This is a genomic window from Streptomyces sp. NRRL S-244 (genome assembly GCF_000717915.1).
GTDB lineage: Bacteria > Actinomycetota > Actinomycetes > Streptomycetales > Streptomycetaceae > Streptomyces.
On sequence record NZ_JOCX01000021.1, the window covers coordinates 115,343 to 158,222 of the forward strand.

At 71.8% G+C, this 42,880-nt stretch carries 46 protein-coding genes and 1 tRNA gene; 25 read left to right on the forward strand and 22 right to left on the reverse strand.

The features are described from left to right. Positions 1 to 343: 343 nt before the first annotated feature. Positions 344 to 1,540 carry an ATP-grasp domain-containing protein gene (locus tag IF02_RS0123925; protein ID WP_030160184.1) on the reverse strand — a complete coding sequence of 399 codons (1,197 nt, stop codon included), beginning with the start codon at positions 1,538 to 1,540 and terminating at the stop codon, positions 344 to 346. 603 nt (positions 1,541 to 2,143) lie between these two features. On the opposite strand from IF02_RS0123925, the gene IF02_RS0123930 reads away from it, so the two are divergent. The 3 genes from IF02_RS0123930 to IF02_RS0123940 all read left to right on the forward strand — a co-directional run bounded on the left by IF02_RS0123930 (position 2,144) and on the right by IF02_RS0123940 (position 5,433). Further along, on the forward strand, positions 2,144 to 3,442 hold the full coding sequence (locus IF02_RS0123930; RefSeq protein WP_051696498.1) for an MFS transporter: 1,299 nt from the start codon (positions 2,144 to 2,146) through the stop codon (positions 3,440 to 3,442). 93 nt (positions 3,443 to 3,535) lie between these two features. Beyond that, entirely contained in the window at positions 3,536 to 4,804 is a 1,269-nt protein-coding gene (locus IF02_RS0123935) for a valine--pyruvate transaminase (protein ID WP_030160188.1), read from the forward strand. 116 nt (positions 4,805 to 4,920) lie between these two features. After that, a complete protein-coding gene (locus IF02_RS0123940) occupies positions 4,921 to 5,433 on the forward strand; it encodes a flavin reductase family protein (RefSeq protein ID WP_030160190.1) in 513 nt (170 codons plus the stop codon). A gap of 87 nt (positions 5,434 to 5,520) precedes the next feature. Here the strand turns inward: IF02_RS0123940 and IF02_RS0123945 are convergent, their stop codons facing one another. Next, complete coding sequence (locus tag IF02_RS0123945; RefSeq protein ID WP_030160191.1) at positions 5,521 to 6,831, reverse strand: LLM class flavin-dependent oxidoreductase; 1,311 nt, start codon at positions 6,829 to 6,831, stop codon at positions 5,521 to 5,523. A gap of 184 nt (positions 6,832 to 7,015) precedes the next feature. Continuing rightward, positions 7,016 to 7,528: a PadR family transcriptional regulator gene (locus IF02_RS0123950; protein WP_030160194.1), complete on the reverse strand. Its 513-nt coding sequence runs from the start codon at positions 7,526 to 7,528 to the stop codon at positions 7,016 to 7,018. 100 nt (positions 7,529 to 7,628) lie between these two features. On the opposite strand from IF02_RS0123950, the gene IF02_RS0123955 reads away from it, so the two are divergent. Continuing rightward, the gene (locus tag IF02_RS0123955) at positions 7,629 to 8,198 is read left to right on the forward strand and encodes a hypothetical protein (RefSeq protein WP_030160196.1); all 570 of its coding nucleotides are present in this window, start codon (positions 7,629 to 7,631) and stop codon (positions 8,196 to 8,198) included. Positions 8,199 to 8,207: 9 nt separating this feature from the next. After that, a complete protein-coding gene (locus IF02_RS0123960) occupies positions 8,208 to 8,612 on the forward strand; it encodes a TOBE domain-containing protein (RefSeq protein WP_030160197.1) in 405 nt (134 codons plus the stop codon). A 69-nt stretch (positions 8,613 to 8,681) separates the two neighbouring features. Here IF02_RS0123960 and IF02_RS0123965 read toward each other — a convergent pair whose 3' ends face one another. Further along, complete coding sequence (locus tag IF02_RS0123965; RefSeq protein WP_030160199.1) at positions 8,682 to 10,145, reverse strand: PucR family transcriptional regulator; 1,464 nt, start codon at positions 10,143 to 10,145, stop codon at positions 8,682 to 8,684. A 232-nt stretch (positions 10,146 to 10,377) separates the two neighbouring features. Here IF02_RS0123965 and IF02_RS0123970 point away from each other — a divergent pair, with 232 nt between their 5' ends. The 3 genes from IF02_RS0123970 (at position 10,378) to IF02_RS0123980 (ending at position 14,551) form a co-directional block, all read left to right on the forward strand. After that, complete coding sequence (locus IF02_RS0123970; protein WP_030160202.1) at positions 10,378 to 11,235, forward strand: FAD binding domain-containing protein; 858 nt, start codon at positions 10,378 to 10,380, stop codon at positions 11,233 to 11,235. After that, positions 11,232 to 14,024, forward strand: coding sequence for a molybdopterin-dependent oxidoreductase (locus tag IF02_RS0123975; protein ID WP_030160204.1), 2,793 nt, complete (start codon positions 11,232 to 11,234; stop codon positions 14,022 to 14,024). Before IF02_RS0123970 ends, IF02_RS0123975 begins: the two co-directional genes overlap by 4 nt. Positions 14,025 to 14,104: 80 nt before the next feature. After that, positions 14,105 to 14,551 carry a molybdopterin-dependent oxidoreductase gene (locus IF02_RS0123980; protein WP_234318312.1) on the forward strand — a complete coding sequence of 149 codons (447 nt, stop codon included), beginning with the start codon at positions 14,105 to 14,107 and terminating at the stop codon, positions 14,549 to 14,551. A gap of 15 nt (positions 14,552 to 14,566) precedes the next feature. Here IF02_RS0123980 and IF02_RS0123985 read toward each other — a convergent pair whose 3' ends face one another. Together IF02_RS0123985 and IF02_RS0123990 are read right to left on the reverse strand one after the other, a co-directional pair. Beyond that, positions 14,567 to 14,986, reverse strand: coding sequence for a TOBE domain-containing protein (locus IF02_RS0123985; RefSeq protein WP_030160207.1), 420 nt, complete (start codon positions 14,984 to 14,986; stop codon positions 14,567 to 14,569). A gap of 144 nt (positions 14,987 to 15,130) precedes the next feature. After that, a complete protein-coding gene (locus IF02_RS0123990) occupies positions 15,131 to 15,322 on the reverse strand; it encodes a DUF1059 domain-containing protein (RefSeq protein ID WP_030160209.1) in 192 nt (63 codons plus the stop codon). Positions 15,323 to 15,530: 208 nt separating this feature from the next. On the opposite strand from IF02_RS0123990, the gene IF02_RS0123995 reads away from it, so the two are divergent. After that, entirely contained in the window at positions 15,531 to 16,049 is a 519-nt protein-coding gene (locus tag IF02_RS0123995; protein WP_030160211.1) for a hypothetical protein, read from the forward strand. Here IF02_RS0123995 and IF02_RS33975 read toward each other — a convergent pair. Next, the gene (locus IF02_RS33975; RefSeq protein ID WP_078622280.1) at positions 16,010 to 16,180 is read right to left on the reverse strand and encodes a DUF397 domain-containing protein; all 171 of its coding nucleotides are present in this window, start codon (positions 16,178 to 16,180) and stop codon (positions 16,010 to 16,012) included. The two genes, IF02_RS0123995 and IF02_RS33975, sit on opposite strands and share 40 nt — an antisense overlap. Before the next feature lie 151 nt (positions 16,181 to 16,331). Between IF02_RS33975 and IF02_RS34915 the strand changes: the two genes are divergently transcribed. Then, positions 16,332 to 16,817, forward strand: coding sequence for a hypothetical protein (locus IF02_RS34915; protein WP_158708548.1), 486 nt, complete (start codon positions 16,332 to 16,334; stop codon positions 16,815 to 16,817). Positions 16,818 to 16,881: 64 nt separating this feature from the next. Here the strand turns inward: IF02_RS34915 and IF02_RS0124010 are convergent, their stop codons facing one another. After that, positions 16,882 to 17,700: a VOC family protein gene (locus IF02_RS0124010; RefSeq protein ID WP_030160215.1), complete on the reverse strand. Its 819-nt coding sequence runs from the start codon at positions 17,698 to 17,700 to the stop codon at positions 16,882 to 16,884. 105 nt (positions 17,701 to 17,805) lie between these two features. Between IF02_RS0124010 and IF02_RS0124015 the strand changes: the two genes are divergently transcribed. After that, positions 17,806 to 18,402, forward strand: a complete 597-nt coding sequence (locus IF02_RS0124015; RefSeq protein ID WP_030160216.1) for an HhH-GPD-type base excision DNA repair protein — start codon at positions 17,806 to 17,808, stop codon at positions 18,400 to 18,402. On the opposite strand, the gene opcA is transcribed toward IF02_RS0124015, so the two are convergent. Together opcA and IF02_RS0124025 are read right to left on the reverse strand one after the other, a co-directional pair. Further along, entirely contained in the window at positions 18,399 to 19,337 is a 939-nt protein-coding gene (gene opcA / locus IF02_RS0124020; RefSeq protein WP_037836993.1) for a glucose-6-phosphate dehydrogenase assembly protein OpcA, read from the reverse strand. The two genes, IF02_RS0124015 and opcA, sit on opposite strands and share 4 nt — an antisense overlap. Positions 19,338 to 19,448: 111 nt before the next feature. Next, positions 19,449 to 21,029 carry a helicase HerA-like domain-containing protein gene (locus IF02_RS0124025; RefSeq protein WP_030160220.1) on the reverse strand — a complete coding sequence of 527 codons (1,581 nt, stop codon included), beginning with the start codon at positions 21,027 to 21,029 and terminating at the stop codon, positions 19,449 to 19,451. An 88-nt stretch (positions 21,030 to 21,117) separates the two neighbouring features. On the opposite strand from IF02_RS0124025, the gene IF02_RS0124030 reads away from it, so the two are divergent. Both IF02_RS0124030 and IF02_RS0124035 read left to right on the forward strand, forming a co-directional pair. Beyond that, positions 21,118 to 21,417: a type II toxin-antitoxin system VapB family antitoxin gene (locus IF02_RS0124030; RefSeq protein ID WP_030160221.1), complete on the forward strand. Its 300-nt coding sequence runs from the start codon at positions 21,118 to 21,120 to the stop codon at positions 21,415 to 21,417. Positions 21,418 to 21,569: 152 nt separating this feature from the next. Next, positions 21,570 to 22,232, forward strand: a complete 663-nt coding sequence (locus IF02_RS0124035) for a LytR C-terminal domain-containing protein (protein WP_078622282.1) — start codon at positions 21,570 to 21,572, stop codon at positions 22,230 to 22,232. Positions 22,233 to 22,341: 109 nt separating this feature from the next. Here IF02_RS0124035 and upp read toward each other — a convergent pair whose 3' ends face one another. Further along, positions 22,342 to 22,977 carry a uracil phosphoribosyltransferase gene (gene upp / locus IF02_RS0124040; RefSeq protein WP_030160225.1) on the reverse strand — a complete coding sequence of 212 codons (636 nt, stop codon included), beginning with the start codon at positions 22,975 to 22,977 and terminating at the stop codon, positions 22,342 to 22,344. Positions 22,978 to 23,223: 246 nt separating this feature from the next. Between upp and IF02_RS0124045 the strand changes: the two genes are divergently transcribed. The 10 genes from IF02_RS0124045 (at position 23,224) to IF02_RS35685 (ending at position 29,956) form a co-directional block, all read left to right on the forward strand. Next, a complete protein-coding gene (locus IF02_RS0124045) occupies positions 23,224 to 24,234 on the forward strand; it encodes a universal stress protein (RefSeq protein WP_030160227.1) in 1,011 nt (336 codons plus the stop codon). Between the two features lie 118 nt (positions 24,235 to 24,352). Continuing rightward, the gene (locus IF02_RS0124050) at positions 24,353 to 24,547 is read left to right on the forward strand and encodes a hypothetical protein (RefSeq protein ID WP_030160229.1); all 195 of its coding nucleotides are present in this window, start codon (positions 24,353 to 24,355) and stop codon (positions 24,545 to 24,547) included. A 345-nt stretch (positions 24,548 to 24,892) separates the two neighbouring features. After that, positions 24,893 to 25,438 (forward strand): hypothetical protein, encoded by a 546-nt coding sequence (locus IF02_RS0124055; RefSeq protein WP_030160231.1) that lies wholly within the window; start codon positions 24,893 to 24,895, stop codon positions 25,436 to 25,438. Beyond that, positions 25,438 to 25,929, forward strand: a complete 492-nt coding sequence (gene tadA / locus IF02_RS0124060; protein WP_030160233.1) for a tRNA adenosine(34) deaminase TadA — start codon at positions 25,438 to 25,440, stop codon at positions 25,927 to 25,929. Before IF02_RS0124055 ends, tadA begins: the two co-directional genes overlap by 1 nt. A 57-nt stretch (positions 25,930 to 25,986) precedes the next feature. Continuing rightward, a tRNA-Ser gene (locus IF02_RS0124065) sits at positions 25,987 to 26,071 on the forward strand. 151 nt (positions 26,072 to 26,222) lie between these two features. Continuing rightward, the gene (locus IF02_RS0124070; RefSeq protein WP_030160234.1) at positions 26,223 to 26,510 is read left to right on the forward strand and encodes a hypothetical protein; all 288 of its coding nucleotides are present in this window, start codon (positions 26,223 to 26,225) and stop codon (positions 26,508 to 26,510) included. Between the two features lie 356 nt (positions 26,511 to 26,866). Continuing rightward, positions 26,867 to 27,028, forward strand: a complete 162-nt coding sequence (locus IF02_RS35230; protein ID WP_166663145.1) for a hypothetical protein — start codon at positions 26,867 to 26,869, stop codon at positions 27,026 to 27,028. Between the two features lie 220 nt (positions 27,029 to 27,248). Further along, complete coding sequence (locus tag IF02_RS0124080) at positions 27,249 to 28,091, forward strand: RNA polymerase sigma factor SigF (protein ID WP_078622289.1); 843 nt, start codon at positions 27,249 to 27,251, stop codon at positions 28,089 to 28,091. A gap of 220 nt (positions 28,092 to 28,311) precedes the next feature. Continuing rightward, complete coding sequence (locus IF02_RS0124085) at positions 28,312 to 29,178, forward strand: RNA polymerase sigma factor SigF (protein WP_030160238.1); 867 nt, start codon at positions 28,312 to 28,314, stop codon at positions 29,176 to 29,178. Positions 29,179 to 29,719: 541 nt separating this feature from the next. Further along, positions 29,720 to 29,956: a hypothetical protein gene (locus IF02_RS35685; RefSeq protein WP_030160240.1), complete on the forward strand. Its 237-nt coding sequence runs from the start codon at positions 29,720 to 29,722 to the stop codon at positions 29,954 to 29,956. Positions 29,957 to 30,077: 121 nt separating this feature from the next. On the opposite strand, the gene IF02_RS0124095 is transcribed toward IF02_RS35685, so the two are convergent. Further along, complete coding sequence (locus IF02_RS0124095) at positions 30,078 to 30,311, reverse strand: hypothetical protein (RefSeq protein ID WP_030160242.1); 234 nt, start codon at positions 30,309 to 30,311, stop codon at positions 30,078 to 30,080. Positions 30,312 to 30,561: 250 nt separating this feature from the next. Here IF02_RS0124095 and IF02_RS0124100 point away from each other — a divergent pair, with 250 nt between their 5' ends. Together IF02_RS0124100 and IF02_RS0124105 are read left to right on the forward strand one after the other, a co-directional pair. Further along, a complete protein-coding gene (locus IF02_RS0124100) occupies positions 30,562 to 30,954 on the forward strand; it encodes a MarR family winged helix-turn-helix transcriptional regulator (RefSeq protein ID WP_030160245.1) in 393 nt (130 codons plus the stop codon). Positions 30,955 to 30,967: 13 nt separating this feature from the next. After that, positions 30,968 to 32,644, forward strand: coding sequence for an MDR family MFS transporter (locus tag IF02_RS0124105; protein ID WP_051696499.1), 1,677 nt, complete (start codon positions 30,968 to 30,970; stop codon positions 32,642 to 32,644). A 111-nt stretch (positions 32,645 to 32,755) separates the two neighbouring features. Here the strand turns inward: IF02_RS0124105 and IF02_RS0124110 are convergent, their stop codons facing one another. The 10 genes from IF02_RS0124110 to IF02_RS0124155 all read right to left on the reverse strand — a co-directional run bounded on the left by IF02_RS0124110 (position 32,756) and on the right by IF02_RS0124155 (position 42,702). Beyond that, positions 32,756 to 33,421 carry a TetR/AcrR family transcriptional regulator gene (locus IF02_RS0124110; protein ID WP_030160249.1) on the reverse strand — a complete coding sequence of 222 codons (666 nt, stop codon included), beginning with the start codon at positions 33,419 to 33,421 and terminating at the stop codon, positions 32,756 to 32,758. Between the two features lie 90 nt (positions 33,422 to 33,511). After that, positions 33,512 to 35,740, reverse strand: coding sequence for an ArnT family glycosyltransferase (locus tag IF02_RS0124115; RefSeq protein ID WP_037836994.1), 2,229 nt, complete (start codon positions 35,738 to 35,740; stop codon positions 33,512 to 33,514). Then, positions 35,737 to 37,005, reverse strand: coding sequence for a bifunctional glycosyltransferase family 2/GtrA family protein (locus IF02_RS0124120; protein WP_030160254.1), 1,269 nt, complete (start codon positions 37,003 to 37,005; stop codon positions 35,737 to 35,739). The genes IF02_RS0124115 and IF02_RS0124120 overlap by 4 nt, the downstream gene beginning before the upstream one ends. Positions 37,006 to 37,030: 25 nt before the next feature. Continuing rightward, the gene (locus IF02_RS0124125; RefSeq protein ID WP_078622291.1) at positions 37,031 to 38,686 is read right to left on the reverse strand and encodes a sensor histidine kinase; all 1,656 of its coding nucleotides are present in this window, start codon (positions 38,684 to 38,686) and stop codon (positions 37,031 to 37,033) included. An 11-nt stretch (positions 38,687 to 38,697) separates the two neighbouring features. Next, positions 38,698 to 39,465, reverse strand: a complete 768-nt coding sequence (locus IF02_RS0124130) for a response regulator transcription factor (protein ID WP_030160256.1) — start codon at positions 39,463 to 39,465, stop codon at positions 38,698 to 38,700. 88 nt (positions 39,466 to 39,553) lie between these two features. Further along, the gene (locus IF02_RS0124135) at positions 39,554 to 40,432 is read right to left on the reverse strand and encodes an amidohydrolase family protein (RefSeq protein ID WP_030160257.1); all 879 of its coding nucleotides are present in this window, start codon (positions 40,430 to 40,432) and stop codon (positions 39,554 to 39,556) included. Then, positions 40,416 to 40,754: an antibiotic biosynthesis monooxygenase family protein gene (locus IF02_RS0124140; RefSeq protein WP_030160259.1), complete on the reverse strand. Its 339-nt coding sequence runs from the start codon at positions 40,752 to 40,754 to the stop codon at positions 40,416 to 40,418. The genes IF02_RS0124135 and IF02_RS0124140 overlap by 17 nt, the downstream gene beginning before the upstream one ends. A gap of 117 nt (positions 40,755 to 40,871) precedes the next feature. Beyond that, positions 40,872 to 41,753, reverse strand: a complete 882-nt coding sequence (locus IF02_RS0124145) for a DUF2797 domain-containing protein (RefSeq protein ID WP_030160261.1) — start codon at positions 41,751 to 41,753, stop codon at positions 40,872 to 40,874. After that, positions 41,750 to 42,184 carry an Lrp/AsnC family transcriptional regulator gene (locus IF02_RS0124150; RefSeq protein WP_030160263.1) on the reverse strand — a complete coding sequence of 145 codons (435 nt, stop codon included), beginning with the start codon at positions 42,182 to 42,184 and terminating at the stop codon, positions 41,750 to 41,752. Before IF02_RS0124150 ends, IF02_RS0124145 begins: the two co-directional genes overlap by 4 nt. 152 nt (positions 42,185 to 42,336) lie before the next feature. Further along, the gene (locus tag IF02_RS0124155) at positions 42,337 to 42,702 is read right to left on the reverse strand and encodes a PH domain-containing protein (RefSeq protein ID WP_030160265.1); all 366 of its coding nucleotides are present in this window, start codon (positions 42,700 to 42,702) and stop codon (positions 42,337 to 42,339) included. Positions 42,703 to 42,880: the final 178 nt, after the last annotated feature.

The following is a 42,880-nucleotide window of genomic DNA, read 5'->3' on the forward strand; positions in this document are numbered from 1 at the left end:
ACCCTTGTCGTTCGTGTCGCGCTCGGTGGTGCGACGGATCACAATTCGTGGTGGTGCAGGCGTGGTTGAACGGCCGGCGGTGAGTACGGGTGGCTCGCGGCTCCGGACACGGCGAGGCCTGCGTGCTCGACGGCCGTGACGCTCGGCGGCAGGGCCGCCCGGTCACGATGCGCCGCGTGCCTGGGGAGCCGGTCTCCGTCCGTACCGGTGCGCCCGGTCGTCCGGCTTCCGCACAGCGGCCGGGGATCTCCCGGGGCGGGCACCCGACCGGGCCGGGTGCCTCAGGGCCGGTGTCAGCCGGCTCTTCGTGGGCTGGGCGGCAGGTGAGCGCCACCTGCCGTCATCACTCGACCTCCGCCCAGACGTCCCGGGCGGCTTGCACGGCTGCGTTGTAGGACAGGTTCACCGAGTCGGCGACCGTCCGGATCTGGCACAGCGCGCCCCGGTAGTCCACGGGCGGGAAGACTTCTTCACCGATCTGCGCGCCGGGCAGGACCTGTGCGACGAACGGCGCGCGGACTGCCTCCTCGACGCCGTGCAGGGCGGTGAGCTTGCCGCGCAGCGTCGGGTAGACGGTCATGGTGGTGGACGCCCGGCCGTTCTGGTTCAGCGACGGCAGCTCGGTGCCGAGCGCCGAGGCGGCGAGGATCTTGGGGAGCGGGCTGTCCAGGCAGTCGTTCATCATCAGCGGGATCCCGGCGCCGGGGGGCCGGATGTTGATCTCGATGATCACGACGTCGTCGTCGCCCATCACGGCGAACTCGGTGTGGAGCATTCCCTGCCGGATGTCCAGGGCTGCCACGCACGTCTCGACGGTCTGCCGCATGCGGGCCTCGACCGACTCCGGGACCTGCACGGGGAAGCTGTAGGAAATCTCGCAGAAGGCCGGGTTGGGGCCGATCTGGCGGTCCGTGACCCCCAGGTGGTGGCAGCGGCCGTCCGTGATCAGGGTTTCCAGGCTGTAGAGGGGGCCGCGGACGTACTCCTCGGCCAGCAGCCCGCCACCGAAGAACGGGACGTCTTCGCTCAGCTCGGCGAAGGCGGTGACGGCCTCTTCCGCGTTGCGGACCAGCGTGACGTTGAAGCTGCCGGCCCCGCGGCTGTTCTTGAGCACCACCGGGACGTCCAACTGCTCGACGAAGTCGACCAGTTCCTCCGGGCTCTCGGGGGCGCACCAGCGCAGGTTCGGGACACCGACCTCGCTGTAGAAGCGGCGCGCCGAGCGCTTGTCGCGGATGGTGCGGACCGCGTCCGGGCTGGGGTACGGAACCCCGAGCTGCTCGGCCAGGACCGCGGCGAACTCCACGCTCCGGTCCAGCAGGCAGACGACACCGGTCGGACCGCCCGCTTCGCGGATCCGGTCGACGAGGTCGGAGGGAACGTCGGCGGTCATGGTGGAAGGTACGAGGAAGACCCGTCCCCGGCGTTCGAGCTCCTCGACGACCTCACCGCAGAATCTTGCCTTCGCGGCCTCGAGAGGCTGGTCGGTGATGTAGGCGGTGTCGATGCCGTTCTCGACCGCCCACTTCACGTGGGACATTCCGGTGCCAGTCCGTATGGACTCGATGAAAAGAAGCATTGGAACATCCCCCGATGTTGTTGAGCAGGATCGATTCTGCCTGTCGAGCGGTCGCCTCTTGGAGTGGCGCGGTGGCGCCTCAGCCGTCGATGGTGGCGACGCACTGCCGTGGTTCGGCGCTCGTCCGGTGGGGCCCGGTGACCGACACCCGTCGCGGACGGAAGTCGTGGCAGCGAGGGCCCCCTTGGGCGAACATACGGGGGACCCTACGATAATTTGTATGATCATAAAAGATCTTGACGTCACCCCGGTCGACGACGTAATGAAGGGGTGAAGCGGAACTTCCGCCTCTTACGCAGCCCAACCAGCTGCCAGACCGGTCGAAAACGAGCGGATGCGCGTTCGACGGGCGTGTGTACAGTTACCCTGCCTCAGGCCGGAGTTGGGTGTCGTACCCCCCGGTTCCCGCCTTGTGGAGTTGCGGGCGCAAAGCGGCCACTCTTCACGATGATGGCGAGCCGAGGCGCAACTGGCGTCTCGCTGTGAACAGTTGACGTGACGTCTGAACCGGGGTGCCCCAATGCGAGTTCCTGCTCACGCCTCGCCCGTGCTCTGGTGCGCGAAATGAGGTTCGCCGACAAGTTCGGCGCCCTCGCCGAGCACAACTTCCGCCTGTTGTGGATCGGCCGTACGACATCGGCACTGGGCGACGCGCTGATGCCGGTGACACTGGCGTTCGCGGTTCTGTCGACCGGCGGCAGCGCGGCCGACATCGGTCTCGTCATCGCCGCCATCATGGTCGCCCGCATGCTGCTGCTGCTGGTCGGCGGCGCACTGGCCGACCGGCTGCCGAGGCGTTTGCTGATTGGCGGCAGTGACGCCTTCTTGTGCGCGGTGCAGGTGGCCGCCGGCGTCCTGCTGTTGACCGGGCACGGCAGCGTGACCCTGCTGTTGTGCACGGGGGTCTGTTACGGCGCCGCCTCGGCCGTCACCCAGCCGGCCATCACCGGCCTGGTGCCTCAGACCATCAGCAAGGAAAGGCTCCAACAAGCCAACGGCCTGATGGAGCTGACACGCAGCGCGGCACAGGTGGTGGGACCGGGCCTGGCCGGTACGGTCGTGGCGATCGCCTCTCCCGGCTGGGTGTACCTGCTCGACGCGGCGACCTTCATGGTCAGCGCCGTCACCCTGGTGCTCCTGCCGCTCGCACCGCCGGCGCAGCGCCGCGACCGTACCCACATCTTCGCGGAGATCGCCGCCGGATGGAGCGAGGTCGTCCGCAGGCCCTGGTACTGGGTGACCCTGTGCGGCCACGCCATCTGGAACGTCGGCTCCAGCGCGTTCGTCGTCCTGGGGCCGGTCATCGTCGCCCGTCAGGCGGGCGGCGCCGCCAACTGGGGCCTGGTGAGCGCGAGCATGGCCACCGGTGCCCTCATCGGTGCCGCCGTCAGCATGCGGTACCGCCCGCGCAGGCCCCTCGTCACCGCGCACGTCGTGCTGCTGCTGACCGTGCTGCAACTCGCCTCGCTGACCGGGCCGTCCCCCACGGTCGTGATCATGGGGGCCGCCCTGATGAGCGCGGCCGGGGTGGCCCTCCTGAACAGCCTGTGGTCGACCGCGGTCCAGAAGCTGATCCCCGAGGAGGTGCTGTCCCGTGTGTCTTCGTACGACTGGCTCATCTCCTTCACGGTGGCGCCTCTCGGATACGCGGCAGCGGGCCCGCTCGCCGATGCGATCGGGGTGACCAGGACGCTGGAGCTCGCGATCGCGTTCGTCGTGGCCGGTGTGGCGGCCGTGCTGCTGGTACCGCGCGCCCGTCAGCTCCGGCAGACCCGCGAGGGCGAACTGTACGGCTGGCCGGACCTGGACGACCGCGAACCCGACCGGTCGTCGCCCCTGGCAGCCGCCGGAGAACCGCGGTGACCGGCCGGGAACACGACACCGCCTGCGGCACCCGGCCACGGCCCTTCCCGACGCACGGTCGCGGGCCATTCCATTCGGTTTGAGGAGAGAACCATGCCGTTGTCGCTGAGCGGTACCAAGATGGCCGGACTCTCCGGCCTGCGCAGCATCATGGAAGACGTCGCCGCGAGCACGGCCGGGGGTTCGGCCGACGAATGGCTCAACCTGAGCGTGGGCAACCCCGCCCCCGTCCCCGCGGCGCGTGACATGTGGCGGGCCGCCCTGACGGAATCGGCCGCCGAGGACTTCGACGAGGCCGGCTGCCGCTACGGCCCCTCCCGCGGCAGCCACGCCCTCGTCGAGGCCGTCGCCCACTACTTCCACCAGAAGTACGGTTGGCAGCTCGGCCCCGAGAACATCGTCGTCGGCCCCGGCAGCCAGATGGTCTGCTTCGCCGCGGCCGCCCTCTTCGCCGGCCCGGGCGTGCACGGCGACCGCCGGGTCGTGCTCCCCATGGTGCCCGACTACACCGGCTACCAGGGACTGTGCATGCACGACGACGGCATCGCCGGCGTCGCCCCGCTGATCCACCGTGAGGAAGGGCACCGCTTCCGCTACGCCCTCGACATCGAAGCACTGCGGCGTCGCACGGACATCGGCATGATGCTGGTCTCCAGTCCGGGCAATCCCACCGGGCGCGCTCTGACCCGCACCGACCTGGAGGCGCTGACGGCGCTCGCGGCCGAGCGTGAGGTGCCCCTGTTCGTCGACAACGCCTACGGCGCGCCCTTCCCCCGGATCGCGGAGGTGCACACCGAGCCGGTGCTGAACGACAGCGTCGTCAACTGCTTCTCCGCGTCGAAGGCCGGACTGCCCGGCGAACGGATCGGTTTCGCGATCGGCCACCCGAAGTACATCGGGCCACTCGCCTCGTTCATGTCCAACTCCGTCCTGCACGCGCCCCAGCTCGCCCAGCACGCCCTCGCCCGGGTGATGGCCGACGGGCGTCTGGACGCCACCACCGGCACCGCGATCACGCCGTACTACCGCGAGAAGAAGCGCTTCGTCGAGGAACTGCTCGGCGAACTGCTGCCGGCGGACGTGGACTGGCGCATGCACTCCGGGGACGGCGGCATGTTCTGCTGGCTGTGGGTGGACCACCCGTGGTTCGACGACACCACGCTGTACCGCCGGCTCAAGGAGCGGAAGGTCTTCGTCGTACCGGGGCGGCACTTCTTCGTGGACCCGCTGCGCGCCCCCGGCCTCGCCGAGCATGCGACCAAGTGCTTCCGCCTGAGCCTCAGCGCCGACGAGAAGGTGATCACCGAGGGCGTCCACCGGCTCGCCGACGTGCTGCGCGAGATGCGGGACGGGGTGGCCTGACCGGGCGGCCGGGCCGGCGCGCGCACGACCCCGCGCGTTCGGTCCGCAGCGAGAACGCCTGCGCCCGTGAGTTGCCGGCTCTGTCAGCGGACAGACCGGAGAAAGAGGAGCACTCCATGACCATGTCCACCGGGACGGCGCCGGCCTCCGTGGGACCGGCGGAATTCCGGGACGCCATGGCGCACCTGGCTGCCCCGGTCGCCGTGATCACGACACTCGACGCGGCCGGACGCCGCTGGGGCTTCACCGCGAGCGCCGTGACCTCCGTCTCCATGGAGCCACCGCTGCTGCTGGTCGGCATCGGCCGTGAGTCCAGCTGCCACCGGGCGCTGACCACCGCCGACGAGTTCGCGGTCAACCTCCTCGGCGAGGAACACCGCGCCACCGCCCGGGTCTTCTCCACCCGCGACACCGACCGCTTCGCCGCCGCCGGGGGCTTCGAACCGTGGCCGGGCGCCGGTCTCCCGTACCTGCCCGGCGCGACCGCCGCGTTCCGCTGCCGGCGCGCCGGTGTGGTTCCGGCCGGCGACCACGACCTCGTCCTCGGCGAACTCCTGGAGATCCACACCGGCACGTCCGCCGCGCCGCTCGTCTGGTACCAGCGCGACTTCCACACGCCGCGGCGCTGACGCGCCGGGGCCGTGGGGCGGCTGCCGTGAACGGGACGGCGTACGAGGCACGCCGTCCCGTTGCGCTCCCACGGCACCGCTGCGGCGCTACTGCCCGTCCGGCCCGGCGAGCGGGTCGAGCCCGAGGTGGTCGCGCAGGGTGGTACCGGTGTACTCGGTGCGGAACAGCCCCCGCTTCCGCAGCTCCGGAACCACGCCGTCCACGATCAGCTCCAGGCCCTCCGGCAGGTAGGACGGAAGCATCATGAAGCCGTCCGCGCCGCCTTCCGCCACCCACTTCGCGAAGCGATCGGCGATCTGCTCCGGGGTGCCCACCATCACGAGGTGCCCCTGGGACACCACCTCGGCCTCGATCAGCCGGTTGATGCTGTACTTCTCGTCCACGGCCAGCTGCCGGAAGACCTCGTACCTGCTCCTGCGCTCCTGGACCGTCTCGACGGCGGGCAGGAGTTCCTCCGGGACGGGCTTCGACGGGTCGAGTCCGGAGAGGTCGACGCCGCCCAGCTGCTTGGACAGCCACGCCAATCCGATGTCCATCCGGATGAGGTGGCGAAGCTCGTCCTCCATCCGCAGCGCCTCGGCCTCGGTGCTGCCCAGGAGCGGGTGGACGCCCGGAAGGACCTTCACCTTCTCGGGGTCGCGGCCCGCGGCGCGGACCCTGGCCTTCATGTCGCCGTAGAAGTCCTGGCAGCCGGCCAGCGTCTGCTGGGCGGTGAAGACCACCTCGGCGTGACGTGCGGCGAACGACCGGCCGGTGCCCGACGAACCGGCCTGGACGAGCACGGGCCGCCCCTGGGGGCTCCGGGAGACGTTCAGCGGTCCTTCGACCTGGAAGTGCTTGCCCACGTGGTTGACCTTGTGGACCTTCGCGGCGTCGGCGTACACCCCGTTCGCGCGGTCCAGGACGATCGCGTCGGGCTCCCAGCTGTTCCACAGCGCGGTCACCGCCTCGACGTACTCGTCCGCTCGCTCGTAGCGGTCCGAGTGCTGCGGCAGCGGCTGGCCGCCGAAGTTCACCTCGCCGTGCCCGGAGGTGACGATGTTCCACGCGGCGCGGCCGGCACTGATGTGGTCGAGGGTCGCGAACTGGCGGGCGACGTTGTACGGCTCGCTGAAGGTCGTCGACACGCTGCCCACCAGGCCGATCCGGCTGGTGCGCGCTGCGAGGGCGGAGAGCATGGTCAGCGGTTCTATGTGCGGGAAGCAGCCGCTCGCCAAGTGGGTGCTGTTCAGGGACAGTCCGTCGGCCATGAGCAGGGCGTCGAGCGTGCCGCGCTCGGCCAGTGCCGCGATGTCACTGTAGTACTCCAGCGAGGTGGCCCCTTCGGCACGGCTGTTCGGACGGCGCCACGCGCCCTGGTGGTGTCCGACCCCGCCGATCAGGGAAAAGAGGTGCATCGACTCTCCTGGTGATCAGTTTGACGGGGGCCCAATCTACGGCAGCGCACAGCACTTGACGGTGCTGCACGGCAGCCCGTGCGCCCCTCCCCCTCGTGGCGTGAAGTCCGTGATTGCAGGGGGAGTTGGCGCTGGGTGAAGTGACCGGGACCGACCCGGCCGCGCCGGTGGGCCGACCGCGCCGTCAGCCGATCTGCTCGGCCGCCCACTGGGCCCACTCGCGGCGCATGGCGTTGAAGCGCAGGCCGTACTCCAGGGCGATCTTGCCGTGGACCGACAGGGTGTCGTCGCCCCAGTCGATGGATTCGTCGAGCCGGCGCAGGTCCTCGTACTCCTGCTCGGACAGCTCCGCCAGCTCGGTCAGGTAGCCCCGCGCCTGCTCGGGGGTGAGCACGCCGAGGAAGAAGACCCTCAGCAGGATGTCGCTGCGGGTGTTGCGCTGGGGCTTGGTCTCCGTCAGCCAGTGGCGCAGTTCGGCCAGGCCCTCGTCGGTGAGGGTGTACTCCTTGCGCCCGCGCGGGCCTTCCGCCGAGACGCTGATCATTCCGGCGTCGGCGAGCTTGGCCAGCTCTGTGTACATCTGGCTCTGGGTGGCGGGCCATACGTTGGCCAGCGAGGTCTCGAAGCGCTTGAGCAGGTCGTAACCGCTGGCCGGGCGCTCTGACAGGAGTCCGAGGAGGGCGTGTCGAAGGCTCATGCCCCTCACCTTACATTCCATCCTTGACATGTCAGTATTGGAACATCTACTTTCGACATGTCAGAACAGGAACGTCAGCAGCCAAGCCCGGGGGTCTCCGATGTCGTACGTACGCACCTTCCTTCCCTGGATCGTCTTCGCCGTGTTTCCGTCCGCCCAGTGGCAGTGGGGCGCGCTCGCCGGTCTCGTGGCGGCCGTCGCGGTGGCCGTCCAGCAGCGCCTGGCCGGCGCCGGGTTCGACGCGCTGATCATCGAACTCGGCTCGGCGGTCTTCTTCGCGGCCCTGACGGTCGTCGCCTTCGCCGACCCGCACTCGGGCGTGCACGACTACTCGGCGGCCCTCTCCTCGGCCACCCTGGCCCTCATCGCCGGGGGTTCGCTGCTCGTGGGCAGGCCGTTCACCCTGGGCATCGCGAAGCGCACCACCCCGCGCGAGGTCTGGGGCCTGCGGCCGTTCATCCGGACCAACGTCGTCATCACCGCCGTGTGGACCGCGGCCTTCGCGGTCACCGCCGGCGCGCTCACGGCTCTCGCCCACGCCGGCCACGGCCACTCGACGTCCGCCACGCTCGTCCAGGCCGCCGGGTTCGTCGTCCCGATGCTCTTCACCGTCCGCTACGTCGCCGCCGTCCAGGCCAAGGCCAAGGACCAGGCCGCCGGGCAGCGGTAGGGTGCGGGCGTGTCCTCGTACTCCATCGGGCAGGCCGCCGGGCTGCTGGGCGTGAGCGCCGAAACCGTCCGCCGCTGGGCCGACGGGGGGCGGCTGGCCGTGCGCCGCTCGGCCGACGGGACGCGCTCCTTCGACGGGGTGACGCTCGCCGCCTTCGCCAAGGCGCGGGCCGGCGAGCCGCGGCCGCAGCCGCCGGCGGGCAACGGAACGGCCACCTCCGTACGGAACTCCTTCGTCGGGATCGTCACCGCGGTGCGGCTCGACGACGTGGCCGCCCAGGTGGAGATCCAGTCGGGCCCGCACCGGGTGGTGTCCGTGGTGACGCGGGAGTCGGTCGAGGAGCTCGGGATCGCGGTCGGGGTCTGCGTCACCGCCCGCGTGAAGTCCACCGAGGTGTACGTCGACGTCCCGTGAGCCGGAGCCCTGAGACGGAGCCCTGAGCCGGAGCCCTGAGCCGGAGTCCCGAGCCCGAGCCGTGAACCGCTACGTGCAGCGCAGCGCCGCGTAGAGGTCCAGCTTGTGGTCCAGGCGGGACAGGTCCCGGCCCGTCAGGGACTCCACCCGCTCGATCCGGTAGTGCACCGTGTTGACGTGCAGGTGCAGGGCCTCCGCCGTGCGCGTCCAGGAGCAGTTGTTGGCCAGGAACACCTCCAGCGTCTCGCGCAGCATCCCGTCCCCGAGCGCCCCGAGCGTCCGCGTCGCGTAGACCGACCGGACCTCCTGCGGAACCCCCGACAACAGGGCCGACAGGCTGTCCAGTTGTTCCACCGCGCGCACCGGAACGGTCTCGTCCGTCGCCGTCAGGGCGAAGCGGGCCTGGTGCATCGACGCGCGTAGCGCCTCTGCTCCCGAAGCCGGCGCACCCGCGCCGAGCCGGAGATCGGCTTCCGGGCCTCCGCACGCCTGGACCAGCGGCCAGACCGGGCGGAGCCGGCCCGGTACGTCGACCGCCGCGTCCTGGTCCTCGTACAGGACCGCGACCGAGCGCCCCACCGCGTACGGGACGTCCTCCAGGTGGGCCAGCGCCTCGGCCAGGGCGTCGCCGTCCGTCGCCGTGAGCACCCGGTACGGGCCCCCCGCCGGGAGCCCGGCCGCGGCCAGCGCCTCCTCCAGGGCTCCCGGGTCCGTGGCCGGCTCCTCCGCCTCCAGCAGTACGGCCAGCTCCCGGCTGGCGGCGGCGCGCACCGCGTCGGCCCGCCGGGCCCGGCCGTCGCGGTACTGGGCGAACACCTCGGCGATCTCGTGGAGCACGCGCGGGGGCGCGGCGTCCGCGTCCGGCACGTGCAGCAGCCAGGCGTCGTACGGGGTGCTCTCGGACTCGATGCGCAGCGAGAGCCCCTCGCGCGGCGCGCCGCCGCCCGCCCGCTGGGCCGGGATCGCGGGCGCGGACGGGGTGCGGGCGACGGTGCGGCCGCTCGCGGTCAGCAGGTAGCAGGCGACCTTGCCCAGGTGCGCGCAGGCCCGGTCCAGCAGTTCGGCCGGTCCTGCGCCGCCTTCGAGGAGGCGGCTGAGCTCGGCGCGCACGTTCTCGGGGAGCGCGAAGAGCCGGTTCGGGCGGCGGCTCAGGTCGCCCCACTGGCGCAGGTAGACCGCCTCGGTGACCGCGCGGAAGCTGGTCTGCGCGGGCACGGCCACGAGCGGCACGCGGTGGGCCCGGCAGGCGGCCACCAGTTCGTCGGGGACCCGGCCGTGGGTCTCCTCGCCGGCGAGGAGGGCGGTGGCCCCGGCCTCGGCGAGCGCGGAGACGAATCGATCCGCCTTCACCAGGTCGCCGTCGGTCCACCACACCAGGCCGCTGAGCACGAGCTCGCCGGGGCCCAGGAAGCGGCGCGGGTCCTCCAGGTCGGTGGCGGTGACCCCGCTGACCTCCTGGCCGAGAAGGGCGTCCTCGCCCCAGAGCAGGGTGAGGCCGAGGTTGTCGGACTGAAGCAGGTCGAGGACGTGCATGCGGGGCTCCTTGCGGTGGGTGGCAACCCACATTCGCGAGGCGAATACGAGAAACACCATCGTAAATGCAAGGGCAAGAGCACAGTCAGCCTCTTGGTTGATCCTCCAGGACCAACCGTCCGAAGTCCAGAGGTTTCCGTGCTCGGCCACAGTCGTCCCGGCCCCGCCCCCGTTGCTTCACTGACTGGAAACGCTCGGTTTCCCGGGTGTCCCGAGTGGAGGGGGTGGCACCTTGGATCTCAACACCGTGCTCGACGTGCGCGACGCACGCCGCCGCGAGCCCTGGCGCCCCGGCGACGCCTGGCTCGGCGGCGGCACGTACCTCTTCTCCGAGCCCCAGCCCCACATCCGCCGCCTGATCGACCTCTCGCGCATGGGCTGGCCGCCCCTGTCCTGGCAGCCCGACGGCGCCCTCGACATCGCCGCCACGTGCACCATCACCGAGCTGTCCCGGTTCGGCCGCTCCCTGACGCCGGCCACCGCGCCCGCCGCACCGCTGATCGAGCAGTGCTGCCGGGCCTTCCTCGCCAGCTTCAAGATCTGGAACATGGCCACCGTCGGCGGGAACCTCTGCAACGGCCTCCCGGCCGGCCCGGTCATCTCCCTGGCCGCCGGCCTCGACGCCACCGTCCTCCTCCAGGGCCAGGACGGCGCCACCCGCCGCTTGCCCGTCCCCGACTTCATCCGCGGTGCCGGGGTCAAGGACCTGCGCGAGGGCGAGCTGCTGCGCTCCGTCCGCGTCCCGGCCCGCTCGCTGACCTGCCGCACGGCCTTCCGCCAGGCCTCCCTCTACGGACTCGGCCGCTCCGGCGCCCTCGTCATCGGCACCCGCGACCCGCAGGACGGCTCCTTCGCCCTCACGGTCACCGCCGCCACCACCCGCCCCTTCCGTTTCTGGTTCGCGCTGCCGCCGACCGCCGCCGAGCTGCGCGAGGCGATCGACACCGCCGTCCGGCCGGACGAGTGGTTCGACGACATCCACGGCCTGCCCGACTGGCGGCGCCACATGGCCCTGCGCCAGGCCGAGGAGATCCGCCGCGAACTCACGTCGGCGTCGCTGGAGCTGGAGCTGGAGGAGGTTTCCCGATGAGCTACGAGATCGAGATCAACAAGGAGCGCTTCGACACCGAACCCCGCGCCGGCCAGTGCCTGCGCACGTACCTGCGCGAGCGCGGCTGGTTCGGCGTGAAGAAGGGCTGCGACCAGGGCGACTGCGGCGCCTGCACCGTCCACGTCGACGGCCGGCCCGTGCACAGCTGCCTCTACCCGGCCGTCCGCGCCGAGGGCCGCTCCGTCACCACGGTCGAGGGCCTCGCCAAGCCGGGCGGCGAACTCCACCCGGCGCAGCAGCAGTTCCTCGACGCCCAGGGCTTCCAGTGCGGGTTCTGCACGGCCGGTTTCCTGATGACCACCGCCGCCCTCCAGGCCGAGCAGGGCACCGACCACGACGACGGCAAGCTGGAGGACCTTCCGCGGGCCTTCAAGGGCAACATCTGCCGCTGTACGGGCTACCGCGCCATCGAGGACGCCGTACGCGGGGTGAAGCACACCGAAACCCCGGAACAGGGCAAGGCCGTCGGCAGGAGCCTCGGCGCCCCCGCCGGGCCCCTCGTCGTGACCGGAACCGCCCGCTACACCTTCGACGTCGAGGTGCCCGGGCTGCTCCACATGAAGCTGCTGCGCTCCCCGCACCCGCACGCCCGCATCGTCGACATCGACACCACCGACGCCCTCCAGGTCCCGGGCGTGCACGCCGTCCTCACCCACCACGACGCCCCCGACCGGCTGTACTCGTCCGCCCGCCACGAGCACCCGACCGAGGACCCGATGGACACCCGCGTCCTGGACGACGTGGTCCGCTTCGTCGGCCAGCGCGTGGCGGCCGTCGTCGCCGACAGCGAGCAGGCCGCCGAGGAGGGCTGCCGCCGCGTGGTCGTCACGTACGAGGAGCTCCCGTACGTGATCGACCCGGAGGAGGCGATGCTCCCGGGCGCCCCCGTCATCCACCCCAAGGGCCCCGAGTCGGGGATCTTCCGCGCAGAGAACAACGTGTGCGGCGAGGTCCACAACACCCTCGGCGACATGGAGAAGGGGTACGCGGAGGCGGACGTCGTCTACGAGGAGACGTATCTGACCCAGCGCGTGCAGCACGCCAGCCTGGAGACGCACGGCAGCGTGGCGTACTTCGAGCCCAAGGAGGAGGGCGACGGCGAGCGGATCACCGTCCGCTCGTCCACCCAGGCCCCGTTCCTGACCCGGCGGGCGCTGTGCGCCCTGTACGACCTCGGTGAGGACGAGGTCCGCGTCGTCGCGGGCCGCGTGGGCGGCGGGTTCGGTGGCAAGCAGGAGATGCTCACCGAGGACATCGTGGTCCTCGCCGCCCTGAAGCTGCGGCGCCCGGTGAAACTCGAATTCACCCGGGCCGAGCAGTTCTACGGTGCCACCACCCGCCACCCCTTCAAGATCACCATCAAGATCGGCGCCAAGGCCGACGGCACCCTCACCGCGCTGCGCATCCGCGTGCTCTCCAACACCGGCGCCTACGGCAACCACGGCCCGGCGGTCATGTTCCACAGCGTCGGCGAGTCCTTCGCCGTCTACAAGGCGCCGAACAAGGAGGTGGAGGCGTACTCGGTCTACACCAACGGCGTACCGGCGGGCGCCTTCCGCGGCTACGGCCTCGGCCAGGTCCTGTTCGCCCTCGAATCGGCGATGGACGAGCTCGCCGTCAAGCTCGGTATGGACCCGCTCGTCCTGCGCGAGAAGAACGTCATCGGCGCCGGCGACCACATGGTGACCCCGATCGGCCACGAGGAGGACCTCTTCATCGCCTCGTACGGGATGAAGCAGTGCATGGACGTCGTGCGCAAGGCCATCGCCGAGGACCGCAGCCACGAGGACGTGCCGGAGGGCTGGCTCACCGGCACCGGATCGGCCGTCGCCATGATCGCGACCGGTCCGCCGGGCGGCCACTTCGCCGACGCCCGGGTCAGCCTGCTGCGCGACGGCACGTACGACATCGCGGTGGGCACGGCGGAGTTCGGCAACGGCACCACCACCGTCCACAAGCAGATCACCGCGGGCGCGCTGAACACGACGGTGGACCGGATCGCGGTCCGCCAGTCCGACACGGACGTGGTCCGCCACGACACCGGCGCGTTCGGCTCGGCCGGCACGGTGGTGGCGGGCAAGGCGGTGATGCTGGCGGCCAATTCGCTCGCGGAGCGCCTCCAGACCTTCGCGGCCCGGCACACCGGCGTGGCCCGGCACCTGTGCAAGCTGTCGGCCGAGTCCTTCGACTGCGCGGGCCGGATCGTCACGCTCAAGGAGCTGTACGAGGCCGCGTACGACAAGGGCAAGCTCGACGAGATGGCCGCGGACGGCCACTGGGGCGGCTCCCCCCGCTCGGTGGCCTTCAACGCGCAGTGGTTCCGCCTCGCCGTGGACCCGGACACGGGAGAGATGAAGATCCTGCGGTCGGTCCACGCGGCCGACGCGGGCAAGGTCATGAACCCGATGCAGTGCCGCGGCCAGGTGGAGGGCGGCGTGGCCCAGGCGCTGGGCGCGACGCTGTTCGAGACCGTACGGGTGGACGAGCGCGGGGAGGTGACCACGGCGGCGTTCCGCCGCTACCGGCTCCCGCAGTACGCGGACGTCCCCCGTACGGAGGTGCACTTCATGGAGACCTCGGACGCGATCGGCCCGCTGGGCGCGAAGTCGATGAGCGAGAGCCCCTTCAACCCGGTGGCCCCGGCGTTCGCGAACGCGCTGCGGGACGCGACCGGCGTGCGGTTCACGGAGATGCCGGTGACACGCGACATCGTCTGGCGGAAGGTGAACCAGAGGTTGCAGGACCTGCAAGGGCAGAACACACGATGAAGCCACATCTGCGGGTTGCATCAAGCCATCAACCTTGCAGATGAGGTTCCGGAATGACCGGCCCCGGGCAGAATCCGCACATGGCCAAACTCATGCTGCACGGAGATCTGGACCACCCGGCGACCCTGAGCGTCGCGGACCTGCGGGACTGGGTACAGCACCGGGCCGAGGTCACCTTCGACTGCGCGACGAACGGTCCGCAGCACCATGTGTTCGAAGGCGCGCTCCTGCGCGACGTGGTCGCGGGCGCCGGGCCGTCCTTCGACGCGCGCCGGCGCAAGGACCGCAGCCGCTTCCTGCTGGCGGTCAGCGGCGGGGACGGGCACCACACCGTCCTGTCCTGGGCCGAGCTCGACGCGGACTTCGGCGACAGCCCGGTGCTGCTGGCGACCCGCCTCGACGGGGAGGACCTCGACGAGGCGGGCGCGCAGCTGGTGGTCCCGTCGGACCGGTGCGGGGCGCGCTACGTCAGCGCCGTCACGCACGTGTGGTTCGGCTCGCTGTCGCCGCCGAACCTCGGGCTCTAGGCCACTGGCATCGGCTCAGGCGGTCGCGAGCGAGATCTCGGTGGACTTGATCAGCGCGACGACGGAGGACCCGGCGGCCAGGCCGAGCTCCTCCACGGCGTCCTTGGTGATCGCGGCGGTCAGCCCGCCGCCGTTCACGTCCACCTTGACGGAGGCCATGGCGCCACCGGTGGCGACGTCGGAGACGGTGCCGGCCAGCTGATTGCGGATGCTGATGCCGTCGACGGCGCCGGTGGCCAGCGCGACCTCGGTGGCCTTGACCAGCGCCTTGACCGAGGACCCCTCGGCGATGCCGAGGTCCTTGACGGCGTCGGTGGTGATGGCCGCGGTGATGTCCTGGCCGCCTTCCAGACGGACCTTGACCGTGGCCATGGCCTCCCCGGTGGTGACGGCGGTGACGGTACCGGCGATCTGGTTGCGGATGCTCAGGCTCATGGGGCTGCTCGACCTCTTCGGTAGTGACCTCGCACGATCCGGGGGAACCGCACAAGATCGACCGTAATCACCCCTGCCCCGACCTGCATTCGAGCCATCGCATCCGCCAGCCGGAACCACCCGTGCGGCTCGCCCCTGCGGTTTTCAGGCGTGCTGGGGCACCTCGGGCTTCAGCATCCCGCGCAGCGCGTCGCGGAACTCCTGAGTGTCCTCTTCACCGTGCACGGCGACGCCGTGCTGGACGGCCGCCCCCATGACTTCGTCTTCCTCACCCGTGATCGTCAAGGTGCACCCGATCTCGCTGGGGTACTCCCTGCAGTCCATGACCTTGCGCATGACGCGCCTCCTGGTATGGCGAAGGTTCACTCCCCACGATCCTCCGAATGCCCCCGGGAGGGAAGCCGGGCCCCGGGCCGTGCCCGGGCGGGGGCGAGCGGTCGGGCCCAAGCCCTCATGAGTACGGTCAGGACCAGGGACCACCAGGGGATGGGCCGGCGCATCGGTCTTCTTCCCGGAGAAGCGGATGATGCGACAAATTACTGAAATGGGACACTCCCCCCGGGCATGTCGTACGGGGCGTGTCGCCACGGTCGTCTTCGCGGCGCTGCTGGCGCTGTCCGTGGGGTGTTCGAACATCATGGAACTCCCCTACACGCCGGAGCGGATGGATCCCGACCCGGCGCGCACGAAGACGAGGGAGGTCTCCGGCCGACTGCTGGAGATGGCCGGGATAACGGGCAAGGTCACGGAGACCGGCATGAGCGCCTTGGTCTGCGACGAGTACGGCGACGACCTGTTCGCCCTGCAGCACCACTGGTCGGTGAACGGCCTGACCAGCGACCAGGTCGACACCGGCGTGCTGAACCTGCGGAAGGCGCTGGGCGAGAACGGCTGGAAGATCCGTGAGGGCCGTCCCGAGATCTCTGCCTCGAACGAGAAGGAACTCTTCGCGGTGACGGTCACCGCCGACAAGACCGCGTTGGGGCAGGAGCCGATGCTCAACTTCTCCGTCAGCTCACCCTGCTACCGCGCGGCCTCCCACGCCGCCGCCAACAAGGCGTGACGGGGCGACTGGACCCCGCGCGCGTAGGAGACGAATCCGGCCCAGGCCTGCGGCGCGAGCGCGAGCTGGGGCCCGTCGAGGACCTTGGAGTCCCGCACAGCCCTGCCCCTCCAGCCTCCCCGGAGCAGCACTCACTCACACGGGTGAACCGCCCCAACTCGGCTGGATTTCAGGCGGGTTGCCTGGCATATGGTCGCCGCGACAACTCCAGACACAGGACGGCCCCCGCCGGGACTCGCAATCCCGACGAGGGCCTGACCACGAGAAGGATCCAACTTCCCGATGGCTTTCCAGCACTCTAACGCGCCCTCGCACAGCACGTACGGCGTTCAACACGCCAACGTCCGGCAGACCCGCAATTTCACCGTCGTGAGCAACGACCTGATCCGGCACCCCGCAACCCCGACAACCCGGCCCGTCGGCAGCTCGCCGAGGAGGTCCTGGCGGAGCTCCGCCGGGTCGATCCGCGCCTGCTCCTCGGCGCCCGGGACGTCCAACGCCTCGCGGGCGGCGTCGAGGCCTGGCTGGAGCGCGGGGCCGACCCACCACGCGGTGACCAGCGCCTTGGCGGCGAACCTCCCGGACCGCCCCCGCAACCCGGCGGGCCTGATCGCCCACCGCCTGGCGACCCAGCTCCCGCCCCTCCTCGCCCCCATCCGGGGCGGCCCGGCGTTCGTCCCGCCGGACCCCTTCCAGACCTGCGAAAAATGCGACCGCGCCTTCCGCGCCCCAACCCCCGGCACCTGCAAGGGCTGCACCCCCACATGACCGCGCAAGGGGGGCGGGGCCGACCGGCTCTGGCCGGTGACCCCGCCGTGCCCGGAGGGGGCGGTTACGCGTCCGTCATCTGCGGCATTTCGCCCGTCGTCTTCGACATGTCGATGACGGCGAACGCCGCGCCCTGCTGGTCCGCCACCGCCGCGAAGCGGCCGAAGGGGCTGTCCATCGGGCCGAAGTGGAGCTTGCCGCCGTGCTTCTTGGCCTTGGCCACGGCCTCGTCGCAGTCCGGGACCGAGAAGTAGACCTGGATGTACGGGGGGATCTCGGGCGGGAACTCGTCGCCCATGCTCATCCGGCCGAGGACCGGGTTCTCGCTGCCGGCGACGCTGAAGATCTTGAAGTCCATCCCGGCCGCCTCCGGGTCGTCGCCGGGCTCCATCTTCTGGGCGGAGTACGGGAAGACCTTCGGGAGGAACCCGTCCGCCTTGGCCGGGTCGCGGGTGAAGACCTCGGCCCAGGCGTACGCGCCCGGCTCGCCGATCTTCTCGAAGCCCTTGTGCTCGCCCGGCTGCCAGACGCCGAAGACGGCGCCGCTCGGCTCCTTGGCGATCGCCATCGTGCCGAAGGTGCCGACCTGCATCGGCTCCATCATCAGCTCGCCGCCGGCCGACTTGATCTTCTCGGCGGTGGCCGCCGCGTCGGGCGAGGCGAAGTACAGACACCACTGCGACGGGGCCTCGGCACCCGGCATCGGCGGGACCACGGCCGCCACGGCCTTGCCGTCGGAGTACGCCTGCGTGTAGTTGCCGTACTCACTGGACGCCTCGCCGAAGGTCCAGCCCAGCACGTCGGAGTAGAAGGTCTTGGCGCCCTCCACGTCCTTGAACATCGCGTCCACCCAGCACGGAGCGCCTTCCGGGAACTCAGCCATGATCGATCGACTCCTGTGTCGTTTCGTCGGTTTTGCGCGGTTCTCACGCTAGGCCCGCGGTGCGCCGACCGCGCGGCGAAGGCGGCCGCGCGGGAGGCTGGATCCATGGACATCACGATGCGGCTGGCCCAGCAGCCGGAGGCCGACGAGCTCCTCGGCCGCAGCCCGCTCGCCGCCCTCGTCGGCATGCTGCTCGACCAGCAGGTGCCGATGGAGTGGGCGTTCTCGGGCCCGTACACGATCGCCCGGCGGATGGGGGCGGACGACTTGGACGCCCATGCCATCGCCGCTGCCGACCCCGAGGCCTTCGCCGCACTGCTCTCCGAGAAGCCGGCCGTGCACCGCTACCCCGGGTCGATGGCGAAGCGGGTGCAGCAGCTGTGCGCGTACCTGGTGGAGCACTACGACGGGGACGCGGAGGCCATCTGGCGCGACGTACGGACCGGGGAAGAGCTGCTGAAGCGGCTCAAGGAGCTGCCCGGGTTCGGCGAGCAGAAGGCCCAGATCTTCCTGGCGCTGCTGGGCAAGCAGCTCGGCGTACGGCCCAAGGGCTGGCGCGAGGCGGCCGGCGGCTACGGCCCGGCGAACGTCTACCGCTCGGCGGCGGACATCACCGGGCCGGAGTCCCTGGCGAAGGTGCGGGCGCACAAACAGGAGATGAAGGCCGCCGCCAAAGCCGCCAAGGCGGAGAAGGGCGGCTAGAGCGCCGTCGGCGCAGCGGCCGGGGCCGGGCGCTTGCGGAGGGCCGACGCGTAGACCTCGTCCGCGTCGAGGCGGCGCAGCTCCTCCGAGATCAGCTCGGCCTTGCTGCGGATCTTCAGGGCCACCGTGCGGTCGGGGCTGCCCGGCAGCATCAGCGTGGCCAGCGCCCCGTCGGGGCGGTCCACCGTGATCTCGCCCGCCGCGGTCGCCAGCCGGACCCGGGTGATCACGGGCCCGTCCGTCGTGACCCGCTCCACCGGCACCCCGAGCCGGTCCCCCAGCCAGCGCGCCAGCAGCTCGGCGCTCGGGTTGTCGGCCTCGCTCTCCACCGCCGCGCCCGTCACCGGCAGCGGCTTCTGGTCCATCGCGGCGGCCAGCAGCGCCCGCCACGGCGTCAGCCGGGTCCACGCGAGGTCGGTGTCCCCGGGGGCGTACGTGGCGGCCTGCCGGTCCAGTACCGCCACCGGGTCGGCGACGGCCTCCGCGTCCGTGATCCTGCGCTGCGCGAGCGCGCCGAGGGGGTCCCGCGCCGGGTCGGCGGGGGCGTCGGCCGGCCACCACACCACCACCGGCGCGTCCGGCACCAGCAGCGGGAGGACCACGGAGCCCGCCTGCTCGGTGAGGGCCCCGTGCAGGCGCAGCAGCACGATCTCCCCGGTCCCGGCGTCCGATCCGACCCGCAGCTCGGCGTCCAGCCGGGTCTGGCGGAGCCTGTGCGATCCGCGCGAGGTGCGCTTGATCACCACGATGATGCGGCAGGGGTGTTCGCGCGAGGCCTCCGAGGCCGCGCGGACGGCGTCGTACGCGTTCTCCTCGTCGGTGGCGATGACGAGCGTCAGCACCAGGCCCATCGTGGGGCTCCCGATGGCCCGTCGGGCATCGAGCAGGGCCCGGTCGATCTTGCTGGACGTGGTGTCGGTGAGTTCGGTCCGCATGGGTCGAAGTCTGTCAGCGCCGGAGCCCGCGGCGGCACCCCGGCGGCGGATCCGGCCGCCGGAATCCGTCACGTACGCCGGGCAGTGCTCCCGGAACCCCGCCGGCCACCCTCACCTGCGCCGCTTCGCCGTCCCGAAGAGCGACCGCGAGATCTCCCGCCCCAACTGGGTCCCGATCGACCGGGCCAGCGAGCGGAACAGCCCGCTCCCCACCACCTGCTGGGCGAGCGACGGATCCGGCTTCGGGGCGCTGCGCGCCGCTTTCGCGGCCTCCTTGGCCTGCTTCTCGGCCTCCGCCCCGGCCGCGGCCGCCTCCGCCGCCGCCTCGGCCGCAGCCTGCTCGGCGCTGATCTTCTCGTACGCCGACTCGCGGTCGACCGGCTCCGCGTACCGCGAATAGAGGAGCGAGGACTTCACCGCCGCGTCGAGGGCGGCCGCGTCGATCGGGCCCATCAGCGACTGCGGGGCGCGCAGCCGGGTGGCCGCCACCGGGGTCGGGGCGCCCTTCTCGCTGAGTACGGTGATCACCGCCTCGCCCGTGCCGAGCTGGGTCAGCAGCTCCTCCAGGTCGTACGCGGAGTTCGGGAAGGTCTTCACGGTGGCCTTCAGCGCCTTCGCGTCGTCCGGGGTGAAGGCGCGCAGCGCGTGCTGCACCCGGTTGCCGAGCTGCGCGAGCACGTCCGCCGGCACGTCCTTGGGGGTCTGCGTCACGAAGAAGACGCCGATGCCCTTCGAGCGGATCAGCCGCACGGTCTGGGTGATGGACTCCAGGAAGGCCTTCGACGCGCCGTTGAACAGCAGGTGGGCCTCGTCGAAGAAGAAGACGAGCTTCGGCCGCTCCAGGTCCCCGACTTCCGGCAGGTCGCCGTAGAGGTCGGCCAGCAGCCACATCAGGAAGGTGGAGAAGAGCTGCGGCTTGTCCTGGACCGCCGGGAGTTCCAGTACGGAGACCAGTCCGCGCCCGTCGGCAGCCGTCCGCAGGAATTCGCCGGTGTCGAATTCCGGCTCGCCGAAGAACTCCGAGGCGCCCTGCTGCTCGAAGGCGGTCAGGGCGCGCAGGATCACCCCCGCTGTCACCGTGGACAGTCCGCCGATGCCCTTGAGTTCGGCTTTCCCCTGGTCGGAGACGAGGAAGGCGACGACCGCCCGCAGGTCCTTGAGGTCGATCAGCTCCAGTCCCTTGGTGTCGGCGTAGTGGAAGATCAGGCCGAGCGACTGCTCCTGGGTCTGGTTGAGCTGGAGCACCTTCGACATCAGCACCGGGCCGAAAGCCGTCACGGTGGCCCGTACCGGAATGCCCGGTCCGATCCCGCCCAGCGAATAGAACTCGCTCGGGAATCCGGTCCCCTCCCACTGCTGGGCGACTTCCTTCGCCCGTTCCCCGGTCTTCTCGTTGGCCGTGCCCGGCACCGAAATCCCCGATACGTCCCCCTTGATGTCGGCGAGGAACACCGGGACGCCGCCCGCCGACAGCTGCTCGGCGATGAGCTGGAGGGTCTTCGTCTTGCCGGTGCCCGTCGCGCCCGCGACCAGGCCGTGGCGGTTGAGCATCGACAGCGGGATGCGGATCTGCCGCTCCGGGAGACAGGCACCGTCCCAGAGCAGGGCACCCAGTTCGAGCGCGGGTCCGGTGAAGGCGTACCCGGCGGCGATCTGGTCGGCCGGGGACGCGGGGTCGGTGCTCTCGCTCATACATCACTCCCGAAATAGCCCTGCATGTAACTTTTGCACCGGCTTGGCAAGGCTGCGCCCGCAGGCACCGGCCCGGTAGGCTTTCCGTGTGATCTTCAAGCGCATCGGAAACGGGCGGCCGTACCCCGACCACGGCAGGGAAACCACCCGGCAGTGGGCGGATGTCGCCCCGCGCCCGGTCCGGCTCGACCAGTTGGTGACGACCAAGGGGCAGCTGGACCTCGAAACGCTGCTCGCCGAGGACTCGACGTTCTACGGGGACCTCTTCGCCCACGTCGTGAAGTGGCAGGGCGACCTGTACCTGGAGGACGGGCTGCACCGCGCCGTGCGCGCGGCCCTGCAGCAGCGCCAGGTGCTGCACGCGCGCGTCCTCGAAATGGACTACTGAGCCGGAACACGCCGTAGGCGAGCCCGAGAAACGCTCCCGCCCAGGCGCCGCTTGGGGTTCCGGTTCGTCAGAATTGCGCCTTTCGGGTCGGTCTTGCCCTATCAACAGATCATTCGGTGGGCATCGCAGTCAGGCGGTACTACGCTGCGCCCATGAGCATGCTCACTCCCCCCGGCATGGGCGGAAAGTACCGCGTCACGGGAGCGGCCTACCCCCGCATGAGGCGACCGCGGCGACGCCGCCGCATCGTCTTCACCGTGCTCGGAGCAGTCCTCGGTCTGGCCCTGCTCGGCTACGGATCCGTGCAGCTCATGAACGTGTTCCGCGGCGAGGGCGGCACCGGCAAACACCAGAGCGCCGCGGGCAAGGACTGCGCCACCCCGAAGCCCAGGGCGGGCGCCGCGGCGGCCGCCAGCCCCGCCGTCGCCAAGCCGGCCGTGGCCCTGCCCAAGCCCGGCGAGATCACGGTCAACGTCTACAACGCGACCCCGCGCGCCGGGCTCGCCAAGGCGGTCGGCGACGAGCTGAAGAAACGCGGCTTCACGGTCGGCAAGGTCGGCAACGCGCCCGCCGACTTCGACAAGAAGGTCCCCGGGACGGGGATACTGCTCGGCTCGCCCACGACCGACAAGGCTGCCTTCTCCGTACTGGGCACCCAGCTCGAAGGCGATACGCAGCAGACCGACGCCCGCGAGGGCGCGGACATCGACCTGATCCTCGGCGACGCCTTCAAGGAGCTCAGTCCGAAGGAGGCGGCGGACAAGGAGCTGTACCTGCTGGCCAACCCGCAGCCCGCGCCCGCCAAGACCTGCTGAAGCTGAAGCGGAACCTGAACCTGCACGCGAAACAGCCGGCCGCCCCGGAGAGAGGCGGCCGGCTGTTCGGCATCAGTGCCGGTGTCGGTGCCGGTGTCTGTGCCGGGTCCTACTCGGCCGAGCCGTACATGCGGTCGCCCGCGTCGCCCAGGCCCGGAACGATGTAGCCGTGCTCGTTGAGCCGCTCGTCCACCGCGGCCGTCACGACCGTCACCGGGGTACCCGCGAGATCGCGCTCCATGACCTCGACGCCCTCGGGCGCGGCCAGCAGCACCACGGCGGTGACGTCGTCGGCCCCGCGCTTGATCAGTTCCTGGATCGCCGCGACGAGCGTGCCGCCGGTGGCGAGCATCGGGTCGACGACGTAGACCTGCCGCCCGGAGAGGTCCTCCGGCATGCGCGTCGCGTACGTGGAGGCCTCCAGGGTCTCCTCGTTGCGGACCATGCCCATGAAGCCCACCTCGGCCGTCGGCAGCAGCCGCATCATGCCGTCCAGCATGCCGAGGCCGGCGCGCAGGATCGGCACGACCAGCGGGCGCGGGTGCGAGAGCTTCACGCCGGTGGTCGGGCCGACGGGCGTGACGATGTCGGCCTGCTCGGTGCGCACGTCGCGGGTGGCCTCGTACGCGAGGAGGGTCACCAGCTCGTCGGCGAGCCGACGGAAGGTGGGGGAGTCGGTGCGCTTGTCGCGCAGGGTGGTCAGTTTGTGCGCCACCAAGGGGTGATCGACGACCTGCAAACGCACAACATCCTCCAAGGCTCAGCTGCCGGGTTTCGACCTGCGACCTGCAAAAACGGCCGCACTTTTTCGCGACCCACGGTCAAAAGGCTACGCGGTGTACGCACCCCCGTGCGTCCGAACCGGCAGCCGCGCCCACGGATCCGCTGCGGATCCGCTCCGGATGCCCTGCGCTGCCCTCCGGTTGCCGTCCGGTTGCCGTCCGCTTGCCCTGCGGATGCGACCCGCCCGGGCGCCCAGCACGCTGGACGGATGAGCAACGCACCGGTGGTCGCGGCGGTCGACGGATCCGAGCACAGCCTCAGAGCGCTGGAATGGGCGCGGACCGAGGCGCTCCGGCACGGCACCGCGCTCGTGGTCGCGCACGTGCTGCCCGACAGCGCCCAGCTGTACGCGGCGCGCCGCTCCTCCCTCGCCGACCCTTCGCAGCCGGAGCAGTACGCCGACCCCGTCGGCGAGCGCGTACGGGACATCCTCGCCGGGGCCGGCGAGCTGCCGGCCGAGGTGCGGTACGAGTCGTTGGAGGGCTCGGTGCCGGAGGCCCTGCGGGTGTCGGGGGAGGGGGCCCGGATGCTGGTGATGGGCTCCCGGGGCCACGGCGGCTTCGCGGCCCTGCTCCTCGGCTCGAACAGCCGCGCCGTGGCCTCCTCGGCGGCGTGCCCGGTGGTGGTGGTCCCGCACGCGGCGCGCAGCGCCGGGGCCGAGGACGGCGCTGGGGCCGGTGCAGAGACCGATGCCGAGGCCGGGGCCGGGGACGATGCAGAGGCCGGGGCCGGGGCCGGGCCGTCCTCGGGGCGGGTGGTGCTCGGCCTGCACGCCGCGGAGACGGCGGACGACGTGGTGGCCTTCGCGTTCGCGGAGGCGGCCGCACGGGGGACCACCGTCCAGGTGGTCTCGGCGTACGCGATCCCGCCGGCGCCGACCATGATGGTGGACAGCCCCTTCCAGGTGATCCCGCCGGAAGGGCTGGCCGACGACGGGAACGCGGTGCCGGCGGAGCGGGAGATGCTGCGCTCCCAGACGGAGCGGCTCGCGCCGTTCCGGGCCCGGTGGCCGCAGGTGCCGGTGGAGCAGGCGGCGGCCCCGGGCGACGCGGCGGAGCGCCTGGTGACGGCCTCCCGGTCGGCGGCCCTGGTGGTGGTCGGCCGCCACCACCCGCGGCGCAGCCTCGGGTCCCTGATGATCGGCTCGGTGGCCCACGCGCTGCTCCACCACGCGCACGGCCCGGTGGCGGTGGTCCCGACGCTGTCGGACGACGCGTAGCACCCTTCTGAGCTGCGAAGGGGTGGCATCAATCGCTCCATCCGGGGGAAGGTGGGGTGCGGGGGGTCTGCTTCGCGCCGGCGGAGGAGGACGACCGGACCAGCCGGGGTGGTGGCGGATGCCCGACACGCAGCCGAGTCGAGAGAACGACGCGCCGCAGCAGCCGGAGACGGCGGCGCAGCGCAGAGCGCGCCGCGCGCAGTTCCTGCGCGACCTGATGGAGGCGCGGGCCCTGCGCGACCGCGTCCAGCCCCGCCGCGCCCGCGCGGCCCGCATGCGCCAGCAAATGCGCATGCGCACGTTCCGCTGGTGACCGCTGGTGACCGCCGGCGACCGCGGGCGACCGCCGCCGGCCGCCACCGACCGCCGCCGACCGCCCGCGGTACCGGCACCGGACGGCGCCGCGCCGGGGAGCCGGCCGGGATCCCGTGCGTGCCGCGAGGCCGTCGCAGCGCGCCGTGGCGGCCCCCGTACAACCCGCGGAGCGCACGGCGCGGAACGACGCAAGCGCCGAAGACCTCTCGCAAAGCCGCGCTTTCTGCCACGATGCCGATTGGGCGGGGCACGAAACGGCGAGCAGGACAGCCGTTCCAACCCTCCCCACCTCCGGCCGGGGGGACCTCCAACCGGCACGCCTATGACCAGTGGGAGAGTCACGGTGTATTTCGCCGCACTGCTCGCGCGCACCGAAGACGGGTGGGAAGCGAGCGACATGGAACTCGACGACGTCGAGTCCCTCAGTGATCTGATCGATCTCGCCCGTGCCGCCGCTGTCGACGACGACACGGTGGTCGCCCTCATCGAGCAGGAGGACGCCTGGTTCGGCGTCGTCCGCGTGGACGGCGAGGAGGACCCGCGGTACTACGTGTCGAACGCCTCCGCGGCCTCCCGCAGCTCCTACGGCTCGATGCTGACCGACGAGCTGCTGGGCAGCGACGAGGAGGACGACGAACTCGACGAACTGGACCTGGACGGCACCGAGGACGGCGAGGAGGACACGATCTCCGCGTTCACCGGTGCCGACGACGAGGACGAGGAGGACTCGCCCGGCGCGGAACCGGTACCCGCCGGCCCGCTCGGCGACCCCCGGCTGCTGGACGACCTCGGCGTCAGCAACAAACAACTGATGACCCTCGACGGGGACGCCCTCTCGGAGATCGCCGAGTCCCTCGGCGCCACCGAGGTGCTGGAGGCCGTCCGCTAGTGATCACCACGCACCACCCCTTGCACGGCCCCGATCCCGTACGGGACCCGTGGCGGGACTCCATGCGCCTGGCGCTCCAGGAGGCCGCCCGGGCGGTGCCGGCCGGCGACGTGCCGGTCGGCGCCGTCGTGCTGGGCCCGGACGGGGAGCTCCTCGCCGCCGGGTACAACGAGCGCGAGGCCACCGGCGACCCCACGGCGCACGCCGAGGTGCTGGCGCTGCGCCGGGCGGCCGCCCGGCTCGGGGAATGGCGGCTTCCGGGGTGCACCCTCGTGGTGACCCTGGAGCCGTGCGTGATGTGCGCGGGCGCGCTCGTGCAGTCGCGGGTGGCCCGGGTCGTCTACGGCGCCGACGACGAGAAGGCGGGGGCCGCGGGGTCGCTCTGGGACCTCGTACGGGACCGCAGGCTCAACCACCGCCCGGAGGTGGTCCGCGGCGTGCTCGCGCAGGAGTGCGCGCGGCAGCTGACGGACTTCTTCCGCGACCGCTGAGGGGGCTCGGCGGTATCGATTTCATTTGATGCCGGTCCTTAGGCTAGGATCCATCTCGGTAGTGTGTCCGAGTGGCCGAAGGAGCTCGCCTCGAAAGCGAGTATGGGGCAACCCATCGGGGGTTCAAATCCCTCCACTACCGCTTCGTTCGATGGCCCCGCCCCGCAAGGGACGGGGCCATCGGCGTTTTCCCGGCAGATATCGGCACACCTCGACGCGTCCCGACGCGTCCCGACGCGTCTTTACGGATGACGTCCGCGTGACCGGGTGCCCCGCTCGGCCGTTGTCACGGCATGACCAAGACCCAGCGCATGCTCGCCGCCTTCGCCCTCGCGGGGGCCGCCGCGGGCCTCGCCGCTCCCGCCGCCTCCGCCGCCCCCGCGGCCCCGATCACCCTCCCGGACCTGCCGCAGGCGGCCCCGGGCATGCCGCAGGGGGCCACGCCCGGCTCCGTCCAGGAGATCGGCGGGAAGCTCAACGAGCTGGACAAGCTCGGCCGGCTGACGGAGCTGCCGAACGACCTGGCACCCGTGATCGCCCCCGTGGAGCCCGTCCTGGGCCTGCTCGGCGCCGTCCAGTAGCCGGAAACCCGAAGAAGGCCCCGACCGGGGTCGGGGCCTTCGACGTACGGGCGGGGGAAGTGGCATCGGGGGGACAAGCCACTTCCCCCGACGAGGACGGAACCTGCCAGTCCGAACCGCAGTCAGGGGGAAGCGTGCGGCTCGGACCCCACAGTGAGGTCCTGTCCCTCGCCCACCGATTTCCTGCCAGAACCGGTGGGCTCGTCTTCAATACTGCGCCACCGCCGCCCTCCCGCGCTGCGGCAAAGGACCCGGACCACCGGGTCATTGGTCCATAAAGGCCGGGTGAGTGTCCGAAGACGAACGGTTAGACTCACCCGACTTGGCAGGACCGGTTGGGGAGGCCGACACCGCTGATGGACACCAAAAAGATGATCACGGGCGGGCTCGTCGTGTTCGTGCTCTTCGTGATCATCACCCAGCCGGTGAAGGCGGCCGACATCGTCAAAATAGGCTTCCAGGGGATATCGGACGCGGCCCACGGCATCGGCGCGTTCATGACCGAATTGGTGCGCTGAACCCGTACGCTGACGCGGCCTTCCGAATGACCGGCCCCCCACTCCGACGGGTGGGGGGCTTTCGCGTTCCCGCGCCGCCGCAATACCCTCACCCAAAACACCCCATTATGCCCAACTTGCCCTCAACACGGCGATATACGGTGCTTGCACACAGTGCACATGTCTTGTGATGCTATGACCGCTTTTGACGGATGAGTTGACATGAAGGGGTGGCGTGACCGTGCCGGCCAGTACAGCGCCTCAGGTGCCACCCCAGCAGGAGCCTCCCGAGGAGCCTCCAGCGCCCCCGAGACCGCAGAGCCGGGGCGCGGACACCCGCGCCCTCACCCAGGTCCTGTTCGGGCAGCTGAAGGGCCTTCAGCCGGGTACGAGCGAGCACCACCGGGTGCGCGGGGCCCTCATCGAGGCGAACCTTCCGCTCGTCCGGTACGCGGCCGCCCGCTTCCGCAGCCGCAACGAACCGATGGAGGACGTGGTCCAGGTCGGCACGATCGGCCTCATCAACGCGATCGACCGGTTCGACCCGGACCGCGGGGTGCAGTTCCCGACGTTCGCCATGCCCACCGTCGTGGGCGAGATCAAACGGTACTTCCGCGACAACGTCCGCACCGTCCACGTGCCGCGCCGGCTCCACGAGCTGTGGGTCCAGGTGAACGCGGCGACCGAGGACCTCACCACCCTGCACGGGCGCATGCCCACCACGCCCGAGATCGCCGAGCGGCTGCGGATCACCGAGGACGAGGTGCTGTCCTGCATCGAGGCCGGCCGCAGCTACCACGCCACCTCACTGGAGGCCGCCCAGGAGGGCGACGGGCTGCCGGGGCTGCTGGACCGCCTCGGCTACGAGGACCCGGAGCTGGCCGGGGTCGAGCACCGCGACCTCGTCCGCCACCTCCTCGTACAGCTGCCCGAACGTGAACAAAGGATCCTGCTGCTGCGGTACTACAACAATCTGACGCAGTCCCAGATCAGCGCGGAGCTCGGTGTGTCCCAGATGCACGTTTCGCGACTGCTCGCCCGCAGCTTCGCCCGGCTCCGGTCCGCAAACAGGATCGAGGCGTAGCTGGAACGGGTGGAGCTCGCTCCGCCGTTTCCCCACAGAATGGGCTCATTCCCCTCTGTCGCTGGAGATATATGTCGACTTGGCGCTACAGCGTGTTGCCGACATGTGACATTCTGCTGGAACCGCGTTTGCCGCAGCCCCGCCTCCGGTATTCAGGTGGAGGCTGCGTTCCTCCGACGGACGCGCCGTACGCGACCGTCCGCGACCTCAAGGGGGTGGCATGTCCGTAGACCAGGGCAGCTCCAAGGTGCTCACGCTCGTCAAGAGCGAAGCGCCGGCAGCACTCGCAGCGCCTGTGGCGCCTGCAGCGCCTGTCCGCTCGGAAGCCATCGACACCCGCACCCTCTCCCGCTCCCTCTTCCAGCGACTTGCCGCCCTGGCCGCGGACAGCCCCGAACGGGCGTACGTACGCGACACCCTGATCGAGCTGAACCTGCCGCTGGTGCGGTACGCGGCCGCCCGCTTCCGCAGCCGCAACGAGCCGATGGAAGACATCGTCCAGGTCGGCACGATCGGCCTGATCAAGGCGATCGACCGGTTCGACTGCGAACGCGGCGTGGAGTTCCCGACGTTCGCGATGCCGACCGTCGTGGGCGAGATCAAACGATTCTTTAGGGACACCTCCTGGTCCGTGCGCGTCCCGCGCCGCCTCCAGGAGCTGCGCCTCGCCCTCACCAAGGCCAGCGACGAGCTCGCCCAGAAGCTCGACCGCTCGCCGACGGTGCCGGAACTGGCCGCCGTACTCGGGGTGTCGGAGGAGGACGTCGTCGACGGCCTCGCCGTGGGGAACGCGTACACCGCCTCCTCGCTCGACTCGCCCTCTCCCGAGGACGAGGGCGGCGAGGGCTCGCTCGCGGACCGGCTCGGGTACGAGGACACCGCGCTGGAGGGCGTCGAGTACCGCGAGTCGCTGAAGCCGCTGCTCGCCAAACTCCCGCCCCGGGAACGGCAGATCATCATGCTGCGGTTCTTCGCGAACATGACGCAGTCGCAGATCGGCGAGGAGGTCGGCATCTCCCAGATGCACGTCTCCCGGCTGCTGACGCGCACGCTGGCACAGCTGCGGGTGGGCCTGATCGGGGAGTAGCCGCGGACGAGGGGTTCACAGCTGACGCAGAGTCAGTAAAACTACGGCGATGCGAGTGGACCGCCGAACGCTCACCCTCATCACCCTGTGCTGCTCTCTGGCCGCCGCATGCCTGACGGGATGCGGCGGCCCGGCACGTGACGGCTACGCGGCCGCGGGCGCCGTGCCCCCGGGCCCGGAGCGGCGCGCGGGCGACAACGTACCGCCGCAGTCACCGGTGGAGCTCCGGCAGCTGAGCGACGGCCCCCCTCCCTCGACGAGGAGTACGTCGCCCGGTACCCCGGATCCGACAAGCCCTGCGGCCTCCGCCCAAGGCGGAACAACGACCACCCCGCCCGGGACCGCCCAGCCGCCCCAGCCCCCGCCGGCGCAGGGCCCGCCGCCGCCCGCCCCGCAGGCCCCGTCGGCCCCTCCGGCCTCTGGGGCCCCACAGTCCCCCGGATCCACCCCGGGGACGACACCCCCGGCCACTGCGGCGCAGCTGACTCTGGGCCCGCCCGTCCGCGGCCAGGCGGCGGACCGCTGGTGCGAGAAGGTCACGGTGGCGTTCACCAACACGGGAACGAAACCGGCCACTTCCGGCACGGTCACGTTCTCGACGCACATCATCGGCGCGCTCGGCATCGACTGGGCCACGATCACCACGACCCAGCCCCTGCCCGCCCCCATCCCCGGGGGCACGGCGAAGACGCAGACCTACACGGTCTGCGTCGAGTCCTGGCGGGTCCCCCTGGGCATGCACATGGAGACGCAGAAGGCGACGGCCACCTGGAGCTGAGGGCGCCGGGGCGAATCCGGCCCGCCGGGAGGCCGCCCCGGCCCCGCATGCCCCGCCGGCCCCGCCTGCACCGCCTGCACCGCCTGCACCGGCGCGGCAAGGCGCGCCACGGCGCGGCCGGCTACAGCGCCAGCCAGGCCACCACCCCGATCAGCACCAGGGCGGCGATCCCCACCCCGAGCCACAGTCCGGTCTTCGACCCCGAGCCCTGCGCGGCCTGCCGCCGCCGAGACCCCTGCACCGCGGGCCCCTGCCCGGCCGGCGCGGCCTCTTCGACGAACGCCCGGAACATCTGAGTGCTGCCCGCGGGGTCGTAGTTGCCCTCGGGTCCCTGTGAGTTGTGGTTCGCAGCCATGCCTCAGGACCCTAGCGGGTTTTCCGATTCCTTTACCGCCCCCACCCCCCTATTCATTTGCCTGTAGCAACCAATCGCTTCTATGGTTGCCCTAAGCAACAACATCGGGACACGAGGAAAGGGAGGGGGGAGCCCCATGACCACCGAAACACAGACGCTGCAAGCGCCACCCGCACCACTCGCATCAGCTGCGTCACCCGCACCAGCGGCGCCGTACGCGGCGCGCACCCCCACCAGCCGCTACGAAGAACTGGCCCGCCAGCTCACCGGCATCGGCGCCGTCAAGCGCGACCTGGCCCGCCGGCTCCCCCCGGACTGCCCGCCCGGCTCCGCCGCCGTCCTCACCCTGCTCGACCGCCACGGCGAAATGCGGCTCAGCCGCCTCGCCGACCTCATGGCCATCGACATCTCGGTGACCAGCCGCCACGTCGCCCACGTCGCCGACCGCGGGTGGATCACCCGCGACATCGACCCCGGCGACGGCCGCTGCCGCATCCTGCGGCTCACCCCGGCCGGCCACGCCCTCCTCGCCGAGCTCGGCGCCCGCTATACCGACGCGCTGGAAAAGGCCCTGGCCGACTGGTCCCCCGACGACATCGACGTACTCAACACCTTGCTGACCCGGCTCCGATCGAGCTTCTAGACAAAGGAACCACATGGCGACCACCGCACCCACCGGTGTGCAGGGAGGCAGCCGGTCGGAGACCACGTCCGACCCCGCGTCCACCCCCGGCTCCGGCTCCGGCACCTCCGCCCCCATGACCCACCCGCAGATCATGAAGGCGCTGTCCGGGCTGATGCTCGGCATGTTCGTGGCGATCCTGTCGTCCACGATCGTCTCGAACGCCCTGCCCCAGATCATCAGCGACCTCGGCGGCACGCAGTCCTCGTACACCTGGGTCGTCACGGCCGCCCTGCTGTCGATGACCGCGGCGACCCCGCTCTGGGGCAAGCTGTCCGACCTCTTCAGCAAGAAGCTGCTGGTCCAGATATCCCTGGTGATCTACGTCCTCGGCTCCGTGGTCGCGGGCCTGTCCCAGAACACCGGCATGCTGATCGCCTGCCGCGTCGTCCAGGGCATCGGCGTCGGCGGCCTCTCCGCCCTCGCCCAGATCGTCATGGCCGCGATGATCTCGCCGCGCGAGCGCGGCCGGTACAGCGGCTACCTCGGCGCGGTCTTCGCCGTCGCCACCGTCGGCGGCCCGCTGCTCGGCGGTGTCATCACCGACACCTCGTGGCTCGGCTGGCGCTGGTGCTTCTACGTCGGCGTGCCGTTCGCGGTCATCGCCCTGATCGTCCTCCAGCGGACCCTGCACCTGCCGGTCGTCCGCCGCGACGTCAAGGTCGACTGGCTCGGCGCCTTCCTGATCAGCGGGGCCGTGTCCCTGCTCCTGATCTGGGTCACGCAGGCCGGCGACTCGTACGACTGGATCTCCTGGACCACCGTGGCGATGACCGGCGGCGCCGTCGTACTCGGCCTGCTCTTCATCCTCGTCGAGTCCAGGGCGAGCGACCCGATCATCCCGCTGCGCCTGTTCCGCAACAAGACCATCACCCTCGCCTCGGCCGCCTCGCTGTTCGTCGGCATCGCGATGTTCTCGGGCACGGTCTTTTTCAGCCAGTTCTTCCAGTTGGCCCGCAACGAGTCCCCCACGATGTCCGGAATCCTCACGATTCCGATGATCGGCGGGCTCTTCGTCTCCTCCACGGTTTCCGGTCAGGTGATCACCAAGACCGGCAAGTGGAAGGCCTGGCTCGTCTCCGGCGGCGTCCTCCTGTCGGCCGGCCTCGGACTGCTGGGCACCCTGCGGTACGACACCCCGTACTGGCACATCGCGATCTACATGGCGCTGACCGGCCTCGGTCTCGGCATGATGATGCAGAACCTCGTCCTCGCCACGCAGAACCAGGTGGCCCCCGAGGACCTGGGCTCGGCCAGCTCGGTCGTGACCTTCTTCCGCTCGCTCGGCGGCGCCGTGGGCGTCTCGGCGCTCGGCGCGGTCATGGCCAACCGGGTCACCCACTACGTCAAGGACGGGCTGGCCGCACTCGGCCCGAAGGCGGCGGCGATGGGCCACGGCGGCACCGCCGGCGGCGGGATCCCCGACCTCGACAAGCTGCCCGCGCCGTTCCGCACGGTCGTCGAGTCCGCGTACGGGCACGGCGTCGGTGACGTCTTCCTCTACGCGGCGCCGTTCGCGCTGCTCGCGCTCGTCCTGGTGGTGTTCATCAAGGAGGTCGCGCTGAAGTCCAAGGCGGCCGCCCACGCCCCGACGGCGTCGGCATCCGTGGCGACGCCGTCGGCATCCGTGGCGACCGCCTCGGCCGAATAGCGCCGGCTCCGGCCGAAGAGCGCCGGCTCCGGCCGAAGAGCGAGACCGAGCAGTACCCGCAGACCCCCGTCGGGCCGCCCCTCCCCTGGGAGCGGCTCCGGCGGGGGTTTTCTACGCCCCCGGCCGGGCGGGCCGGGCCGGGGCGGCGGCGGCCTGGGCCTCGATGCCCGCGATCAGGACGTCGAGCGCGAGGACGAAGTCCCCGTCGGGCGCCCGCCGGGCGGCGCCCCCGCAGCCGTGCAGGAACTGCGACACGGCCAGGTGCGCGCCGGTCCGGCAGCCGCCCGCCAGACCCGTGGCGTCGAGCACCCTCTGCAAGGCGGAGTCGAAGGCCCGCGCGTGCGGGCCGATGTTCGGGTACGCGGCGGTCAGCGGCGCCACCCACGGGTGCTCCGCCAGCAGCCGCCGGTAGCCGCAGGCCAGCGACCGCAGCCGGCCGGCCCAGCCCTCGCGCACCGGAGCGACCGGCCCCCCGGCCGGGGCGGTGCGGGGCAGCGGGAGCTCGCCCAGGGCCCGGTCCAGGGCGAGTTCGAGCAGATCGTGCTTGGTGTCGACGTACCAGTACAGGGACATCGCGGTGACCCCGAGCCCCGCCGCGAGCCGCCGCATCGAGAACCGGGCCAGCCCCTCGGCGTCGAGCAGCCGGACGGTGGCTCCGGTGATCCGGTCCCGGTCGAGGCCGGAGGGCGCCTCGCTGCGGCGCCTGGCGGGTGCGGTGTGCCCGGGGGCCAGCCACACGCTGGTCCGGGTATCGCCGGGATCGGCCGCGGTCACCATGGAGGCACCCTCCTCACAACAGCTGGATCAGCCCGGAATGCCCGGTCCGCCCACTTGATGCTAGAGGGTGCCTCTCGCGATTCGGCAGGTTCAGGACGGGGCGGACGTGCCGTTCAGGGGGGCGGTCAGGTCGTAGAGGGTGGCGCCACCGACCGTCGTGGACCGGTAGTTGGCCTGGACCCAGCTCGTGATGGCGCTGCTGGTGCCGCCACCCGGGCCACCGCCCTGGCCGCCGCGCGCGGCCTGTCCGGTCTGCCCCTCGCCGTCGGCGCGGGCGCCCTCGCCGATGAAGTAGTGGATCTTGCCGGAGCGCACGTACTCCTGGAAACGGGCCAGCGTCGGGGACGGGTCGCTGCCGTTGAACCCGCCGATCGGCATCACCGGCTCGCCCGAGGCCAGCTGGTAGCTCGCCGCGTTCTGCGCGCCGACGGCGGCTGCCGCCCAGGTGTACTTCCCCGCGTCCTTGCGCAGGGCCGCCGTGGCCTCCGTACTGGCCTTCGTACCGCCCAGCAGGCCGCCGAAGCCACCGCCGCCGGGGCCGCCCGCGGCGTTCTCCGTCCCGCGCCCGCCGGCGGCCCCCTGGCCGCCCGGGATGCCCTGACCGCCCGGGAATCCCTGACCGCCTTGACCGCCCTGGCCGCCGGGGAACTGCCGGGGCCCGCCCTGCGGACCGCCGCCCTGCTGCCCCTGCTGCGGGCCGCCCTGTCGCGCACCCTGCTGGGCCATGCCCGGCGGGAGTTCACCGCCGGGCAAGCGCATGCCCATGCCCATGCCGCCCCGGCCGCCCGAGACCGCGGGCCCGGCCGTCACGATCGACCCGCCGCGCGTGGAGTCCACCGTCGTCAGGCAGTACGCGAGCGGACCGGCCAGCGCGGCCGCCAGCCCCAGCCCCGCCGCGCCCAGCGCGAACCGGCGGCCGAACCGCCGGCCGAGCCGGGCGCCGAGCAGCAGCCCGGCGGCGGCGAGGAGGCCGGCCACGAGAACGGTCCAGCGCAGCCACGGCAGGTATCCGGTGGAGCGGCCGAGCAGGACGTACGACCACCACGCGGTCAGCGCGAGGGTGCCGGACAGGGTGAGCGCGGCGGCCTTGCTGCCCCGCTCCTCCCACAGCATGGCCGCGCCCATGCCGACCAGCGCGGCCACGAACGGCGCCAGCGCCACGGTGTAGTACTCGTGGAAGATGCCCTGCATGTAGCTGAAGACGAGCGCCGTGATCAGCAGGGCGCCGCCCCACACCAGGAACGCCGCCCGGGCCATGCCCTCCAGGGAGTCGGCCGCCTGGCGGGCCCGCCAGGTGATCACGAGTCCGGCGACGAGCATGACGAGGGCGGCCGGGAGCAGCCAGGAAATCTGTCCGCCGATGTTGGCCGAGAACAGCCGGTCGATGCCGGTCTCTCCCCAGCCCCCGCCGCCACCGCCGCCACCGGGGCGGGCACCGCCGCCGCCGACGCTGCCGGTCTCGTTGCCGTTGATCCGGCCGAGGCCGTTGTAGCCGAGGGTGAGCTCCAGGAAGGAGTTGTTCTGCGAGCCGCCGATGTACGGGCGGGAGGACACGGGCCAGAGTTCCACGATCGCCACCCACCAGCCGCCGGCCACGACCATGGCGGCTCCGGCGAGCAGCAGTTGACCGAGTCGGCGGCGCAGCCGGGTCGGCGCGCAGACCGCGTACACGAGGGCGAGCGGCGGCAGGATGACGAAGGCCTGGAGGGTCTTGGTCAGGAAGGCGAAGCCGACCGCGACGCCCGCCCAGACGAGCCACTTGGTGTGGGCGCCGTCGAGGGCGCGCAGGACGCAGTACACGGTGACGGTCAGCAGCAGGGTGAGCAGCGCGTCCGGGTTGTTGAAGCGGAACATCAGCGCGGCGACCGGGGTGAGCGCGAAAACCGTGCCGCTGAGCAGTGCGGCCGCGGGCCCGAAGTGGCGGCGCACGGCGGCGTAGAGCACGGCGGTGGTGCCGACGCCCATCAGGGCCTGCGGGACGAGGATCTGCCAGCCGCCGAGCCCGAACAGCCGGACGGACAGGGCCATGGGCCACAGGGCGGCCGGGGGCTTGTCGACGGTGATGGAGTTCCCGGCGTCGGAGGAGCCGAAGAAGAAGGCCTTCCAGCTCTCGCTGCCCGCCTGGACGGCGGCGGAGTAGAAGGAGTTGGCGTAGCCGTTGGCTCCCAGGTTCCACAGCAGCAGGACGGCGGTGGCCAGCAGGAGCGCCGCGTACGCGGGCCGCTCCCAGCGGGGGCGCCCTGCGGTGGCGGTGGCGGTCTGCGCGGTCGGGGCCCGTTCGGGGAACGGGGAGTCCATGGGTGGTACGGCGGTGGTCATCGGGTGTCGTCCTTCGCGGGAGTGGCTCGCCGCTCGGGGAAGACCCAGGCGCGGAAGAGCAGGAACCTCAGCACGGTCGCGGCGAGGTTGGCCGTGATCAGCACGGCCAGTTCGGTGCTGTGGGAGGGATCGGCGGTGGCGGCGCCGAGGGCGGCGAGCGATCCGCTGGTCAGGGCCAGTCCGACGCCGAACACGACGAGGCCCTGGGCCTGGTGGCGCACGGCCCGGTCGCGGCCGCGGACCCCGAAGGTGAGCCGGCGGTTGGCGGCCGTGTTGGCGACGGCGGAGACCAGCAGGGCGCCGGCATTGGCGAGCTGCGGTCCGGCGCCGAGCCGGAAGAGGGAGTACAGGGCGAGGTAGGCGAGCGTGGACAGCACCCCGATGACGCAGAAGCCGAGGAGCTGGCGGGCCAGCCCGCGCGGCACTCCGGGCAGGGCGCTGCGGTCGCGCGGGTCGTCGCCGAAGGGGCGGGCGAGCCGGTCGAGCGGCAGCGCGCCGACGGCCAGGGCCCGGCCCACCCGCCACATGCCCTTGAGGTCCTCGGTGGCGGTGCTGACGATGTGGACGGTGGAGTCCGGGTCGTCCACCCAGTCCACCGGGACCTCGTGGATCCGCAGCCCGGCCCGCTCGGCGAGCACCAGCAGCTCGGTGTCGAAGAACCAGCCCGAGTCCTCCACCAGCGGCAGCAGCCGCTCCGCGACCTCCCGCCGGATGGCCTTGAACCCGCACTGGGCATCGCTGAAGCGGGCTGCGAGGGAGGAGCGCAGGAGCAGGTTGTAGGCGCGGGAGACGAACTCCCGCTTGGCTCCGCGCACCACGCGCGAGGAGCGGGCGAGGCGGGTGCCGATGGCGAGGTCGGAGTGCCCGGAGATGAGCGGGGCGACCAGCGGCAGCAGCGCGTTGAGGTCGGTGGACAGGTCCACGTCCATGTACGCGAGGACGGGCGCCTCGGAGCGGGACCAGACGGTCCGCAGGGCGCGGCCGCGGCCTTTCTCCTCCAGCCGGGTGCTGCGTACGCCGTCGACGGCGTCGGCGAGGGCGGCCGCGACCTCGGGGGTGCGGTCGGTGCTCGCGTTGTCGGCGATCGTGATGCGGAACGGGTACGGGAACGTGCGGGTGAGGTGGTCGTGGAGTCGGCGCACGCACGGGCCGAGGTCCTTCTCCTCGTTGAAGACCGGGATCACCACGTCGAGTACGGGCTCGCCGGGCACGGGCGCGAGGTGCGCCCGTGCCGGAAGGGCGCCGGAGGAGGTGTCGGTTCGCATGGACCGACTCTCTCCGGCCGGGCTGTCACCGCTGTGTGGTGAGCCTGTGCCCCGTCTGTGAGTCCGTCGGTGAGCCCGTCGGTGAGCCCGTGTGCGAGTCCGCCCGTGAGCCCCTCCGGGGGGCCGGCCGGGGGGCCGGCCGGGGAGCCGGCCGGGGGCCCGTCTTCGGGGTCTGGTCCGGGGCGAGCGGGAGCAGTACCTCGAAGCGGGTGCGCCCCGGCTCGCTCCGTACGTCCACCACTCCGCCGTGCGCCGTCACGACGGCCTCGACGATGGCCAGCCCCAGGCCGGTGGAGCCCGCGGCCCGGGAGCGGGAGGCGTCGCCGCGGGCGAACCGTTCGAAGACGTGGGGGAGCAGCGCGGGCGGGATACCGGGCCCGTCGTCCTCGATCCGCAGCCGGACGGCGGATGTTTCACGTGAAACATGGGCGGTGACGGTGGTGCCGGGCGGGGTGTGCGTGCGGGCGTTGGCGAGCAGGTTGACCAGGACCTGCTGGATCCGGGCCGGGTCGGCGCGGACGGGCGCGGGCTCGTCGGGCAGCTCGAGGCGCCAGTGGTGCTCGGGTCCGGCGGCCCGGGCGTCGCTGACGGCGTCGACGACGAGCGGGGCCAGGTCGGTGTCGGCCGAGCTGAGCGGGCGGCCGGCGTCGAGCCGGGCGAGCAGCAGCAGGTCCTCGACGAGTCCGGTCATCCGGGTCGCCTCGGACTCGATGCGGCCCAGGGCGTGCCGGGTGTCGGGACCGGGCTCCTCCCGTCCCCGGCGGGTCAGTTCGGCGTACCCGCGGATGGAGGCGAGGGGGGTCCGCAGCTCGTGGCTGGCGTCCGCGACGAACTGCCGTACCCGGGTTTCGCTCTGCTGGCGGGCCGTGAGGGCGGAGGAGACGTGCCCCAGCATCCGGTTGAGGGCGGCGCCGACCTGGCCCACCTCGGTACGGGGGTCGGCCTCGGCCTCCGGGACCCGCTCGTGGAGGGCGGGTTCGCCGCTGTGCAGGGGGAGTTCGGAGACGCGGGTCGCGGTGGCCGCCACCCGGCGCAGCGGGCGCAGGGCGACCCCGACCAGGGCCTGTCCGGCGAGGGAGGCCGCGATCAGCCCGGCGAGGGTGACGAAGACCTCCACGGCGATCAGCGTGCTCACGGTGGAGTCGACCTCGGCGAGCGGGAAGCCGAGGACGAGGCTCCCGTCCGGAGCGGTGAGCACCCGGTAGGCACCGAGGTCCGGCAGGTCCAGGTTCACGGGGTCGGGCATGCGGTGCGCGGCCGCCTTGCCGGCGGCGCGGGCCAGGGCCGCGGTCTGGGCCTCGGTCAGGCGCTGGATGTGGTCGTACCCGGGCCCGCCGACGGCGGCGCTGCGCGCCGTGCTGGCGACCGTGCCGTCGGCGAGGAGCCGGATCCCGGCGGCGCCCAGCGGGGATCCGGGGGCCAGGACGAACTTGTCGTCCTTGTCACGGACCCCCTTCTCCCCGAGGGGCTTGCGGGTGCCCATCTCGACGGAGACCCTCAGCTGGTCGTCGAGCTTGTCGACCAGGTACGAGCGCAGCGCGAGGGTGGTGACGGCCCCGATGGCCGTGCCCACCACGGCGATCAGCGCCACCGCCGAGACGACGAGCCGGGCCCGCAGGGACCAGGAGCGGACCGGGCGGAAGAGGCGGGGCGGGCGGAAGGCGCGAAGCGGCCGCGGCAGGCGGAGGGCCACTACTCGGCCGGCTTGATCAGGTAGCCGGCGCCGCGCCGGGTGTGGATCATCGACGGGAGGCCGGGGCCGCTCTCCAGCTTGCGCCGCAGGTAGGAGATGTACAGCTCGACGACATTGGCCTGGCCGCCGAAGTCGTACGACCACACCCGGTCCAGGATCTGCGCCTTGCTCAGCACGCGCCGCGGGTTGCGCATCAGGTAGCGCAGCAGCTCGAACTCCGTGGCGGTCAGGTGGATCTCCCGGCCGCCCCGGGACACCTCGTGGCTGTCCTCGTCGAGCCGCAGATCGCCGACGGCCAGGACGGAGCCCCCGCGGGCGGCCTGCGCCGCGCCCGAGCGGCGGACCAGGCCGCGCAGCCGGGCCACGACCTCCTCCAGGCTGAACGGCTTGGTGACGTAGTCGTCGCCGCCCGCCGTCAGACCCGCGATGCGGTCCTCGACGGAGTCCTTGGCGGTCAGGAAGAGCACCGGGAGCTGCGGGATCTCCCGGCGCAGCTGTCCGAGGACGGCGAGTCCGTCCATGTCGGGCAGCATGATGTCGAGGACCACGACGTCCGGCCGGAACTCCCGCGCGGCCCGGACCGCGCCGGCCCCGTCGCCCGCGCTGCGGACTTCGCAGCCCTCGTAGCGCAGGGCCATGGAGAGCAGCTCCGAGAGCGAGGCCTCGTCGTCGACGACGAGCACCCGGCAGGGGCCGCCGTCCGGCCGGACGAGGGCCGTCGGGTTGCTGGTGGACGTGGACGCATGGGAGGTGGTCGTCGCAGTCATGCGACCACGCTGGCCGCGGCCTCTGAGAGCGTTCTTGTCCCTACCTGTGAATTCCCTGAGAAACCCCGGGCGCCGCCCGGCCGGCCCCTCAGACCAGATGGAAGAGCCGGGCCCCGTTGTCGTGGCAGACCGCGCGCAGCCAGTCGTCGCCGAGGCCGAGCCGTTCCAGGGCCTCCAGCTGGTGCTCGTACGGGTAGGGGATGTTCGGGAAATCGGTGCCGAGCAGGATCCGGTCGCCGAGGTCCGCGAGCCGCCCGAGCTCTGGCTGCGGGAAGCCGCGGAACCGCTCGGAGAAGTCGGTGAAGGCCATGGTGGTGTCGAGGCGCACCGCGGGGTACCGGTCGGCGAGGTCCAGGAAATCGGCGTACTCGGGCATGCCCATGTGCGCGACGATCAAAGGCAGCCGGGGGTGGCGGGACAGCAGCCGGGCGACCGGCTCGGGTCCCGTGTGCTTGGCCGGGACCGGCCCCGAACCGCAGTGGATCACGGTGGGGATGCCCGCCTCGGCGAGCAGCCCCCAGACCGGGTCGAGCCGCTCGTCGTTCGGGTCGTACCCGCCGACCTGGAGGTGTGCCTTGAAGACCCGGGCCCCGGCTTCGACGGCCTGCCGGACGTACGCCTCGGCCCCGTCCTCCGGGAAGAAGGTCGCGGTGTGCAGGCAGTCGGGGGTCCGGGCGGCGAAGTCGGCCGCCCAGGAGTTGAGCCAGGCGGCCATCGCCGGCTTGTGCGGGTAGAGCATGGACGTGAAGGCCCGGACCCCGAACTCCCGCAGGAGCGCGACCCGCTGCTCCTCCTCGTGCCGGTAGGTGATGGGCCACTCGACGCCGTTGAGCGGTCCGAACGCGTCGAAGTAGTCCCACACCTTCGCCAGGACCCGCTCGGGCATGAAGTGCGTGTGGACGTCCACCAGTCCGGGCAGCCCGAGCCGCTCCCGGAAGGCGCGGACCGCGTCAGCCGTTGCGGGCAAAGCCGTGGCTCCGCTCGACGGTCGCGACGTGCAGGGTGTAGCTCTCGTACCAGTCGGCGCGGCCCTTCTTCATGGCCGCCTGGTGCTCCAGGTCCTGCCGCCACGCGGCGAGGGACTCGTGGTCGCGGAAATAGGCGACGGTGATACCGAGGCCGCCGGGGGTGCGGGCGGACTCGTAGCCGAGGAAGCCCGGGTTCGCGGCCACGATCTCGTTCATCCGGTCGAGGACCTCCGGGTATCCGGTGTCGTCAGGGGTGCGGACATTGCTGAAAACCGCCATCACGTACGGCGGTTCGAAAGCGGGTACGGGCTGGATGCTCATGCCCACCACCTTCCGCAGCAGCCCCCCGGCATGTCCACAGGAACGGGGCCCGGGAGCCCAAAGGGATCCAAGTTTTGACCTTGGCCGCCCTGCCGGTGCCCGGCAGGGACTCGGCGCTCAGAACAGCCCGTCCTGCCCGCCGGGCGCGGCGAGCGGCGGCAGTTCGGCGACCGGCACGGCGGTCGTCTCGTCCGCGGCGGGGGCGGTGAGCTCCCAGCCGGCGAGCAGCCGGGTGTCCACCACGAGCCCGTCCTCGAAGTGCAGATCGGGACCGGCCGCGCCGGCGAGCCGGCCCACGACGCTCCCACCGGGGACCATCGCGGTGACCACCCGCGCGGGGGCGGGCAGCCCGTCGAGTCCGAACGGCCCGGCATGATCGGCGGTTTCGCACTCCAGCCGCTCCAGCGACTCCGGCCACCCCGGCAGGGCCGCGGCCCGCGCGTGCAGCTCGGCGACCTCCCGGGCCCGGTCGGCCGCCGCCGGCAGGTGCCCCCGTACGGCGCGCTTGCGGGCGTACGCGATCCGGTCCGGCACCCCGAGGGCGGCCCGCAGCAGCTCCTCGGTGCGGCGGGTGGCCATCAGCGGCCCCCGCCCCAGCCAGGTCCAGGTCACCGCCCCCTGCTCCAGCAGCCGGGCCGGGCCGCGCTCCTCGGCGGTGATGCCGACCTTGACCATCTCGGGCCCGAACCAGGCCAGGTAGACGCGATAGGTGCGCGGATCGGCGGCGTTGGTGTCTGCCGCCACCGAGAACGACCGGTCCAGGCGGGCGCATTCGGGGCACTGGGCGTTCGCGGCCCGGCCGGGCACGGTGGCCCCCATGGGGCACGGGGTCCGCTTCCCGGCCCGCCACACACCGAGGCAGTGCCGCTCCCCGCGGGCCGTGAACGCCAGCCGCTGCCCGTACGCGAGCGGGCTGCTGCGCTCACCGCGCCCCTCGGCGCACCACCCGATGGCGGGGAGGCCGTCCTTCCACCGGATCCCGGTGCACCACCAGGTCACAGCGGGAGGGGCCGCTCGAAGAAGGTCTCCAGCACGACGGTGGCGTGCGTACCGCTGACGCCGTCGATGGCGTAGAGGCGGCGCAGGACGTCCTGGAGCTGCCCGGTCGTGGCCGTGCGCACCTTCACCAGGACCGAGGCGCTCCCCGCGATGATGTGCGCCTCCTGGATCTCGGCGATCGCCTCGAAGGCCGCCTTCGAATCCCCCATCCAGGCGTTGGAGTCGACCATCACGTACGCGAGCACCCCGCTCCCGACGGCCGCGGGATCCACCTCGACCGTCGTGCGCCGGATGACCCCGCGCTCGCGCAGCTTGCGTACGCGCTCGTGGGTGGCCCCGGCCGACAGCCCCACGGCGGCGCCGAGGGCGGCGTACGACTGGCCCGCGTCCTGCTGCAGGCGCAGGACGAGCGCCCGGTCGATGTCGTCCACGCGATCTTCCTCCCACATCCCCTGGAATCCGTTGCGCCGACGGTACAGGATCCTGCAATGCCACCAGAAGACCGAACAATATTCAGCCGTCGCCCTCACACGGCGCTCTGGCATGAACGGCACCCTGGCGTGGACCGCGTCCCGCGACCCGGCTACCGGGCGACGAACTGCGTCAGGATGGCCTGCACCTCGTAGATGTCCACACCCTTGGTGAACGTCTTCTCGATCGGCGCCGCGCTCCCGGAGAGCCAGATCTTGAGCTCGGCGTCGAGATCGAAATGCCCGGCGGTCTCCACGGAGAAGTGCGTGATGCTCCGGTACGGGATGGAGTGGTACTCCACCTTCTTCCCCGTCAGCCCCTGCTTGTCGACGAGCACGAGCCGCCGGTCGGTGAACAGGATCGTGTCGCGTATCAGCAGGTACGCGGCGTGCACCTGCTCCCCCTGCCCGAGCAGCCGCGCGTAGTCCCGCTGCGCCGACACCGGATCGACCGTGTGCGCGTTCCCGAACAGCCCCATGACAGTCCCCCTCTCGCGGCCCGACCCGTTCCGAACCGTCTCCAAGGACCGTATCCACCCCCGGGCCGCCGCTCATCCCCCACAGGACCGACCCGCTGCTCGTCCCCGAACAGCCCCATGACAGTCCCCCTCTCGCGGCCCCACCCGTTCCCAACCGTCCCCAAGGACCGTATCCACC

Coding starts and splice junctions, on each gene's coding strand:
- IF02_RS0124140 (WP_030160259.1), bottom strand. CDS start 40,754: ATGAGCATCCAGCCCGTACCCGCTTTCGAACCGCCGTACGTGATGGCG.
- IF02_RS0124050 (WP_030160229.1), top strand. CDS start 24,353: ATGCCCGACACGCAGCCGAGTCGAGAGAACGACGCGCCGCAGCAGCCG.
- IF02_RS0124025 (WP_030160220.1), bottom strand. CDS start 21,029: ATGAGCGAGAGCACCGACCCCGCGTCCCCGGCCGACCAGATCGCCGCC.
- IF02_RS0124035 (WP_078622282.1), top strand. CDS start 21,570: ATGAGCATGCTCACTCCCCCCGGCATGGGCGGAAAGTACCGCGTCACG.
- IF02_RS0124115 (WP_037836994.1), bottom strand. CDS start 35,740: ATGACCACCGCCGTACCACCCATGGACTCCCCGTTCCCCGAACGGGCC.
- IF02_RS0124130 (WP_030160256.1), bottom strand. CDS start 39,465: ATGACTGCGACGACCACCTCCCATGCGTCCACGTCCACCAGCAACCCG.
- IF02_RS0124120 (WP_030160254.1), bottom strand. CDS start 37,005: ATGCGAACCGACACCTCCTCCGGCGCCCTTCCGGCACGGGCGCACCTC.
- IF02_RS0124105 (WP_051696499.1), top strand. CDS start 30,968: ATGGCGACCACCGCACCCACCGGTGTGCAGGGAGGCAGCCGGTCGGAG.
- IF02_RS0123955 (WP_030160196.1), top strand. CDS start 7,629: ATGTCGTACGTACGCACCTTCCTTCCCTGGATCGTCTTCGCCGTGTTT.
- IF02_RS0123925 (WP_030160184.1), bottom strand. CDS start 1,540: ATGTCCCACGTGAAGTGGGCGGTCGAGAACGGCATCGACACCGCCTAC.
- IF02_RS0123990 (WP_030160209.1), bottom strand. CDS start 15,322: ATGCGCAAGGTCATGGACTGCAGGGAGTACCCCAGCGAGATCGGGTGC.
- opcA (WP_037836993.1), bottom strand. CDS start 19,337: ATGCGGACCGAACTCACCGACACCACGTCCAGCAAGATCGACCGGGCC.
- IF02_RS0123940 (WP_030160190.1), top strand. CDS start 4,921: ATGACCATGTCCACCGGGACGGCGCCGGCCTCCGTGGGACCGGCGGAA.
- IF02_RS0123945 (WP_030160191.1), bottom strand. CDS start 6,831: ATGCACCTCTTTTCCCTGATCGGCGGGGTCGGACACCACCAGGGCGCG.
- IF02_RS0124085 (WP_030160238.1), top strand. CDS start 28,312: ATGTCCGTAGACCAGGGCAGCTCCAAGGTGCTCACGCTCGTCAAGAGC.
- IF02_RS0124110 (WP_030160249.1), bottom strand. CDS start 33,421: ATGGTGACCGCGGCCGATCCCGGCGATACCCGGACCAGCGTGTGGCTG.
- IF02_RS0124045 (WP_030160227.1), top strand. CDS start 23,224: ATGAGCAACGCACCGGTGGTCGCGGCGGTCGACGGATCCGAGCACAGC.
- IF02_RS0123965 (WP_030160199.1), bottom strand. CDS start 10,145: ATGCACGTCCTCGACCTGCTTCAGTCCGACAACCTCGGCCTCACCCTG.
- IF02_RS0123995 (WP_030160211.1), top strand. CDS start 15,531: ATGGGACACTCCCCCCGGGCATGTCGTACGGGGCGTGTCGCCACGGTC.
- IF02_RS0124095 (WP_030160242.1), bottom strand. CDS start 30,311: ATGGCTGCGAACCACAACTCACAGGGACCCGAGGGCAACTACGACCCC.
- IF02_RS0124015 (WP_030160216.1), top strand. CDS start 17,806: ATGGACATCACGATGCGGCTGGCCCAGCAGCCGGAGGCCGACGAGCTC.
- IF02_RS0123980 (WP_234318312.1), top strand. CDS start 14,105: ATGGCCAAACTCATGCTGCACGGAGATCTGGACCACCCGGCGACCCTG.
- IF02_RS0123985 (WP_030160207.1), bottom strand. CDS start 14,986: ATGAGCCTGAGCATCCGCAACCAGATCGCCGGTACCGTCACCGCCGTC.
- IF02_RS0124010 (WP_030160215.1), bottom strand. CDS start 17,700: ATGGCTGAGTTCCCGGAAGGCGCTCCGTGCTGGGTGGACGCGATGTTC.
- IF02_RS0124070 (WP_030160234.1), top strand. CDS start 26,223: ATGACCAAGACCCAGCGCATGCTCGCCGCCTTCGCCCTCGCGGGGGCC.
- IF02_RS0123935 (WP_030160188.1), top strand. CDS start 3,536: ATGCCGTTGTCGCTGAGCGGTACCAAGATGGCCGGACTCTCCGGCCTG.
- IF02_RS0123975 (WP_030160204.1), top strand. CDS start 11,232: ATGAGCTACGAGATCGAGATCAACAAGGAGCGCTTCGACACCGAACCC.
- IF02_RS0124155 (WP_030160265.1), bottom strand. CDS start 42,702: ATGGGGCTGTTCGGGAACGCGCACACGGTCGATCCGGTGTCGGCGCAG.
- IF02_RS35230 (WP_166663145.1), top strand. CDS start 26,867: ATGGACACCAAAAAGATGATCACGGGCGGGCTCGTCGTGTTCGTGCTC.
- IF02_RS0123950 (WP_030160194.1), bottom strand. CDS start 7,528: ATGAGCCTTCGACACGCCCTCCTCGGACTCCTGTCAGAGCGCCCGGCC.
- IF02_RS34915 (WP_158708548.1), top strand. CDS start 16,332: ATGGCTTTCCAGCACTCTAACGCGCCCTCGCACAGCACGTACGGCGTT.
- IF02_RS0123930 (WP_051696498.1), top strand. CDS start 2,144: ATGAGGTTCGCCGACAAGTTCGGCGCCCTCGCCGAGCACAACTTCCGC.